The 55724-nt window shown below is 68.7% G+C and carries 57 protein-coding genes and 1 tRNA gene (2 of these 58 only partly in view); 32 read left to right on the top strand and 26 right to left on the bottom strand.

What is annotated here, in order from left to right; all coding sequences use genetic code 11:
* Positions 1–434 carry the 5' portion of a DinB family protein gene (locus H4W30_RS13515; protein ID WP_192743161.1) on the bottom strand. The gene continues 73 nt to the left of window position 1, outside the view, so 434 of the gene's 507 nt are visible here — the first part of the coding sequence; the start codon lies at positions 432–434; its stop codon lies beyond the left edge, outside the window.
* A gap of 54 nt (positions 435–488) precedes the next feature.
* Between H4W30_RS13515 and H4W30_RS13510 the strand changes: the two genes are divergently transcribed.
* The 8 genes from H4W30_RS13510 (at position 489) to H4W30_RS13480 (ending at position 5356) form a co-directional block, all read left to right on the top strand.
* Positions 489–1262, top strand: coding sequence for an aminotransferase class IV family protein (locus tag H4W30_RS13510; RefSeq protein ID WP_192743160.1), 774 nt, complete (start codon positions 489–491; stop codon positions 1260–1262).
* Between the two features lie 14 nt (positions 1263–1276).
* On the top strand, positions 1277–1864 hold the full coding sequence (locus H4W30_RS13505; RefSeq protein WP_192743159.1) for a short chain dehydrogenase: 588 nt from the start codon (positions 1277–1279) through the stop codon (positions 1862–1864).
* Entirely contained in the window at positions 1861–2862 is a 1002-nt protein-coding gene (locus H4W30_RS13500; protein WP_192743158.1) for a methyltransferase, read from the top strand. Before H4W30_RS13505 ends, H4W30_RS13500 begins: the two co-directional genes overlap by 4 nt.
* A 33-nt stretch (positions 2863–2895) precedes the next feature.
* Positions 2896–3696 (top strand): metalloregulator ArsR/SmtB family transcription factor, encoded by an 801-nt coding sequence (locus H4W30_RS13495; RefSeq protein ID WP_192743157.1) that lies wholly within the window; start codon positions 2896–2898, stop codon positions 3694–3696.
* A 5-nt stretch (positions 3697–3701) separates the two neighbouring features.
* On the top strand, positions 3702–4301 hold the full coding sequence (locus H4W30_RS13490; RefSeq protein ID WP_192743156.1) for a dihydrofolate reductase family protein: 600 nt from the start codon (positions 3702–3704) through the stop codon (positions 4299–4301).
* A 114-nt stretch (positions 4302–4415) separates the two neighbouring features.
* The gene (locus tag H4W30_RS13485; RefSeq protein WP_225949506.1) at positions 4416–5018 is read left to right on the top strand and encodes a nucleotidyltransferase domain-containing protein; all 603 of its coding nucleotides are present in this window, start codon (positions 4416–4418) and stop codon (positions 5016–5018) included.
* Positions 5011–5163, top strand: a complete 153-nt coding sequence (locus tag H4W30_RS43700; RefSeq protein ID WP_225949317.1) for a hypothetical protein — start codon at positions 5011–5013, stop codon at positions 5161–5163. Before H4W30_RS13485 ends, H4W30_RS43700 begins: the two co-directional genes overlap by 8 nt.
* Positions 5141–5356, top strand: a complete 216-nt coding sequence (locus tag H4W30_RS13480; protein ID WP_225949316.1) for a hypothetical protein — start codon at positions 5141–5143, stop codon at positions 5354–5356. Before H4W30_RS43700 ends, H4W30_RS13480 begins: the two co-directional genes overlap by 23 nt.
* A gap of 25 nt (positions 5357–5381) precedes the next feature.
* On the opposite strand, the gene H4W30_RS13475 is transcribed toward H4W30_RS13480, so the two are convergent.
* Positions 5382–5455, bottom strand: a tRNA-Leu gene (locus H4W30_RS13475).
* Positions 5456–5580: 125 nt separating this feature from the next.
* On the opposite strand from H4W30_RS13475, the gene H4W30_RS13470 reads away from it, so the two are divergent.
* Positions 5581–5802 (top strand): DUF3618 domain-containing protein, encoded by a 222-nt coding sequence (locus H4W30_RS13470; protein ID WP_005165704.1) that lies wholly within the window; start codon positions 5581–5583, stop codon positions 5800–5802.
* A 3-nt stretch (positions 5803–5805) separates the two neighbouring features.
* Here H4W30_RS13470 and H4W30_RS13465 read toward each other — a convergent pair whose 3' ends face one another.
* Positions 5806–6213 carry a hypothetical protein gene (locus H4W30_RS13465; protein WP_192743154.1) on the bottom strand — a complete coding sequence of 136 codons (408 nt, stop codon included), beginning with the start codon at positions 6211–6213 and terminating at the stop codon, positions 5806–5808.
* A gap of 233 nt (positions 6214–6446) precedes the next feature.
* Complete coding sequence (locus tag H4W30_RS13460; protein ID WP_192744090.1) at positions 6447–7004, bottom strand: TetR/AcrR family transcriptional regulator; 558 nt, start codon at positions 7002–7004, stop codon at positions 6447–6449.
* A gap of 121 nt (positions 7005–7125) precedes the next feature.
* On the opposite strand from H4W30_RS13460, the gene H4W30_RS13455 reads away from it, so the two are divergent.
* Entirely contained in the window at positions 7126–8586 is a 1461-nt protein-coding gene (locus tag H4W30_RS13455) for a flavin-containing monooxygenase (RefSeq protein ID WP_192743153.1), read from the top strand.
* Positions 8587–8715: 129 nt separating this feature from the next.
* On the opposite strand, the gene H4W30_RS13450 is transcribed toward H4W30_RS13455, so the two are convergent.
* The 5 genes from H4W30_RS13450 to H4W30_RS13430 form a co-directional block, all read right to left on the bottom strand.
* Positions 8716–9186, bottom strand: coding sequence for a helix-turn-helix domain-containing protein (locus H4W30_RS13450; protein ID WP_126732732.1), 471 nt, complete (start codon positions 9184–9186; stop codon positions 8716–8718).
* Positions 9187–9492: 306 nt separating this feature from the next.
* Positions 9493–11109 carry an LCP family protein gene (locus tag H4W30_RS13445; RefSeq protein WP_455423570.1) on the bottom strand — a complete coding sequence of 539 codons (1617 nt, stop codon included), beginning with the start codon at positions 11107–11109 and terminating at the stop codon, positions 9493–9495.
* A gap of 162 nt (positions 11110–11271) precedes the next feature.
* Positions 11272–13434, bottom strand: coding sequence for a phospholipase A2 (locus H4W30_RS13440; protein ID WP_192743152.1), 2163 nt, complete (start codon positions 13432–13434; stop codon positions 11272–11274).
* An 89-nt stretch (positions 13435–13523) separates the two neighbouring features.
* Positions 13524–14975, bottom strand: coding sequence for a GGDEF domain-containing protein (locus H4W30_RS13435; protein ID WP_192743151.1), 1452 nt, complete (start codon positions 14973–14975; stop codon positions 13524–13526).
* A 428-nt stretch (positions 14976–15403) separates the two neighbouring features.
* The gene (locus tag H4W30_RS13430; RefSeq protein WP_192743150.1) at positions 15404–16618 is read right to left on the bottom strand and encodes an MFS transporter; all 1215 of its coding nucleotides are present in this window, start codon (positions 16616–16618) and stop codon (positions 15404–15406) included.
* Positions 16619–16990: 372 nt separating this feature from the next.
* Here H4W30_RS13430 and H4W30_RS13425 point away from each other — a divergent pair, with 372 nt between their 5' ends.
* The gene (locus tag H4W30_RS13425; protein WP_192743149.1) at positions 16991–17884 is read left to right on the top strand and encodes an SDR family NAD(P)-dependent oxidoreductase; all 894 of its coding nucleotides are present in this window, start codon (positions 16991–16993) and stop codon (positions 17882–17884) included.
* 103 nt (positions 17885–17987) lie between these two features.
* Here the strand turns inward: H4W30_RS13425 and H4W30_RS13420 are convergent, their stop codons facing one another.
* Positions 17988–18644 (bottom strand): maleylpyruvate isomerase N-terminal domain-containing protein, encoded by a 657-nt coding sequence (locus H4W30_RS13420; RefSeq protein ID WP_192743148.1) that lies wholly within the window; start codon positions 18642–18644, stop codon positions 17988–17990.
* 164 nt (positions 18645–18808) lie between these two features.
* Positions 18809–20671, bottom strand: coding sequence for an AMP-dependent synthetase/ligase (locus H4W30_RS13415; protein WP_192743147.1), 1863 nt, complete (start codon positions 20669–20671; stop codon positions 18809–18811).
* Positions 20672–20820: 149 nt separating this feature from the next.
* Here H4W30_RS13415 and H4W30_RS13410 point away from each other — a divergent pair, with 149 nt between their 5' ends.
* From H4W30_RS13410 to H4W30_RS13380, 7 genes are all read left to right on the top strand, one after another.
* The gene (locus tag H4W30_RS13410) at positions 20821–21468 is read left to right on the top strand and encodes a transcriptional regulator (protein WP_192743146.1); all 648 of its coding nucleotides are present in this window, start codon (positions 20821–20823) and stop codon (positions 21466–21468) included.
* Positions 21452–22630, top strand: a complete 1179-nt coding sequence (locus H4W30_RS13405; protein WP_192743145.1) for a kynureninase — start codon at positions 21452–21454, stop codon at positions 22628–22630. The genes H4W30_RS13410 and H4W30_RS13405 overlap by 17 nt, the downstream gene beginning before the upstream one ends.
* Before the next feature lie 252 nt (positions 22631–22882).
* Positions 22883–23233 carry a hypothetical protein gene (locus H4W30_RS13400; protein ID WP_192743144.1) on the top strand — a complete coding sequence of 117 codons (351 nt, stop codon included), beginning with the start codon at positions 22883–22885 and terminating at the stop codon, positions 23231–23233.
* 373 nt (positions 23234–23606) lie between these two features.
* Positions 23607–26120: a sensor histidine kinase gene (locus H4W30_RS13395; RefSeq protein ID WP_192743143.1), complete on the top strand. Its 2514-nt coding sequence runs from the start codon at positions 23607–23609 to the stop codon at positions 26118–26120.
* Positions 26121–26531, top strand: a complete 411-nt coding sequence (locus H4W30_RS13390) for a roadblock/LC7 domain-containing protein (RefSeq protein WP_016336740.1) — start codon at positions 26121–26123, stop codon at positions 26529–26531.
* Entirely contained in the window at positions 26528–26899 is a 372-nt protein-coding gene (locus H4W30_RS13385) for a DUF742 domain-containing protein (RefSeq protein WP_034315285.1), read from the top strand. Before H4W30_RS13390 ends, H4W30_RS13385 begins: the two co-directional genes overlap by 4 nt.
* Complete coding sequence (locus H4W30_RS13380; protein WP_026466899.1) at positions 26880–27485, top strand: GTP-binding protein; 606 nt, start codon at positions 26880–26882, stop codon at positions 27483–27485. Before H4W30_RS13385 ends, H4W30_RS13380 begins: the two co-directional genes overlap by 20 nt.
* A 62-nt stretch (positions 27486–27547) precedes the next feature.
* Here the strand turns inward: H4W30_RS13380 and H4W30_RS13375 are convergent, their stop codons facing one another.
* Positions 27548–27973 (bottom strand): DoxX family protein, encoded by a 426-nt coding sequence (locus tag H4W30_RS13375; protein ID WP_192743142.1) that lies wholly within the window; start codon positions 27971–27973, stop codon positions 27548–27550.
* A gap of 184 nt (positions 27974–28157) precedes the next feature.
* Positions 28158–28607, bottom strand: a complete 450-nt coding sequence (locus H4W30_RS13370; protein WP_192743141.1) for a DoxX family protein — start codon at positions 28605–28607, stop codon at positions 28158–28160.
* A 141-nt stretch (positions 28608–28748) separates the two neighbouring features.
* Between H4W30_RS13370 and H4W30_RS13365 the strand changes: the two genes are divergently transcribed.
* Positions 28749–29216 (top strand): NUDIX domain-containing protein, encoded by a 468-nt coding sequence (locus H4W30_RS13365; protein ID WP_192743140.1) that lies wholly within the window; start codon positions 28749–28751, stop codon positions 29214–29216.
* A gap of 229 nt (positions 29217–29445) precedes the next feature.
* On the opposite strand, the gene H4W30_RS13360 is transcribed toward H4W30_RS13365, so the two are convergent.
* The gene (locus tag H4W30_RS13360; protein ID WP_192743139.1) at positions 29446–30090 is read right to left on the bottom strand and encodes an HAD family hydrolase; all 645 of its coding nucleotides are present in this window, start codon (positions 30088–30090) and stop codon (positions 29446–29448) included.
* Positions 30091–30286: 196 nt separating this feature from the next.
* Here H4W30_RS13360 and H4W30_RS13355 point away from each other — a divergent pair, with 196 nt between their 5' ends.
* The 3 genes from H4W30_RS13355 (at position 30287) to H4W30_RS13345 (ending at position 34116) form a co-directional block, all read left to right on the top strand.
* Complete coding sequence (locus H4W30_RS13355; RefSeq protein ID WP_192744088.1) at positions 30287–31825, top strand: discoidin domain-containing protein; 1539 nt, start codon at positions 30287–30289, stop codon at positions 31823–31825.
* Positions 31826–31891: 66 nt separating this feature from the next.
* Positions 31892–33136 carry an MFS transporter gene (locus tag H4W30_RS13350; RefSeq protein ID WP_192743138.1) on the top strand — a complete coding sequence of 415 codons (1245 nt, stop codon included), beginning with the start codon at positions 31892–31894 and terminating at the stop codon, positions 33134–33136.
* On the top strand, positions 33133–34116 hold the full coding sequence (locus tag H4W30_RS13345) for a TolB-like translocation protein (RefSeq protein ID WP_192743137.1): 984 nt from the start codon (positions 33133–33135) through the stop codon (positions 34114–34116). Before H4W30_RS13350 ends, H4W30_RS13345 begins: the two co-directional genes overlap by 4 nt.
* A gap of 2 nt (positions 34117–34118) precedes the next feature.
* On the opposite strand, the gene H4W30_RS13340 is transcribed toward H4W30_RS13345, so the two are convergent.
* The 4 genes from H4W30_RS13340 to H4W30_RS13325 form a co-directional block, all read right to left on the bottom strand.
* Positions 34119–34649 carry an O-acetyl-ADP-ribose deacetylase gene (locus H4W30_RS13340; RefSeq protein ID WP_192743136.1) on the bottom strand — a complete coding sequence of 177 codons (531 nt, stop codon included), beginning with the start codon at positions 34647–34649 and terminating at the stop codon, positions 34119–34121.
* A 13-nt stretch (positions 34650–34662) separates the two neighbouring features.
* A complete protein-coding gene (locus H4W30_RS13335) occupies positions 34663–35460 on the bottom strand; it encodes an alpha/beta fold hydrolase (protein ID WP_192743135.1) in 798 nt (265 codons plus the stop codon).
* A gap of 23 nt (positions 35461–35483) precedes the next feature.
* Positions 35484–36128 (bottom strand): DUF998 domain-containing protein, encoded by a 645-nt coding sequence (locus tag H4W30_RS13330; RefSeq protein ID WP_192743134.1) that lies wholly within the window; start codon positions 36126–36128, stop codon positions 35484–35486.
* Positions 36129–36252: 124 nt separating this feature from the next.
* On the bottom strand, positions 36253–37386 hold the full coding sequence (locus H4W30_RS13325; protein WP_192743133.1) for a metallophosphoesterase: 1134 nt from the start codon (positions 37384–37386) through the stop codon (positions 36253–36255).
* A gap of 137 nt (positions 37387–37523) precedes the next feature.
* Here H4W30_RS13325 and H4W30_RS13320 point away from each other — a divergent pair, with 137 nt between their 5' ends.
* Positions 37524–38381 carry a hypothetical protein gene (locus H4W30_RS13320; RefSeq protein ID WP_192743132.1) on the top strand — a complete coding sequence of 286 codons (858 nt, stop codon included), beginning with the start codon at positions 37524–37526 and terminating at the stop codon, positions 38379–38381.
* A 96-nt stretch (positions 38382–38477) separates the two neighbouring features.
* Here H4W30_RS13320 and H4W30_RS13315 read toward each other — a convergent pair whose 3' ends face one another.
* Entirely contained in the window at positions 38478–40739 is a 2262-nt protein-coding gene (locus H4W30_RS13315; protein WP_192743131.1) for an ATP-binding cassette domain-containing protein, read from the bottom strand.
* A 78-nt stretch (positions 40740–40817) separates the two neighbouring features.
* Between H4W30_RS13315 and H4W30_RS13310 the strand changes: the two genes are divergently transcribed.
* From H4W30_RS13310 to H4W30_RS13290, 5 genes are all read left to right on the top strand, one after another.
* On the top strand, positions 40818–41600 hold the full coding sequence (locus H4W30_RS13310; protein ID WP_192743130.1) for a TetR/AcrR family transcriptional regulator C-terminal domain-containing protein: 783 nt from the start codon (positions 40818–40820) through the stop codon (positions 41598–41600).
* Positions 41601–41610: 10 nt separating this feature from the next.
* Positions 41611–42042: a nitroreductase family deazaflavin-dependent oxidoreductase gene (locus tag H4W30_RS13305; protein ID WP_192743129.1), complete on the top strand. Its 432-nt coding sequence runs from the start codon at positions 41611–41613 to the stop codon at positions 42040–42042.
* A 291-nt stretch (positions 42043–42333) separates the two neighbouring features.
* Positions 42334–42813 carry a pyridoxamine 5'-phosphate oxidase family protein gene (locus H4W30_RS13300; protein WP_192744087.1) on the top strand — a complete coding sequence of 160 codons (480 nt, stop codon included), beginning with the start codon at positions 42334–42336 and terminating at the stop codon, positions 42811–42813.
* A 30-nt stretch (positions 42814–42843) separates the two neighbouring features.
* Positions 42844–44391: a sensor histidine kinase gene (locus H4W30_RS13295; protein ID WP_192743128.1), complete on the top strand. Its 1548-nt coding sequence runs from the start codon at positions 42844–42846 to the stop codon at positions 44389–44391.
* The gene (locus H4W30_RS13290) at positions 44388–45035 is read left to right on the top strand and encodes a response regulator (RefSeq protein ID WP_192743127.1); all 648 of its coding nucleotides are present in this window, start codon (positions 44388–44390) and stop codon (positions 45033–45035) included. The genes H4W30_RS13295 and H4W30_RS13290 overlap by 4 nt, the downstream gene beginning before the upstream one ends.
* Here the strand turns inward: H4W30_RS13290 and H4W30_RS13285 are convergent.
* Complete coding sequence (locus H4W30_RS13285) at positions 45032–45667, bottom strand: sigma-70 family RNA polymerase sigma factor (RefSeq protein WP_192743126.1); 636 nt, start codon at positions 45665–45667, stop codon at positions 45032–45034. The genes H4W30_RS13290 and H4W30_RS13285 overlap by 4 nt on opposite strands.
* 225 nt (positions 45668–45892) lie before the next feature.
* Between H4W30_RS13285 and H4W30_RS13280 the strand changes: the two genes are divergently transcribed.
* Positions 45893–47662 carry a chitinase gene (locus H4W30_RS13280; RefSeq protein WP_192743125.1) on the top strand — a complete coding sequence of 590 codons (1770 nt, stop codon included), beginning with the start codon at positions 45893–45895 and terminating at the stop codon, positions 47660–47662.
* Positions 47663–47992: 330 nt separating this feature from the next.
* On the opposite strand, the gene H4W30_RS13275 is transcribed toward H4W30_RS13280, so the two are convergent.
* The 4 genes from H4W30_RS13275 to H4W30_RS13260 form a co-directional block, all read right to left on the bottom strand.
* Entirely contained in the window at positions 47993–48637 is a 645-nt protein-coding gene (locus H4W30_RS13275; protein ID WP_192743124.1) for a class I SAM-dependent DNA methyltransferase, read from the bottom strand.
* Between the two features lie 190 nt (positions 48638–48827).
* Complete coding sequence (locus tag H4W30_RS13270; protein ID WP_378233156.1) at positions 48828–50162, bottom strand: cellulose binding domain-containing protein; 1335 nt, start codon at positions 50160–50162, stop codon at positions 48828–48830.
* Positions 50163–50200: 38 nt separating this feature from the next.
* On the bottom strand, positions 50201–51829 hold the full coding sequence (locus tag H4W30_RS13265) for a glycosyl hydrolase family 18 protein (RefSeq protein WP_192743122.1): 1629 nt from the start codon (positions 51827–51829) through the stop codon (positions 50201–50203).
* 261 nt (positions 51830–52090) lie between these two features.
* Complete coding sequence (locus H4W30_RS13260; RefSeq protein ID WP_192743121.1) at positions 52091–52522, bottom strand: RpiB/LacA/LacB family sugar-phosphate isomerase; 432 nt, start codon at positions 52520–52522, stop codon at positions 52091–52093.
* A gap of 60 nt (positions 52523–52582) precedes the next feature.
* On the opposite strand from H4W30_RS13260, the gene H4W30_RS13255 reads away from it, so the two are divergent.
* Complete coding sequence (locus H4W30_RS13255; RefSeq protein WP_192743120.1) at positions 52583–53212, top strand: TetR/AcrR family transcriptional regulator; 630 nt, start codon at positions 52583–52585, stop codon at positions 53210–53212.
* A 50-nt stretch (positions 53213–53262) separates the two neighbouring features.
* Here the strand turns inward: H4W30_RS13255 and H4W30_RS13250 are convergent, their stop codons facing one another.
* Positions 53263–53808: a DM13 domain-containing protein gene (locus tag H4W30_RS13250; protein ID WP_192743119.1), complete on the bottom strand. Its 546-nt coding sequence runs from the start codon at positions 53806–53808 to the stop codon at positions 53263–53265.
* Positions 53809–53989: 181 nt separating this feature from the next.
* On the opposite strand from H4W30_RS13250, the gene H4W30_RS13245 reads away from it, so the two are divergent.
* On the top strand, positions 53990–54844 hold the full coding sequence (locus H4W30_RS13245) for a bile acid:sodium symporter family protein (protein WP_225949314.1): 855 nt from the start codon (positions 53990–53992) through the stop codon (positions 54842–54844).
* A 14-nt stretch (positions 54845–54858) separates the two neighbouring features.
* Positions 54859–55662 (top strand): alpha/beta fold hydrolase, encoded by an 804-nt coding sequence (locus tag H4W30_RS13240; protein ID WP_192743117.1) that lies wholly within the window; start codon positions 54859–54861, stop codon positions 55660–55662.
* 46 nt (positions 55663–55708) lie between these two features.
* Here the strand turns inward: H4W30_RS13240 and H4W30_RS13235 are convergent, their stop codons facing one another.
* Positions 55709–55724, bottom strand: the end of a protein-coding gene (locus tag H4W30_RS13235; RefSeq protein WP_192743116.1) for an aspartate aminotransferase family protein. 1322 nt of this gene lie beyond the right edge of the window; the window shows 16 of its 1338 coding nt (coding positions 1323–1338); the start codon falls outside the window, past its right edge; the stop codon is at positions 55709–55711.

The following is a 55724-nucleotide window of genomic DNA, read 5'->3' as shown; positions in this document are numbered from 1 at the left end:
GCGACTGTGTGGGCGAAGGTCAACCCGGCGTCCTCGCCCCACGGATAGGCGGAGGGTGCGTCCAGGTCGGTGTCGGTCAACCGGTCCAGCACCGCCAGCCATTCCTCGCGAAGACCGCGCAGCCACTCGATGGTGGAATCCTCGCCGGGCCAGGTGATTTCCTCGCGCTCGCGCGGAGTTCGACCGTTCGCGTGATCCAGCGCGACACTCCACCACCAGCCGATATGCCAGGTGAGCCAGGCGATCGTGGGGACCGGGATCGGGTCGGGTTCGGTGTCGGCCCAGTCCGGGGTGCCGTCCGGCCGGATCGTCCAGCACCGGGCGGAGGGCTCCCAGCGGAAGTCCGCCGGTTCGAGATCGGCGAGGTGGTAATCGAACAACGACCAGGTCAGATCGAACTGCCAGCGCGACAGCTCGGTACGCGATGCGGACACCCGCGGGATCCTTCCGCCGGGACACGGCGCCCGCAACCGGATTACGGTGCGGGCATGAGTCCTCATGTCGCGCAGCTGAACGGCCGGACTGCGACCGCCGAAGAGCTGGCGCCGCTCGCCTTCGCCGGTTTCGCGCACTTCACGGCCATGCAGGTGCGGGACGGCCGGGTGCGCGGTCTCGACCTGCACCTGGACCGGCTCCGCACCGCCTCGCTGGAGCTGTTCGGCGACGCCCTGCCCGACGACCGGATCCGTTCGTATATGCGCGAGGCACTGAAATCCGGCCCGGCGGACGTCTCCCTCACCGTGACGATCCACCTACCGGGTGACCTCGAAGTCCTGGTGCGCACCCGGCCGCCGGCGTCCGGTCCGGCGGGGCCGCTGGCATTGACGGCCGTGGAACACGAGCGCGCCCTCCCCGCCTTCAAACACACCGGCGAGATGGCGAAGACGTACTACCGGCGGCAGGCCGTCGGCGAAGGGTTCGACGACGCGGCGTTCGTCGACCGCCGGGGCAGGCTGAGCGAGGCGACGATCTGGAACCTCGCGTTCTGGGACGGCGATACGGTGGTGTGGCCGGACGCCGACCTGCTGGCGGGGACCACGATGGGCGTCGTCCAGCGGCGGCTGGGGGCGCTCGGTGTGCCGCAACGGGTCCAGGAGGTCACGCTCGCCGCATTGCCGGGGCTCGCGGGCGCGGTGGTCATGAACTCGTGGACACCGGGGATCGCGGTCCGCCGGATCGGCACGACGCCCCTGCCGGAAGCGCCGTCGTTCGTCACGGCGCTGCACCGGGCTTACGAAACCGAACCACTCACTCGACCTTGAAGGGAAAGACGCCGATGAAGATCCTCGTGATCGGTGCCACCGGGACGATCGGAGCCGCCGTCTCGTCGGCACTCACCGCGCGCGGGCACACCGTGCTCCCCGCGTCCCGCTCCGGTGAGATCAAGGTGGACGTCGAGCAGCCCGCCACGTTCGACGCGCTCTTCGCCACCGAGCCGGGGATCGAGCACGTCGTGTGTTGTGCGGGGAGCGGCTCGCTGGTGCCGGTCGACGGCGGTACCGACGAAGAGTTCACCCGGGGGCTGCAAGGAAAACTGCTCGGTCAGGTCTTCCTGCTGCGGCGCGCGATCCCGCATCTGCCGGACGGCGGCTCGGTCACCTTGACCGCCGGCCGGATCCCGGAGACGTTGCGCGGCAGCGCTTTCGGCGTCCTGACCAACGCCGGTCTCGAAGCGTTCGTCGCCGCGGCCGCGCGCGAACTGCCGCGCGGCATCCGGGTCAACGCCGTCAGCCCCGGCTGGGTGAGCGAAACCCTCGCCGCGCTCGGCGAGCCGGAAGGCGGCACCCCGGCGGCCGACGTCGCGCGGAGCTATGTCGAGGCCGTGGAGAACGCGGGCCTCACCGGACGCACGCTGACCCCATGAGTGACAAGGACAGACAGGAATTCCTCCGGCTGGCCGGGCTCGCGACGCCGATGGCGCTGCGGGTCGCGGTGACCTTGGGGCTGCCGGACAGGTTGTCCGGGCCCGGCTCGGCCGTCGACGATCTGGCGGCGGAGCTGGGCCAATCCCCGCTCGCCCTCGGCCTGTTGCTCGGACATCTCGCGACCCTCGGCGTCGTCGAGGCGACGCCGGACGGCTACCGCACCACCGAGTACGGCGCGAAACTCCGCGCCGACGCCGGAAACGGGCTCGCCGGGCTCCTGGACATGAACGCCGCCGGCGGGCGGGGCGAACTGGCGTTCATCGAACTCGCGCACAGCATCGCCACCGGCGAGGCGGGCTACATCCGCCGCTACGGCAAGGACTTCTGGACCGATCTCGCCGAGCACCCCCACCTCCGGGAGACCTTCGACCGTCAGATGACCCAGCGGTTCCTGACGCAGGTGCCGCGATTCGTCGCCGGATTCGACTGGTCCCGCTTCGGCACGCTCGTCGACGTCGGCGGGGGTCATGGCAGCCTGCTCGCCGCGATCCTGAAGGCCAACCCCTCGATGCGCGGCCGGCTCGTCGACCTCGCGCCGACCGCCGCGGCCGCGGAACGGGAACTGCGCGCGCAGGGCCTCGAAGGCCGTGTCGAGGTCACCGCGGGCAGCTTCTTCGATCCGCTCCCGGCAGGCGCGGACGCGTACCTGCTCTCCGACATCCTTCACGACTGGGACGACGAGCACGCCCACCGCATCTTGGCGCGCTGCGCGGAGGCGGCCGGGCCCGGCGGCCGGGTCCTCGTCATCGAGGCGGTCGGCGGGCTCGGGGCCCAGACCGAGTGGGACCTGGTCATGCTCGTGCTCTACGGCGGCCGCGAGCGACGCCTCGACGAACTTCGCGACCTCGCCGCCGCGCACGGTCTGGTCTTCGACTCCGTCAACACGCTGACCGAGGAGCGAAGTCTCCTGGAGTTCCATCCCAAAGATATTCCTTGACAAGAATATTCTGCCAAGTGAATACTTCTCGGCATGGAGCAGATCGCAGCGGCACTGGGAGACGGAGCCAGGCGGCGCATCGTCGAGCTTCTCGCCGAGCGGCCGAGATCCGTCGGTGAACTCGCCGAGCTGACCGGCCTGCGGCAGCCGCAGACCACGAAGCACCTGCAGACCCTCGCCCGCGCCGGCCTCGTGACGGTCTTCCCGCTGGGGCAGCGCCGGGTCTACGCCGTCGAAGCGGGCCCGCTGAAGGACTTCGAAGGACGGCTGCGGGCGCTGATCGCCACCATCGAGGCGAACGAAGGCGAGCGAGACGTCCTCGCGCGCTATCAGGCCGCGATCTCCGCGGACACCGCATCCGCGAACCAGGATCGGTGGGCGGACGGCCGGGCGTTCACGTTCGACCGTCTGCTCGCCGCGCCACCGGACGCCGTCTGGCGGCATTGGACCGAACCGGCGCTGCTCGCGTCCTGGTGGGCGCCGCCTTCGATGACCGTCACCGACTGCGTCATCGAGCCGCGGGCCGGGGGACGGGCCGTACTCGACTACCGCGACGCGGAAGGGCGATACCGCTCCATGGGCGAGGTCCGCGCCGCGACCGAACCCGAACACCTCGAATTCGACCTCTCGGTGCTGGACGCCAAGGGGGACACCTTCTTCACCGGTCACTACGACCTGAAGTTCACCGAGGCGGCGGGTGGAACTCGGCTCCGGCTCGACCTTCGCATCACCGAAACGACCGTCGAAGCGGTCCCCTTCATCGCCGGCATCGAAACCGGCTGGGGTCAGGTGCTCGACAACCTCGCAGCTCAGCTCACCCAGGAAAAGGACTGAACGACATGACGAACCCGACCGGCCGCCGCGTCACCGCGAACATCAGCCTCACCCTCGACGGTCACTACAGCGGCCCCGGCGGCCCAGGTGACCTGGGCGCGATCGTCTCGTACGCCACCACCGACGTCGCCCGCGCACACCTCGCGCGTATCCACGAGACGGCGACCACCGCGGTTCTCGGCAGGCTGAACGCCGAGGGCTTCCTGGGCTTCTGGCCGACCATCGCCGCCGACGAGAACGCCGACCCGCGCGACCGCGCCTACGCGAAGTGGCTGGTGGACGCCGAAAAAGTCGTCTTCTCCACGACCCTGACCGAAGCGCCCTGGGACCGCGCCCGCGTCGTGAACGCTCCCGTCGCTGACGTCATCACCGACCTGAAGGCGGACGGGGAAGGCGACATCCTGGTCAACAGCAGCGCCAGCGTCATCAAGGCACTGCTCGCCGACGACCTGATCGACCGGTTGTACCTGATGATCTGCCCCGAGATCACCGGCGGCGGGCAGCGGCTGTTCGCCGACGGCCTGCCCGCGTCGAAGTGGGCGCTGGCTTATCAGGAGGTCGGGGAGCTGGGGGAGATGGCGCTGGTCTACGACCGGGCGCGGTGAACCGGTTTCCGGCAGCTCCCTTTATTATAAGACAGGTATATGTACTATAGTTGGCAATCCGGTACTATAGTTGTCGTTCTCGGGAGTCAGGCAGTGGACTTGAGTCGGCCGTTGATGACGGTCACCCCAACGCTCGACGGCGACGTGCTCGCCGCCCTCGCCGGCCATGACGGCATTTTCACGACAGGGCAGTTGCATCGCCTACTGGCCAGGCATTCGGAGGAGGGGATTCGCAAGGTGCTGCGGCGCCTGGTGAAGCAGGGCGTCGTGGAGTCCGACCGGGTCGGCAACGCCTTCACCTACCGGCTCAACCGCGATCACCTCGCTGCGGAGCACATCGTCGCGCTCGCCCAGGTGCGGAAGACCCTCCTGGAGCGCATCGAGGACCGTCTGGAGTCTTGGCAGGTCCCGCCGGTGTACGCCGCGGTATTCGGCTCGGTGGCACGCGGGGAGGCGACGGAGGACAGCGATGTGGACCTGCTGTTGATCCGGCCCGAAGACGCCGACGCCGACCGTTGGGAAACACAGGTCGATGAATTGGCGGTCGAGGTGACCCGCTGGACCGGCAATGACACCCGTCCTCTGGAGTTCACCGAAGCCGAACTCGCCGGCAGGGCGTACGACGAGGCTGTTCTGCGTGACGTGGCACGAGATGGGCTGACCGTGGCCGGGAGCCGGGCGTGGCTGGCCGGTCATCTGCGAAAGAGAAATGGCTGACGTGCGGATCAGGAAATGCGACGCGAGCGTTCAGCGAGGGCGGCTGCACAAGGCGACCCAGTTCAACGATGCGGCGGACATGATCCGTGAACTCGCCGACGAGCACGAGGACATCGCCGACGTTGGGCGAACACGCGCAGGGTGAGAACCACGACGAAGCGATCGGTTTGCTGGCTCGGGCCGACAAGGACATCGCGAAGCACCTGAGAGCCTTGCTCAAACTGAAGACCAAGGCGGGCTACAGCCACACCCCGGCCACGGTCGACGAGTTCAAGCGTGCGGGCCGGGCGGCCGAGGCACTGGTCGAAGCAGCTCGCCGGGTGGCCACCGCACGCTGAGGCCAAGTGTCTCGAACAGGTTGGGTGGGCCCGGAGAGACTCGAACTCTCACTGGCACGGACCTAAACCGTGTGCCTCTGCCAATTGGGCTACGGGCCCCCAGTACTGCCCCGAAATCGTAGCGTGCGACACGATCCGCGTTTCTCGGCGTGGCCGGTGCCACGGTACGGGGTGGCGTCCTCTAACGTGGGCTTCCAGCAAGTCCGTCGCGGCGAGGAGGACACGTGGCTCGCGATCCCGAGACCATCGAGCGTGAGATCGAGCAGGCCAGGAACGCGCTGGTCGCCACGCTCGACCAGCTGGGCACGAAGGCGAACCCCGCGAAGCTGGTGGATTCCGCGAAGACCGGTCTGCGCGCGAAGCTGGACGAGCCCAAGGTGAAGTACCCGCTCATCGGCGGGGCCGTGCTGATCGGCGTGCTGCTGATCCGCAAACTCCTGAAGTAGGTCTCAGGAGGTCTGGGCCGCCTTGGCGGGTGTCTTGGCGGGCTCGGCCTTCTCCTTGGACTTCGCCTCGTCAACGGCCTTCGGGAGCTCCTTGCCCTGCGGCACCGGCGGCTTGGCGGCCTTCTCCTTGGCTTTGCCGTTCGCCGGCGGAGGAACCTCGAGCGGCTCGATCTCCGGAAGCGTGAGCCTCGCCGTCATGTAGGCGGCGGTGAACTCGAGCGCACTGCCGTTGAGCAGGTGCACCACCGTCGAATGTTCCGGCGGGGACAGCTTCTCGACCAGCTGGTCGGCCCGGTCCCGTGCCGCGATGATGCCCGGCGCGCGACCGGTCAGTTCCTTGCCGGAGCCGCTGACCGTTATCTTCCAGTCGCCGTCCTCCTGGACGTACGACGCGGTGATCGGTTCGGTCATCCGCCTCACCCCTCTCCTCGCGAGCATGCGTCACTCAATGGACTCGGTCACGCCGCCGTCATGACGCCACTTTCGGGTGGTGGCGCCCCCTCCTGGCGGAGGCCGCGACTGTCCATCAGACTTTCTACAGTGTCATCGATACAGTAGGACAACTCTGTGTCACAAGACACTGGCGGCAATGTGCTCTGAGTGACGACCGAATGGCCTAATGCACGAGCATCTTCACAGTCGTTTCAGCGGGCCCGCGCGGACAGGCCTGACCAGAGCACATCCATGGCGTATCCGGTGGCCGTCTCGGGGCTGACGTCCTCGTGCCGTTCGCACCAGATCGCGAGCCGCTCGCACGCCCCGACGACGAACTCCGCGGACGCCTCGGCGCGGAGGTCGTCCCCCGCGTCGAAGTAGTCACCCATCAGTGCGGCGATCAGGTCGGTCTGCTGTCGCCGGGTCTGCTCGATCTCGTCGGCGGCGCCGGTCCCGATCAGGGCCATCTCGTGGCGGAGCAGCGACCAGGCCTGCCGTCGCTCCCGGATGAAGACGAAGAAGGCGAGCAGTCCGCGCCGCAGCGCGTCCTCGGCGGACGTCGCGCCGACGGTCGCCCGTTCGGTGACCTCGCGCAGTGCCGCCCGCGACTGCTGGATGCAGGCCAGCAGCAGTCCCTCTTTCGAGTTGAAGTACTCGTAGAGCATCGGCTTGGAGACCCCGACGCGTTCCGCGATGTCGTCCATCGACGCCGCGCTGTAGCCGCGTTCGGCGAAGACCTCTTCAGCGATTTCGATCATCTGCCGCATCCGCTCTGCTCGTGGCATGCGTTTGCGCTTCGCCGTCGTCACCACAACACTCTACCGAAGGTAACCTACTTCGAGTAAGGTGGACTTCCGGTAACAGGTAAAGCGAACGAGAGGTCGGGTCATGGGCAACCGCACCGAGACCGGTGTCGTTATCGTCGGAACCGGCTTCTCCGGGCTGGGCATGGCCATCCAGCTGCGCAAAGAGGGCCGCGAGGACTTCGTCATCCTGGAGAAGGCAGACGACGTGGGCGGCACCTGGCGGGACAACACCTACCCCGGCTGCGCCTGCGACATCCCCTCGCACATGTACTCGTTCTCGTTCGAACAGAACCCCGGCTGGTCCCGCGCCTACTCGCCGCAGCCGGAGATCTGGCAGTACATGCGCGACGTCGCCGCGAAGTACGACCTGCACCGCTTCATCCGCTTCGGTCAGGAGATGACCGGTGCCCGCTGGGACGCGGACGAGAACCGCTGGCACGTCGCCTCGAAGTCGGGCGACGAGTTCGTCGCGCCCGCGCTGGTCGCCGGGGTCGGCGCGCTGCACCTGCCCCAGATCCCGAAGCTGCCCGGGATCGAGCGCTTCAAGGGCCGCGCCTTCCACTCCGCGCAGTGGGAACACGACTACGACCTCACCGGCAAGCGCGTCGCCGTGGTCGGCACCGGCGCCAGCGCGATCCAGTTCGTGCCACAGATCGCGAAGGACGTCGCCGAGCTGACGCTCTTCCAGCGGACGCCGCCGTGGATCATGCCGAAGCCGGACCGCGAGATGCCCGAGGCGCTCCGGAAGACGTTCAGCTCGGTGCCGCTGCTGCAGCGTGCCTTCCGCGACGTCCTCTACTGGGGTCTCGAAGCCCGCGCGATCGGCTTCAACGGGCAGCCGTGGGTGATGAAGATCGGCCAGCGCATCGCGAAGCGCAACATCCACAAGAGCGTCAAGGACCCGGAGCTGCGCCGGAAACTGACGCCGGACTACACCATGGGCTGCAAGCGGGTCCTGGTCTCCAACGACTACTACCCGGCGCTCGCGCGGGACAACGTCGACGTCGTCACCGACGGCGTGAAAGAGGTCCGCGAGCACAGCGTCGTCGACGGCGCCGGCGTCGAGCACGAGGTCGACGCGATCATCTACGGCACCGGATTCCACGTCACCGACGCCTTCGACGATCTGGAGATCATCGGCCGCGACGGGCGCAACCTCGGCAAGGAGTGGGCGACCGAGGGCATGCGGACGTATCAGGGCATCACCGTGTCCGGGTTCCCGAACCTGTTCTTCCTGCTCGGCCCGAACACCGGGCTGGGGCACAACTCCGTGGTGTTCATGATCGAAGCGCAGATCTCCTACGTCGCGCAGGCGCTGCGGCTCGCCCGCGGCAAGGCGCTCGACCCGCGGCCGGAGGCGCAGGAGCGCTTCAACACCGAAATCCAGCGCAAACTCGCGAAGGGCATCTGGACCCAGGGCGGCTGCAAGAGCTGGTATCTCGACGCGAAGGGCGTCAACCGCACGATCTGGCCGGGCTTCACCTGGCGGTACTGGCTCGACACCCGCAAGGTGCGCCGCGAGGACTACGAACTCCTCGGCTGAGCCGGGAACGCGCGTGAAGGCCCCCTTCCCTCGGCTCAGCCGAGGGAAGGGGGCCTTCACGCGAAGAGGGGGAGGTCCGTGAAAGCCAAGATGGGGGGCATGGCTCTCACGGACCGGGGAACGCCGCGCTCATGAGGGGTTGAGCCGGCGAAGCCTTCCGATGAGATCGACGGTGGGGATGCCGCAGAGTTCGGCCATCCGTTCCAGCGCCGCGAGGTCGAGATGGACTTCGGCGGAGCCGTTGTCACCCGAGCGTTTGAGCCGGTCGTCGGCCCACCGCCGCAGGGGGAGCAGTTCCTCCTGCTCGTCCTTGATCACCTGGCGCAGGTCGATCCGGACGCGGCCCGGTTCGTCCACGAACACCCGGCGATGCACCTTGGCCAGCAGATCCTGTGGCAGCTCGTCCATCGCGACGCACAGTTCGACCAGCCGCACCACGGAACAGTGCCGGGTGCCCAGCTCGTAGGTCGCCAGCGTCTGGAGCGAGATCTCGCTCTGCAGATGCTGGTTCAGTTCCTTGCGTGTCCAGCCACGTTTACGGCGGAGCTTGCGGAGCTCGTCTCCGAGTATCCGCTGATAGCTCTCAGCGTCGATCAGCACTCCCCATCCCCTGCCTTGCCAACCTTCTCCACCGCCCGCCCCGTGTGACAAAACCGGGGACGAGCGCGCTCACGTGTATGAAAGTCGGCAGGGTCGCCGCTCTTACGCGGTTTCGGGGGTGCTTTTCCTATCGATTTTGGCCCGCTGGGCCGAATGGGTGAAGGAAAGGGCGTGTGGAGGGGCGTTTGGGTGGTCGTCAGGGCTCATCCGGCCGTTGCGACGCCTGGAGGTGAAAGCCACTTTCGGGACATCTGACGTCCTCAAAGTGGCTTTCGCGACACCTGAGCCCCGGGGAGCGCCTGAGCGTCAGTTGACGCAGGGCACGCCTTCGGCCGTGATCGGCTTCTCGTCGGACTGCTCGGGCGGGGGCGCGGCGGCCGACGAACCGGCGGCGTTCTGCGAGGAACCGGAGCCTTCGGCACCGCTCGGCGCCTTGAAGTCCGAGCCGAGGAAGACCATCACGTGTCCGGCTTGGACGCTCTTGTCCTCCTGGATGGTCGGGTTGCCGCCGAGCGCGTCGGCGACCGCCTGACCCTTCGCCTTCTCACCCTTGGCGACCCAGACCACCGTCTTCTTGCGCGCGCTCGCGGTGGCCGTGTCGCCCGCGGTGAAGCCCTTGTCGACGAGCTGCTTCAGTACCGACGAGGCCAGCCCGTCCCGGGGCGTCGAGTTGCGGACGTCGACCGTGGTCGCCTTGTTGGGCGACTCGGCGGGCGGCGCCTGCTGCTGCTCACCCGGCTGCGGGCCCGCGAGCCCCTGCACGAAGTTCTTGACCTGCTTCGGGTCGACCTGGATGGCGACGCCGTCGTTCGGGGTCTTGTACTCGATGTTGACGATCGGGATCGTCCGGAATTCGAGCTGACCGCCGGTCAGGCTCTTCATCTGCTGCGCGAAGCCGAAGACGTCCCAGTTCTGGTTGAGCACGACCGACTTCTTGATCGCCGTGATCAGGTCGTTGAGCTTGCCAGGGTTCGCGAGCGTGCCCGCCGACAGCACCTTCCGCGCCATCCCGGCCATGAAGACCTGCTGCCGGACGACGCGGTCGAGGTCGCCGCGCGGCAGCCCGTGCCGCTGCCGGACGAAGCCGAGCGCCTCGACACCGGAGATGGTGTGCGGGCCCTTGGTGAACTTCGCGCCGGAGAACTGGTCGTTGACGTCGTTGTTGAGGCAGACGTCGACGCCGCCGATGGCCTGCGTGATCTCGCTGAAGCCCAGCAGGTTGATGGCGGCGTAGTTGTCGATGGTCGAGCCGGTCAGCTGCTCGACCGTCTTGATCAGGGTCTTGGCCCCGGCCTCGTTGGCCTTCTGGTCGAGTTCCTTCGGGTCGGAGACGCCGTTCTCCTGCTGCTTCTTGCGCTCGTCGAGCATCGCGCGGGCGTAGGCCGAGTTGATCTTGTGCTTCCCGTAGCCGCCGGGGATGTCGACGTAGGAGTCACGCGGAAGCGAGATCGCGACGGCCTTGGAGCCGTCGTTCGGGATGTGCACGAAGATCAGCGAGTCGGTGTTCAGCTCGCCGTCCGCCTGTCCGGCGCGCAGCTGGGCGAGGAGCTCCTTGGACAGCGGGTTGCCCTGCGCGTCCGTGCGGCTGTCGAGACCGACGAGCAGGATGTCGCGGGCGCCGTCGGCGGGCTTGTCGCCTTCGTCCGCGCCGATGCCGACGTTCGCGAAGGTAAGGCCGTCCATCGCGGCCCACGCGTACCCGGTCAGGCCCATCACCAGCAGCGAGACCAGGCCGAGCGCGATCTTGGGACCGCGGAACGACCGCCGGGGGGAACGCGACGGGGCCGGGCGCCGGGGCGGCGGGCCCGCGGCCGGGCGGGCGTTCCGGGGCGGGGCCGGGCGGGAAGGAACGCGTCCGGGCGCGTCCTGCCTAGGCCGGGCGGGACGTCGATCCCCATGCCCATTCCGAGGCGGGTACTCCACGCGGTCTGCTCCTTCTTCTCGTTACCGGTTCGACGGTCTCTTCAAGGGACGCATGGTGCCTGTTGCGGGTTGTCGCAGGATTACACATCCCCCCGAAGATGTGGCACGCACCACCGGTTTCCTCTTGATGGTACGGAAAACGCCTGGTCAGTGCCGTGCGGATCAGGGCAGGACACGCCGGGCGGCGCGGGCCGGGACCAGGGTGGCGGCCGCCGCGAGCATCGCGACGACGATCGTCGCGACCGGCAGCGCGACGGAGGCGGCGCTCACCTGCTTCCCGTCGAGGGCGGTCATCAAGGGCGGCGCGCACGCGACCGCGCACACCAGCCAGGTGCCGGTCATCCGGCTGGTGCCGTTCCGCACGGTGTGCAGCAGGTACACCCCGAGCAGCAGGTTGACCAGGCTCTGGACCGGGCCGAACCGGATCCCGAGGAGGTCGGCGTCGGCGGACGCGCCGCCGAAGCGGGTCAGGGCGAACCCGAAGACGCCGAGCATCGCGTACGCCATGCCGACCGTCGCCGCCGCGCGGCAGAAGACCATGGCCCGCAGGCCCGGTTCGTCGGCCGTCCGCTGCTGGGGGCCCGAATGCCGTTCGAACCACCAGAACACGAGTACCGCGGGCACGGCCAGCAGGGCCATCGCGAGCAGGACCCTCGGGCGGGCCAGCCAGCTGAGCCCGTCCACGAACGGCCCCGGCAGGTAGACGACGGCCACGAGCAGCAACATCGCGGACAGGAAGCCGAGGTAAAGGCTCATCGGGGCGCGCAGGACGAGGCGGGCGGTGGCGGCGACCGAGGGACGGTCCCCGAGCCGGGCCAGCGGCCGCGCGAGCAGGCCGAGCAGCGCGAGCTGCACCAGTCCGAGCAGGAGCACGCCCCACGGCGGGCCCGACAGCGCCGCCGGGGCGCCGGGCCCGCCGAGCAGCATCGGTCCTTCGCCGCGGACGGCGACCGCGAGACCCAGCCCGGCGGCGCCGGTGAACGCCGTCGCCACGAGGGCGCCGCGCGACAGGCGGACGCCGCCGGCGTGGGCGAACGCCAGTTGCTGGACGAACAGGGCGAGGAACAACGTCTCGGCGTAACGCGGGATGGCCGAGCCCGACCACTGCGCGGCGGCCTCGCTCGCCAAGGTCAAGGCCAGCAGCCCGGCGACGGAGGCGGTCCGCGTCCGTCGATACAGCGTCAGCAGCGCCGGCGCGAGCACGACGGTCAGCAGGAAGACGCCGAGCAGCCAGAGCGGATGCAGCGCGATCCGCATGACGGTGGCGTTCGTGCCGGTCGGGATCCCCAGCACCTCCAGGGCGAGGGGGACGACCAGCGCGACGACGGCGAAGATCAGCGCCGGGCGCAGCAACGGGCTCGCCCGATCGGCGAGGTACTGCGGATAGCGGCCGCCGGTCGCGCGGATCGAGCGCCAGCCCGCCTCGTTGATCCGGCCGACCGCGAAGAAGATGAGCGGGCAGAGCTGGGCGAGCCAGGTGAACGGCCACAACGACCGCTCCGGCGCCCCCGCCCAGTGCGCGAGCGCGACGGCGGATTCACCGAGCAGCATGAGGACGACACCGGCGACCCCGAGCAACGCCCACCGGCCGACGGGGGCGACCGGCCGCGGCTCGGGGGGAAGCGTGACGGCGGTGCGGCGGTTGCGCACCCAGCCGCGCAGCCGGAACACCAGGAGCGCGCCGATCACCAGGACGCCGGCGATCATCGGGCCGAGCGGGTCGCCGACCGGCGGCCCCCAGCGCTGATGCCAGGAGTTGAGCACGAGACCGGCGGTGTAGAGGGAGGCGACGACGTCGCAGGTGCCGCGCGAGTCCATCGGGTTGAGGACGCAGGCGTTGTGCATGTCGGCCGCGAGCCGGTCGTCGAGCGCGGCCCTGGCCTCCTGGCCGAGCGGGTGCCCCTTGCGTTCGGCGTAGCGGAGGATGTCGTAGCCGAGGTCGTGCGCCTTGCAGGGGACCGCGTAGTCCCATTTGGTGTTGTCGTCGCCCCAGGGCGCCGAGCATCCCCCGTCGGAGTGGACGGCGCGCACGGTGCCGTCCCGTGCCGTCATCACGCCGGGGGTGATCCCGCTGACGGCGGTGAAGTCGGCGGGGAGTTCGGCGATCGCGTTCTCGACCGGGCCCGGCCGTACCAGCGCGTCGACCGCGTTCTGCGCGGCGAGGATGTCACCCGTCGGTGGCCCCTGGTCCGGCGGCGAGGCCGGCCGTGACGCGATCAGCCCGAAGCCGAACACCAGCACGGTGACCAGCAGCAACCAGCCCGAAGTCGACCACGGCCGCCGGATCCGGGCAGGACGAGCGGCGGCTTCGGCTGTCGCTGGCATGGCGTCCAGGGTGCCATCCGCCGATCAAGGCCGACATCCGGATAACCCCCGGGGTTTCCGTGGGGGTCCCCTGATGGCGTGACGCGCGTTCAGTCCTCTGGATGCGGGTCGCCGGCCGGCGGAGGAGTGGGCCGGTCCACGTCCTGGGCGAAGCGCACCTGGTTCCGGCCGTTCTCCTTGGCCACGTAGACGGCGGCGTCGGAGGCGTGCAGGAGTTCCTCCAGGGATTCACCGTGACGAGGGAACAGTGCCGCCCCGATCGAGGTGGTGCGGCCGGAGATTGTCACCCGGCTGCCCCTTTTGTCGGTAGTCACTATATGCAGTTCCGCGATGGCGCTGCGCACTCGCTCGGCGGCGAGTTTGGCCGCCGTTTCGTCGATATCCGGCAGGAGTACGAGGAATTCCTCGCCGCCGAACCGGCCGATGACGTCGGCGGGCCGGGTGACCTCGTCCAATTTCCGGGCAACGTCCCGGAGCACGTCGTCGCCCGCCGGATGTCCATATGTGTCGTTAATCCACTTGAAGTGGTCGAGATCAATCATCAGAAGAGCAAGGCTGTCGTCCGATCGGGCGGTCCTTCCGAGTGCCCGATCGGCCGACTCCGACCATCCGCGCATGTTCAGAACACCGGTTTTCGGGTCCGTCCGCGCGTCGTTTTGCAGCTGGTCGATCTCGGCGAGGCGATTGAACACCACCGTCACCACGGCCATCACGATCACCATCGGTGGCATGATCAACAACAGCACCGCGGTGACCGCGCCGAGGCCGATCGTGATGGCCTCCAGCAGGTTGTCCGCCGCATTGCCGAGCACGGTGGAGATCGACGGCCGCTTCGGCGAGCCGAGCGCGAGGATGCCGCCGATGTAGACGATCTGCACCGCCTCGAAGACCATACCCGTCACGATCAGGACGCCGAACTCGCCGAGGGTGTCCCAGCCGGAGATCCGTCCCCATTCATGCGGCCCGAAAGCGGCGAAGGTGAGCGACGCCAGTGTCACCGAAACGCCGTGGGTGACCGACGAGAACACGAAGTTGTGCGCGGGACGGCGGGCGATGAACCAATGCTGGATGCGCACGATCGCGATGATGGAAAGCGTGAGCGAAAGCGGCAGGATCACGGCGGCCGGAAATGTCCAGACCGCGGTGAGGTTGATGAGGACGGTACGGCTCCGGTCGCGCCGTCTTTCCTCTTGTCGCTGGGTGAGCTGAATATGCGCCGTCGCGCCGACCGCGAGAATGGCGAAACGAACCCAGTCTATTCTCCCCGGATTCGTCGAATTCATCGTCGCGAGGACCATGATCGCGATTCCGATGGCCTCCATCGCGAAAAGGAACGCGATGAATCGCTTCGGCCGCTGCCACAGCGCCCACGCCCTGGGATCGTAGGGATGACGCTCCTTCGGGGCCCGGTCACCTTCCGGACTCGTTCGCCCGCGTTCGGTCACCGGTGCACCGCTCTGGGCGGCGGGTGTCGCCGTCGCGTCGTCAAGGTCGCCGGTGCCGTCACCGTGCTGGCGGCGGTCGCCGGTCTCGGCTGGCAATTGCTACCTCTTTTCCGCGCGGACGGCACGGCTGAGTAATCTCACCGGTACCGACTGATACACCGTTCGTATTCCACGGCCGGTATCATCCCATCGCATCGGTTGTCCGACACCGGCAAGGGTGCCCGCGAACACGGACCGGAGGTGCCAATCGTGTCCCGTGATTTCTGATCTTGGCGACTGAATGTTTTTCGAGACGTGACGCGGAAGGGGTGACGGATAGTGTCCAGTCGTGACTTCTGAGCCCGGGCAAGGTAATAGTTCGCAGCAACGAGGTGGCCGGGAGGTGGATGACCGTGTCGAGCCGTGACTTCTGATCCGAAGCCGTTTCTTTTCACTGAGGTGCCGAAGCAGTGTCGTGTCGAGATTTCCGAGTACGAACCCGCCGGGCGGCCGTGCCGCCCCAGGGGTCGTCCAGTGTGGATTCGTCATGACAGCAGCGGTTCCGGGCTGGATCCGTTGACGTGTCCCCAGCTGAGTGCGACCAGTACGGCCAGCAGCAGGCCGACCACGCCCGCCAGGGCGATGGCCGAGGTCGCCGCACCGAGCCGATCGGCGGCGAGCCCGCCGAGTCCCGCCCCTACTCCTTGAGCCACCCGCAACCCCGTGCGGTACACCCCACCCGCACCGCCCCTGAGTTCGTTCGGGACCCACGTGATGAACGTGGCGCTCACCGTGATCAGGTACGCCCCCGCGGCACCCGCCGCCGCCAGCAGGAGCAACGCCGGGATCAGCCCGGGTTGGAGCGCGAAGGCGATCAGGGCGACCATCGGTAGTGCCGCCAGCACGCCGAGCAGCTTCCGTCGTTGTTCCGCCGAGACGAACCGGGACAGCAGGAACGCCCCGATGACGAAACCCAGCGGATCGGCGGCCAGCAGCCAGCCGACGGCCTGTTTCCCCACACCCATCTCCGCGGCGAGCGGCGCGGCGAGCCCCTCGGGGACGACGGCCAGGCCGACCAGCCACGAGAACCAGACCAGCACCCGCAGGTGACGGTTGCCGAAAACCTGCTTCACCGCGCCGAACCAGCTGCCGGTGCCGTCGGACGCCGCCGCCCGCCGGGAGACCGAGAAGCGGACCAAGGCCGCGCTCAGCAGGAACGTCGCGGCGTCCAGCGCCAGAGCCCAGCTCACCCCGACCTGTGACACCAGCAGGCCGCCGCCCGCCAGGCCGAGCAGCATGGCGGTGTTGGTCGAGATCCCCCTGATGTCCTGGCTCTTGAGATAGAGGTCGTCGTCGGTGAACACCTCGCGGGTGAGCGCGTTCTGCGCCGCGTTGCCGGGAGCGTTCACGAGCCGTGCCAGCACCACCAGCCCGCACAGCAGGGCGAGCGGGGTGCCGGGGATCGCCATGATCGCGATCAGCACGCCCTGGATCAGGGACGAGACGACGAGGACGGTGCGCCTCGGGTAGCGGTCGGCCAGCTGGGAGAGGCCGAGACCGCCGGCCAGCGCGGGCAGGAAGGTCAGGGAGTAGACCACCGCGGAAAGCAGCGCGGAACCCGTCCGGTCGTAGACGAGGATCGCCAGTGCGACGATGGTGAGCTGGTCCCCGATGAGGGACTGCACCTCGGCGAGCCAGAGTGCGCGGAACTCGCGGTTCGCCAGGGCGGCGGTCATCCGCGGCGCCGCGTTCGTCTTCACTGCGTGACCACCTCCCCCCGATCGGGTGAACTTCCGTCCCTCGCATTCTTGCCTGCCGTGGTACGCGGTCGACGAGGGAGTCACAGTTGCCGTCCCGCCGGACAACGTTCAGTATGCCTCCGGCTACAGGGAGACGAATAGAAGACGGCCGAATCCTCCGCCTGTTGAGCTGATCGGGCTACGCCGTCCGACCGGTGGGTGACGACGGCCTGACTCGCCCGCGGGTATCTGCGCGCCGATCGCCCCGCCCTCGCTCGGCGCAGCCGGGCCGCCGTTCGCCGCCGACGGCGGTCCGGTTGGGCCGAATGGGCCAACACTGAGTAGAGACCGGTCTTGGAGGTGGAGGCCGGCTGGGTCAAAGGGGTGAAGGCGATGAACGGTTTGCTCGACGACAAGGCCGTCGTCGTGACCGGGGCGGGGCGGGGTCTCGGCGAGGCGTTCGCGGTGCACGTCGCGAGGGCGGGCGGGGCCGTCGTGGTCAACGACATCGACGCCGGACTGGCCGAACGGACGACGGCGAACATCCGCCGGTTCGGGGGCAGGGCGGTCGCCAGCGGGCACAGCGTCGCCGATCCGAAGCAGGCACAGGAGATCGTCGACCTGTGCCTCGCCGAGTTCGGCGCGATCGACGGGCTGGTCAACAACGCGGGCCTGAACTACGAGGCGCTGCCGTGGGAGGACGACGTCGAGCAGGCCCGCGAGCTGGTCGAGGTGAACGTCCTCGGCGTCATGTACACCGGGCTCGCCGCGATCAAGGCCATGGTGGCGCGGGGCAGGCCGGGGTCGATCGTCAACATCTCGTCGGGGGCGTCGCTCGGGCAGCGCAAGCTCGGCGTGTACGCCGCCAGCAAAGGCGCCGTCGCCTCGCTGACCTACTCGTGGGCGCTCGACCTGGAGGAGAGCGGGATCCGGGTGAACGCGGTCTGCCCGCTCGCGCACACCCGGATGGTGTGGAAGTCCGAACGGTCGCTGCGGGCCTGTCCGCCGGACCGGACGCCGTCGCGGATCGCGCCCGTCGTGCTGTTCCTGCTCGGGCCCGGATCCGACGGCATCACCGGGCAGATGATCCGCTGCAACGGGCCGCAGCTGCACGTCATGGGGCAGCCGTATCTGAAGCAGCCCATTCTCGAGCGGCCGGTGTGGGACACCGAGACGGTGCAGCGCGCCTTCGACGAGGTGTTCAGCGCGCACTTGGAGAACTACGGGCTGGAAAAGCGTGTCCCGCCGCGGCTGCGCAAGTGGACGGAGTCGACCCGGACCGCGTAACTCGCGTGATCAGCTGGACGACACGCGTGATCAGGCGGACGACACGCGTGATCAGGCGGACGACACGGCTGTGTCGTCCGTTCGATCACGCGTGTCGTCCGGATCAGCCCAGTACGAACGGCAGTTTCGCGGCCAGGTCGCCGAGTTCGGCCTTCTCGGCGTCCGTCGGCTGACGGCGTCCGGTGCCGACCAGCAACGCGTCCGTGTCGGAGAACGACGCCGGGAACGTTTCGCCGGTGCGCCGCTCCAGGATCTGCCGGGTCTTGGCGAGGCTGTCGGCGGCGGGGCCGTCGAGGTGCGGGAGATGCGCGACCAGGTCGAGGTGGTGCAGCGTCCACTCCAGGACGTACGCGGCGAGGAAGTCGCCCGCGGTCAGGACGACGTCGCGGGTGGCGACCCGCGCGGCCGGGTCGGCGAGGCCGGCGGCCCGGCCCGCGGCGGAGCCGACGTCGTCGAGGTGGAACTTGAGCAGCCGCGGCTCCTGGTAGGCGGCCGCGAGCCGGACGATCAGCGCGTCGAGGTCGTCCTCACCGGTGGGCGGCTTCTCGGCGATCTCCCAGTAGGTGACCGCGTCGCGCGTGGGTTCCGTCTCGGCGGGAGTGGCGAGGGTGATCAGGACGTCCTGGGCGTCGATCACCAGGTGACACACCAGGTCCCGCACCAGCCAGCCGGCGCAGCCGGACGGCTCGGCGAAGTCTTCGTCGGGGGTTTCGGCGACGGCGGCGAGCAGCGCCGCCCAAGATCGGGAAAAGAGATCCACGGCGGCAAGTTAGCAGCGGCCCCTCACCGCCCGCGACTCCTTTCGTCCCGTGCTCGAAGGCGTAACTCACGTGCTTGAAGGCGTAACTCACGTGATTGGAGGCGTAACTCGCGAGTTACGCCTCCAGACACGCGAGTTACGCCCCCAATCACGAGTGTTGCGGCTCAGGAACCGGCGGCCGGGGCGGGTTCCGGAGCCGCCGCGTACAGATCCGCGATCGTCGGCGCGTACCGGTCGTTGATGATCCGCCGCTTCAGCTTCAGCGTCGGGGTGACCTCGCCGCTTTCCGGCGTCCACGCCTTGGGGATGACGTGGTACCGCTTGATCTGCTCGATCCTGGCCAGCCGCGCGTTGGCCGCCTCGACGGCCTTCTCGATCTCCGCGCGGACCTCCGCGTTGTCGGCGAGCGATTCGCCTTCCGCGAGCTGGATGCCGTTCGCGGTCGCCCAGCCCGGCGCGATCTCGTCGTCGACGACGATCAGCGCCGTGACGTACGGCCGTTTCTCGCCGATCGCGACGGCCTGCCCGATCAGCGGGTGTTCCTTGAGGAGCCCTTCGATCTTCGTCGGGGCGATGTTCTTGCCGCTCGAAGTGATGATCAGTTCCTTCTTGCGGTCGGTGATCGTGACGAAGCCGCGTTCGTCGATCGTCCCGATGTCGCCTGTGGCGAGCCAGCCGTCGGCGTCGACGTCCGGTTTGATCGTGCCGTCCGCCTGCAGGTAGCCGAGGAACACGATCGCGCCGCGGACGAGGAGTTCGCCGTCTTCGGCGACCTTCACCTCGATGCCCTCCAGCGGGCGGCCGACCGAACCGGCCTTGAACGCCGACGGTGTGTTCGACGTGACCGCGCCGGTGGTCTCGGACAGCCCCCAGACCTCCTGGATCTCGACACCGAGCCCGGCGATGAAGTACAGGATCTCCACCGGCAGCGCGGCGGCACCACTGGAGGCGACCTCGATCTGGTCGAGGCCCAGCATCGCCCGCACCGGCGCGAGCACGGCGGCGTCGGTCTGGGCGATCTTCTCCGCGAGCTCCGGCGGCACCTCTTTGCCGTCGCTGCGCAGTTTGTAGCCCTGCTGCAGCAGTTCGTTCGCGGCGATCAGGCCGTTCCGCTTCTCCTCAGGCAGCGAGCCGAGCAGGTTTTTGAGGCCGGCCACCATCTTTTCCCACACCCGCGGGACGCCGAAGAAGCTCTTCGGGTGCACCTGGCCGAGCGCGCCGACGACGCCGGTCGGGTCGGCGACGGTGTGCACGTGTCCGGCCCACACGATCGGCATGTAGATCGACAGTTCGCGTTCGGCGATATGCGCGAGCGGCAGGTACGCGATGTTCGTGGCGTGCATCGGGGAGTCGTGCAGCTTCTGGACGGCGACGGCCTGGTAGATCGCGTTGCGGTGCGACAGCACGACACCCTTGGGGTCGCCGGTGGTGCCGGACGTGTAGATCATCGACAGCGGATCGTCCGGGGTGATCGCGGACCACGCCGTCTCGAACGCCTCCGGGTCGGCCGCGTGCGCCTCGGCGCCCGCCGCGCGCAGGTCGGCGAACGACAGGAACCGCTTGTCGTCCTTGGGGACAACGGACGCGTCGAGCAGGACGACGTGCCGCAGCGCGGGCAGATCGTCGAGGACCTGCGACCAGCGGGCGAGTTCGTCGGCACCGGCGAGGACGACGACGCCGGCGGCGCTGTGCCGGGCGACGAACCCGATCTGCTCCGGGCTGAGCGTCGCGTACGCGGTGCAGGGGATCGCGCCGAGATGGGCCGCGGCGAGATCGGCGATCAGGTGGTCCGGGCTGCTCGGCGCCATGATCAGCATCCGGTCGCGGACGCCGAGCCCCAGCCCGGCGAGTCCTCGGGAAACCTCCGCGATGGCGGTGCGGAATTCGGCCCAGTTCAGGGTCGGTTTGCCCTCGATGTCGAGTGACGTGACCGCCGGCAGGTCACCGAACTCCTGGGCGTTGCGGTGAAGCAGGGCGGGGATGGTCTGGCCTTCGATCTGCTCGGCGACGGTCGGCTGGGTGGTCAACGCTGGCCTCCTCGATGCTGCCTGATCAGGCACACTGTAAGGGCTGTCGGCAGTGCTGGATAGAGAATCGCGGCCACGGTCGTGAGCCGCGAAATGTCCACCTTTTCCGTTTCCACCGCGTCAGTCCCGCACCAGGAGGAGCCCCGACGATGACCGGTTCGGCACGCGAGTTGATCGGCGCGGTCCAGGCGGAACTCGCGCCCCGTGACGACGAGAACAGGCTCGTCCCGCTGGTCGAGGCGGGCGAGGCGCCGCGCGAGGTCTTCGCCGCGATCGCCGCGGAGGAGTACCGGATCGTCCGCAGTGACTGGCGCAGTTTCCTCCACCTCGCGGCGCGTTCCCAGGAGCAGTGGGCGCGGGAGTTCTTCGCGACCTTGGCCGCGGGGGAAGGGCTGGCGCTCGGCAAACTGGCGGCGCTCGCCGAGGAGCGGCCCGGCTTCGAGCCGCGCGCGGGATGTCAGGCGTACCCGGCGTTCGTCGCCTGGCTCGCGCTCAACGGCGAGCCGGCGGACGTCATCGTGGCGATCGTCGCCAACTTCGCCGCCTTCGGCCGGTACTGCGCCGCGATCGCCGCCGCGATGCGCGAGCGCTACGGCTTCGAAGACGAGGCATGCGCCTTCTTCGACTTCTTCGGCACGCCGTCGCCGGAGCTCGAAGAACTGGCCGTCCGAGCCGTGCAGGCCGCGCTCGACGCCGGTGATCTGTCCGAAAAGGACGCTCGGACCCACGCGCGGCTGTTCCAGCAGTACGAGCTGGACTTCTGGAACACTCTCGCCGACGATGGTCGCCGTGACTGACCTCGTAGCGGAGGCCGCGGCGCTGGACGCGGCCGATCCCTTGGCGCACAAGCGAAACGAATTCGACCTCGACGCCGGTGTCGCCTATTTCGACGGCAACTCGCTGGGCGCCCCGCCGAAGCACGTGGCCGAGCGTGTCGCCGCGGTCGTGCGTGAGCAGTGGGGCGGGCGGCTCATCCGGTCCTGGTCGGAGGGCTGGTGGGAGGCTCCGGTGCGGGTCGGCGAGCGGATCGCGCCGCTGGTGGGCGCCGCGCCGGGGCAGCTCGTCGTGGCGGATTCGACCAGCGTGAACCTGTTCAAGGCGCTGGTCGCCGCGACCCGCCTGCGGCCAGGCCGCGACGAGATCCTCGTCGACGCGGACACCTTCCCGACCGACGGCTACATCGCCGACGAGGTCGCCCGGCTGACCGGGCGCACGGTGCGCCGCGTCGTCGCCGAGGACATGCCCGCCGAGGTGAGCGAGCGGACGGCCGTCGCGCTGATCAACCACGTCGACTACATCACCGGACGTGCCCACGACATGGCCGGGCTGACCGCGGCACTGCACCGCGCCGGTGCGCTGGCGCTCTGGGACCTCTGCCACAGCGTCGGCGCGCTGCCCGTCGAACTCGACGCGGCGGGCGTGGACCTCGCCGTCGGCTGCACCTACAAATTCCTCAACGGTGGCCCCGGCGCGCCCGCTTTCCTTTACGTGGCAACGAGGTGGCTGGACAGGTTCGACCAGCCGCTGGCGGGCTGGGCCGGCGACCGCGACCCGTTCGCGATGCGTGGCGCGTACGAGGCGGACGCCGGTATCGCGCGGGGCCGCGCGGGCACGCCCGACATCCTGTCGCTGCTGGCGCTGGATGCCGCCCTCGACGTCTGGGACGGCGTGGACCGCGGAGCGCTCAGGAAGAAGGGCCTCGCGCTCGGCGACTTCTTCTTCCGGTGCGCGGACGAGCTCCTCGACGGCGCGACGATCCGAACCCCGCGCGGTGCGGACCGCGGCCACCAGATCTCCGTCGTCGACGACGACGCGGCCAAGACGATGGCGGCCCTGATCGACCGCGGCGTGATCGGCGACTACCGCCCGCCCAATGTCCTGCGATTCGGGCTCGCGCCGCTCTACACCACCTACGGCGAGGTGCTTCGCGCCGTGACGACACTGCGGGAACTTCGATGATTTTCGAAGGTCGCCCACTTCGGCACACTGAGCGTGGAGAAAAGGGTGAAACTCATTCGGGAATGCGTGGCAAATAGGTGATCACCTCGCCCCGGCGGGGGAGGACGCGCGATCTTTCGCGAATCCGCTGTTAATCTCGACGTTCGCTCGCCGCGTGTGTGACGTAGATCCTTCCCCTGTGGCGTAAGGAAAAGCCGCGTCGCCCGTCTTACCGGCGAGGCGCGGGCAAGGCGCCGGGAGAGGGAGGGGATCATGTCGTTCACCTATGTCGCCATCGCCGTTTCCGGTGCCGCCTCCGGATTTCTGCTCAACGAATTCGGTGCCCGGTATCCGGTCGAGACCGCTCTCGTCGTGATCCTGATCTGCGGGGTGGCGACCTTGTGCTGGGCGGGCACCCGCCTCCTCCGTGACGCCGCCGGGAGGGTCGACGCGCTCCTCGACGACGAGCTCGGCGGGTCCGGTGAAGATCATTTCGCCGAATCGACGGCAATTGGCGGCGGGAATTCTCGATTTCGTGGCGCGAAGGGCGTTACCACGGCGTTGCTCCGCGGTGATGTCGTTCGCAAACCGAACGGTATGTGGAGCCCTGGTCCGAAAGCGTGAGCGACGTCACGGCGAGTAGTTTTCGCCGGCTTTTCGGGTGGCTCGCGGACCCCGTCAGGTGTGACTTGATCGAATCCGAAGAGTGACGATCAAGCCGCTGCCTGCGGTAAACCGCCAGGTGATCTACTGGTGAGTCACTTGGCCGGCCACCCCGTCCCACGTGGTGGACTTTCCTGGTCCGGCCGCCTCTTGTCAGCAGGTCACGGCCATACGCGACTACCCTTCGCGTCTGGACTTGACTCACCCGTTTGGGTCTCCTAGCGTCTTCGCGGGCGGAGCGGACCACGCTGTGTTGATCCGGCTATCGGATCCCGCGGGTATGAGATCCCCGGCGACCCGACACCAAAAACTGCCGGAAGGAAAACGGACCACGGTGAAGCAGATTTCCCTTCGACGAGGCCGCGGCTCTTCGATTCGTTCGCGCGTTCTGACGATCGCGCTCATTCCGAGCATCGCGCTGATGCTGGTCGGTCTGGCGATCGGCGGGTACCTCATCTTCGACGCGGTCGACGGACGTGACTACGCGCAGCGGATCCGTGACTCGGAAGCCCCCTCCCTCCCCTTCTTCGTCCAGGTGCAGGAAGAGCGGCGCCTGACCTTGCGCGAGCTCGCCGGCGACCGGGCGCAGCACGCCACGCTCGTCGAGCAGCGCGCGAAGACCGACGCCGCCGCACAGGGCGTCGCCGCGCATCTGCAGAAGTTCGTCGGCGACTCGCCGGACAGCGTGCAGCGCAACATCGCCACGCTGAACGGGCTTCTCCAGAAAGCGCCGCAGATCCGGCAGTCGGCCGACTCCGGCCAGCTTCCGCTGCTGGACGCCTTCACCTACTACAACCAGATCCTCGACCAGTTCGTCGAGGGCCTCACCGGGCTGGCCCAGGACGCGCCGAACGCCGAGAACGCCTACCAGCGGATCACCGCGGTCCCGTTGTTCACCGCCATCGACCAGATGCAGCGCGCGAACGCCCTCGCCGCCGCGGCCGTCGCGGGCGGCGGCTTCACCGACGAGACCTACCGCGCCTACGTGACCGAGGTCGGTTCCTACCGTTCGCAGCTGGAGTCGTCGGTCTCGCGGATGATCCCGGACGTCAAGGCGAAGTTCGACCAGCTCGTCGCGAGCGATCCGTGGAAGGCCGTCACCACGGTCGAGAACACCTTCCTGCAGAACAGCAAGGCCACGCTCCCCATCCCCGAGCAGACGTGGCTCCAGGCCGCGCGCGGCGTCAGCGACGCGATGATGCGCGGCTTCGTCGAGCAGAGTGGTACGGCCACGACGCAGGCGGTCGACGACGCCGACCGGACGCTGATCACGTCGGCCATCGCCGCGGCCATCGCGCTGCTGGTGGCGATCGCCGTGTTCGTCATCGCCCTGCGGCTGTCCAATCGGCTCATCGGACGGCTGGCGCGGCTGCGTGAGGACACCCTCGACGTCGCCGAGATCCGGCTGCCCGAACTGGTGGACCGCGTGCGGGCGGGCGAACCCGTCGACCTCGACGACAAGGGTCACTTCCTCGACCACGGCGACGACGAGATCGGCCAGGTCGCCGAGGCCTTCAACAAGGCGCAGCAGACCGCCATCGCGGCCGCCGTCGAAGAGGCCAGGACCCGTGAAGGCACCAAGACGGTGTTCCTCAACATCGCGCACCGCAGCCAGGTCATCGTGCACCGCCAGCTCAAGGTGCTCGATCAGGCCGAGCGCAAGCAGGAGGACCCGGAGCAGCTGGAGACGCTCTTCCAGCTGGACCACCTCTCCACCCGTGCCCGCCGCAACGCGGAGAACCTGATCATCCTCGGTGGCGGGCAGCCCGGCCGTCAGTGGCGCAAGCCGGTGACGCTGGCCGAGCTGACCCGCGGCGCCTCGGCCGAGACCGAGGACTTCGCCAGGGTGAAGACGGCGAAGATGCCCGCGATGGCGGTGCAGGGCCCGGTCGTCGGCGACCTCGTGCACCTGCTCGCCGAGCTGATCGACAACGCGACCTCCTTCTCGCCGCCGCAGTCGCGCGTCGAGCTGCGGGGCAACGTGGTCGGCAAGGGCGTCGTGATCGAGGTCGAGGACCAGGGGCTCGGTATCGAGCCCGAGCAGGCCGCCGAGCTGAACGCGATGTTGGCCGATCCGCCGGACTTCGGCATCATGGCCCTGTCAGCCGAGCCACGGCTGGGCCTGTTCGTGGTCGCGCGCCTCGCCGCACGGCACGGGATCTCCGTGCACCTGCGCGAATCCGCGTACGGCGGCACCAGGGCCATCGTGCTCGTCCGCACCGACCTGCTCGCGCCGGTCCCGTCTGATCAGCCGGAGGACGAGGTGGACCCCGAGAGCACCGAGGTGCCGGAAGCCGCGCCGCTGCTTCCGGGCCGTCGTGCCCGCCACCGCACCGAGCTCCCCGCGGAACGGCCCGAGCTGCCCGTGCCGATGCCGGTCGCGCCGCAGCCCCCGCAGCCGCAGCCTCAGCAGCAGGCCCCGGAGCAGCCCGGTGGCGCGTTGCCGCCGCTGCCCCCGCGCCCGCCGCGGGTACCCCGGCCGGAGACACCGCGTCCCGAGCCGATCCGCCCCGAGCCCGTGCGTGCCGAGGGACGTCCGCAGCCGGTACAGCCGCCGGCGTGGCCGCCCGCCGACACCCGGCCGCAGGACGGCCGCCCGCCGCAGACCCGGCGGCCCGGCCCCGAGGCGCCCGGCAGGCCACCGCTGCCGCAGCGCCGCCGCCAGGCGAACCTGGTCCCCCAGCTGATGGAGGACCGGCCCGCCGCCCAGCGCGAGGAGGTCCGCGAGGACACCCCCGAGCTGGCGAGGAACCGGCTCGCCGCGTTCCAGCAGGGCACGCGCCGCGCGCGGGACACCGAACCGACCGACGATTACACCGACCTCGACATGTACGGAGATCGTGACTAGATGGCCAACGCGGGAGTCAGTGAACTCGACTGGTTGCTGGACGACCTGGTCAAGCGTGTCGCCGGTGCCGACAGGGCGGTAGTCCTGTCCTCCGACGGCCTGCTCATCGGACGGTCCGGGAACCTGTCGGAGCAGGACGGCGAGCACCTGTCCGCGGTCGCGTCGGCGTTCCAGAGCCTCGCCCGGGGCACGGGACGGCACTTCGGCGGCGGCAACGTCCGCCAGACCATGGTCGAGATGGACCACGCCTTCCTGTTCGTCACCGCGGCGGGCCGCGGTGCGTGCCTCGCGCTCCTGGCGAAGGAGGACGCGGACATGGGCCTCGTGGCCTACGAGATGAACCTGATGGTCAAGCGGGTCGGCGCGGTGCTCACTTCGGCGCCCCGCGCCGCGACTCCCACGTCGCCATGAGCGGGCGGCACGAGTCGTGGTTCGAGGAGGAGGCCGGGCCGCTGGTCCGGTCGTACGCCGTCACGGGCGGGCGCACCCGCTCGGACACGATCGGCCTCGACCTGATCACCCTGGTGGTCGCCATGCGCTCCTCGCAGGAGGTGGCGGGCTTCGAGCCGGAGTACGGCCGCATCCTCAACCTGTGCCAGAGACCGACCTCCGTCGCGGAGGTCGCCGCGCGCATAGACCTGCCGCTGCCGGTGGTGAAGGTGCTGCTGAGCGACCTCATCGAACAGAACCTCGTGCTGTTCCGCACCGCGACCCCGGTGACCGACACCCCCAACAAACACGTACTCCAGGCGGTTCTTGATGGCATCCGGAAACTCTGAGCCCCGGCGATCCTTGACCGCGAACGCGGTCAAGGTCCTCATCGCCGGCGGGTTCGGGGTCGGTAAGACCACGATGGTCGGTTCGGTCAGCGAGGTTCCCCCGCTGCGCACCGAGGAGGTCATCACCGCGGCGTCCGAGGGCGTCGACGACCTCACCGGTGTCGAGAAGAAGACGACCACCACGGTGGCGCTGGACTTCGGCCGGATCACCATCAACCCCGAGCTGATCCTGTACCTGTTCGGCACGCCGGGCCAGGACCGGTTCTGGTTCATGTGGGACGAACTGGCCGAAGGCGCGCTGGGCGCCGTCGTGCTGGCCGACACCCGGCGGCTCGACAGCTGTTTCGCGGCCGTGGACTTCTTCGAGCGGCGCGGGCTGCCGTTCGTCGTCGCCGTCAACTGCTTCGACAACGCCTACCGGTACGGCACCGAGGAGGTCCGGCAGGCGCTCGACGTCGGCATGGACGTCCCGCTGCTGCTGTGCGACGCGCGGGAACGCGAGTCGACGAAGCAGGTGCTGACCGTGCTGATGGAGCACGTGCTGGCGCTTTCGGACCTGGCCGCCGGCTTGCCGCAGGGCCGCTGACGTTTCTCGCGTGAAGGCCCCCTTCCCTCGGCTGAGCCGAGGGAAGGGGGCCTTCACGCGCTTCAGGACTTGCGGCGCCGGAGCAGGGTGTCGAGCGCGTAGGTGCCCGGGCCCACCACCGCGAACAGCAGGAAAATCCAGGAGTACAAGGCGGCCGTCTCGCCCTTGTTCTGCAGCGGCAGCAGCGCGTCGGGCTGGTGCACGACGAAGTACGCGTACGCCATCGTGCCCGAGAGCAGCACCGCGACCGGACGGGTGAACAGGCCTGCCAGGATCAGCAGCGAGCCGACCGTTTCGATCACCCCGGCGTACCAGCCGGGCCAGGTGCCGAAGGGCACGGCGGGCTTGTCGAAGAGGCCCATCTTCTGCAAACCGTGGCAGAGGAAGAGGAACGCGACCACGACGCGGACGGCGGAGAGGGCGAGTCCCTGCCACTTGGGGGCGGTCGGGCCGACCTCGGTGGTCGTGGCGGCGGCTGTCTGGGTCATGACGCATCCTTCCGGCTCAAGGTGGTCTAAACCATTGATGTGATAGAGGATGCCGGATACCCCATCGGCGGGGAACTTTCTTTCGGGGGGTAATTCCATGGTATGTCCGAATTTAACGACGACGAAACGCGATTAAGGCCCCTTTCCTGAACCATTCCAGGAAGGGGGCCTTATCGCGTTTCGGTCAGCGGCGGCGGCGCAGGGTGTCGAGGGCGAAGGTGCCGGGGCCGATCGCGGCGATCAGCAGGAAGATCCAGCAGTAGAGGGTCGACAGCTCGCCCATGTTCTGCAGCGGCAGCAGGCCTTCCGGGGCGTGCACGGTGAAGTAGGCGTACGCCATCACGCCGGACAGGAGCACCGCGACCGGGCGGGTGAACAGGCCGACCAGCACGAAGGCGGCGCCGACGAGTTCGATCACGCTGCCGTACCAGCCGGGCCAGGAGCCGAGCTCGACCGAGCCGCCCGCGCCGTCGACGCCACCGAAGAATCCGAATCCCTGCAAACCGTGGCAGAGGAAGAGGAACGAGACGACGATCCGGACGGCGGACTGGATCGCGCCCTGTGCCTTCGCGGCACGCGGGGTGGCGGCGGTCGTGGTGGCGGTGGTCTGGGCGGGGGCGGTGGTCTGCGTCATGGTTCCGGTCCTTCCGGGAGTGTCTGTCGGGCGGCTTCTGACAACGCGTCGGACGGGCACGACGCGAATCGACATCCGGGCGGAAACTTTTTTCGCGGGCCGGTCACGTCACCCGGTCGGAGTAAGGCCAGACTGGACGACATGGCGGGTAAGACGAGTGCCGGGATCCTGCTCTTCCGCAGGTCGGGCGAGGTGACCGAGGTGCTGCTCGGGCATATGGGCGGGCCGTTCTGGGCGAAGAAGGACGCGGGCGGCTGGTCGGTGCCCAAGGGCGAGTACGAGCCGGACGAGGCGCCCGAGGCCGCGGCGCGGCGCGAGTTCCAGGAGGAACTGGGGTTGCCGGCGCCGGAGGGGGAGTACCTCCCGCTCGGCGTCGTGAAGCAGTCCGGCGGCAAGGTCGTGACGGTCTGGGCGGTCGAGGGCGACCTCGACCCCGCTCAGGTGGTGCCGGGCACCTTCGAGATGGAGTGGCCGCCGCGCTCGGGCCGGACGCAGGAGTTCCCGGAGGTCGACCGGGTCGCCTGGTTCGGGCTGGCCGAAGCGGAGGAGAAGCTGCTCAGAGGCCAGCGCCCGTTCCTCGTCCGGCTGGGTGAACTGCTCAACGGCTGAGCAACTGCGGGCAGGGGTGGGCGCCGCACTCGCGTGATCGAAGGCGTAACTCGCGTGTTTGAAGGCGTAACTCGCGTGATCAGCGGCGGAACACAGAGTGCGGCATCCAGTCACGCGAGTTGCGTGCCTGATCACGCGAGTTACGCCTTTGGTCACGCCGCGCCTGCGTTCCCCGTCCGCGTGACTGGGTGGACGACACGGCGACTCGTCCGGCTGATCGCGCGCGGCCTCAGCGGTTGAGCAACTCGCCGAGTGGTTTGTCGGCCAGCGAGCCCAGTACGAGGTCGGCGTGGTCGAAGTTGAGCACCGCGGTGATCGCGTTCGGCACCGCGACGCATTCGAGCCCGGCGGCCTTCGCCGCGGTGACGCCGTGCGGTGAGTCCTCGAACGCGATCGCCTCGGACGCGGGCAGGTCCAGCGCGGCGAGCGCGGCCAGGTAGAGGTCTGGACTCGGCTTCGCCTCATGGAGGTCTCCGGTGAGGACGGCCTCGAACGCGTCCGCGAGCCCCAGCCGGTTCAGGTGCGTGGTGACCCAGTCGCCGGTCGAACTGGACGCGATGGCCAGCCGCAGGCCGCGCTCCTTGGCGTCTTCGAGGTACTCCTCGACGCCGGGCCGCGGGCCCACCGACTCCAGCAGCTCGGTGACCCTGGCACGGACGCCGGTGCGGATGGCGACCCGGTCCAGGTTCTCGTCGTTCTCCTCCAGCAGCTCGAACATCGCGACGGCGGTGTTCTGCGTGCCGATCACGGTGTGCCAGACGTCGAGGGGGAGTTCGCCGCCGCGGGCGCGAAAGGTCTCCTGCCAGGCCACGAGGACGGCCGCCTCGGTGTCGACCAGCGTCCCGTCGAAGTCGAAGATCAATGCGCCGGTCATGGGACGAGTCTACGTCTTGACTCACTGAGTGGTACGGATTACCGTACGCATTCGTTAGGAAACTTACCAAACGAACACGTGTACTCGAAGTGAACGCCGCGCACCCGTCCCTCTCAACCCGCCGCCACGGATTCCCGGGGAGATCGATGTGAAGGCCCGAACCCGACTACTGCCCTTAGGCGCGGCCGCCATCCTGTTGCCGACGCTGCTCAGCGGAAACGCCCAGGCCGCTGATGTCCTTTTGTCCCAAGGTAAACCCGTCCTGGTCTCCTCGGTGGAGTCCTCATCCTACGGCGGCCCGCTCGCCGTCGACGGCAAGAGCACCACCCGCTGGGCGAGCACGGAAGGCGTCGACCCGCAGTTCATCCGCATCGACCTCGGCGGCCCGTCGGCCATCAACCGGGTCAAGCTGAACTGGGAGGCGGCGTACGCCTCCGCGTACCGGCTGGAAGTCTCCAACGACGGCTCGGCGTGGACGCCGATCAAGTCCGTGACCAACGGCAACGGGGGGACCGACGACCTCACCGGGCTGGCCGCGCGCGGCCGGTACCTGCGCCTCGTCGGCACCAAACGCGCCACCAGCTACGGCTACTCCCTTTGGGAGATGCAGGTCTACGGGACGTCGGACTCCTCCGGCGACACGCAGGCGCCCACCGCGCCGTCGAACCTCAAGGCGGGTTCGGTCACTTCGTCCACTGTGGACCTGACTTGGACCGGCTCGACGGACAACGTCGGCGTCAGCGGCTACGAAGTGCTGCGGAACGGGCAGGTCGTCGGCACTACGGAAAGCGCTTCCTACACCGACAGCGGGCTGAGCGCGTCGACCGCGTACACCTACACCGTCCGCGCGAAGGACGCCGCCGGCAACACCTCGGCCGCCAGCAACCAGATCCAGGCGACCACGCAGGCGGGCGGTTCTTCGTTCGTCCTCGCCGCCTCCGGTGACATCGCCGAACAGTGCACCGCTTCGTCGTCTTCGTGCATCCACCCGAAGACGGCCGCGCTGGTCGGCCAGATGAACCCGGCCGCGGTCATCACCATGGGCGACAACCAGTACGACGACGCCCATATCGAGGACTTCACGAAGTACTTCGACAAGACCTGGGGCAAGTACAAGAACATCATGCACCCGGTCCCCGGCAACCACGAGACCTACGACCACACCCCGCTGGGCGCCTACAAGCAGTACTTCGGCAAGATCGCGACGCCGAACGGGAAGACCTACTACAGCTGGGAAATGGGCAACTGGCACTTCGTCGCCATCGACAGCACGGAGTTCTCGCCCGGCCTCGCCGCGAACGCGATCAGCGACGAGCAGCTGAACTGGATCAAGCAGGACCTGAAGAACAACACCAAGCCCTGCGTCGCCGCGTACTACCACCACCCGCGCTACACCTCGGGTGACCACGGCGACAACAGCAAGATGGCCACGCTCTGGGAGACCCTGGTCCAGAACAAGGTCGACCTGGTGCTCAACGGGCACGACCACCACTACGAGCGGTTCCACCCGCAGAACGCCGACGGTGACAAGGACCCCGCGGGTCCGGTGCAGATCATCGGCGGCGGTGGCGGGGCGAGCCTGTACCCGGTCAAGACCGAGCACCCGGCCACGGCGAAGGCGATCTCGACCTACGGCGTGCTCAAGCTGAACATGTCGGACAACGCCTTCTCGACCCAGCTGATCGGGCTCGACGGCAAGACGATCGACTCCTCGCCCACCTACACCTGTCACTGATCCTCGCGATCCGGGTGCCGGGTCGCGCTGCGACCCGGCACCTCCTCACGGCGCTGGAGGTCTCCCATGTACATCGCCACCAGTAGGGGAGCGGACGCCGCGGCGGACGTCCCGAAGAGCGGCGTGAAACGGGCCGTCACCGGGAACGTCGTCGCGCTCGGCCTGGTCAGCCTGGTCACCGACATCTCGTCGGAGATGGTGACCGCGGTCCTGCCGCTCTACCTGGTCCTCGGTCTCGGCCTCAGCCCGCTGCAGTTCGGCGTGCTCGACGGCCTCTACTCCGGTGTCACCGCCGTCGTCCGGCTGGTCGGCGGGCATCTCGCGGACCGGTGGCAGCGGCTCAAGGCGGTCGCCTGCTTCGGTTACGGTCTCTCGGCGCTGGGCAAGATCGGCCTGATGATGGCGGGGTCGTCCACCGTCGCGATCGGCGCCGTGCTCGCGGCCGACCGCACCGGCAAAGGCGTCCGGACCGCGCCGCGGGACGCGCTGATCACCTTGAGCAGCGAGCCGGAACACCTCGGCCGCGCGTTCGGTGTGCACCGCGCGATGGACACCTTCGGCGCGTTCCTCGGCCCGCTGGTCGCGATGGCCGTGCTGTGGCTCAGCCTCGGCAGCTACGACTCGGTGTTCTTCACGAGCTTCTGCGTCGCCGCGATCGGCGTGATCATCCTGGTGGTGCTCGTCAAGGACCACCAGCCCAAGCCGCGAGCCGACCGCCCGAAGGTCTCCTTGCGGGAGACCGCGGGCCTGATCCGGCAGGCGTCGTTCCGGCGGATCTGCGTCTGGGCCGCGCTGCTGGGCCTGGTCACCCTCAGCGACTCGTTCCTCTATCTCGTGCTGCAGCGCCGCTGGGAACTCGGCGCGGTCTTCTTTCCCTTGTTGCCGCTGGGAACCGCCGGCGTGTACCTGCTGCTGGCCGTCCCGTTCGGCAGGCTTTCGGACCGGATCGGCCGCTGGAAGGTGTTCCTCGGCGGGCACGTCGCGCTGGTCGTGGCGTTGCTGGCGCTGCTCGGGCCGGTGGACGGCGGCATCCTCGCGGTGCTGGCGCTCGTGCTGCACGGTGTCTTCTACGCGGCCACCGACGGCGTCCTGATGGCCGCCGCCGGGCCGTTGCTGCCCGAACACCAGCGGGCGAGCGGGCTGGCGCTCGTGCAGACCGGGCAGGCGACCACGCGGATGCTCGCGTCCGTCCTTTTCGGACTCGCCTGGACCACCTGGGACCTGCATGCCGCGGTGCTGGTCGCCGCGGGCGCGCTGGCCGTGGTGGTCGTCGCCGCGGCCGTCCTCCGTCCTTTGCGGACCTACGCATGAGGGCGCGGATCATCGGCGTGGTGGTAGCGGTCGTCGTCCTGATCGCGGCGGCCGTCGGCTACGGTGTCGTCTCGCGGGACCGCGGGCCGGACGTCAACTCGGTCGCCGTCGTCACCGGGCAGCCGGTTTCGGTGCAGGCCAAGGGACAACTGCTGTTCCGCAACACCGCCGAAGGCCCGGACTTCGGCCATCTCGCGACCGTCCCGGTCGACCGCCCCGGCGAGCCGCGGAAGGTGTCCGGCCTCAGCTGCGACCGGTTCGCCGCCTCGGCGGGGACCGCGCTGTGCCTGGCCGCCCAGCCCGGAGTGCTGCCGCCGATGACCGACGTCATCGTGCTGGACAAGGACCTCAACGAGATCCGCCGGATCGAACTGCCCGGAACGCCCAGCCGAGGCCGGGTCTCCCCGGACGGGAAACGCGCCTACTGGACGTTGTTCGTCAACGGGGATTCCTACGCGGAGACAGGGTTTTCGACCCGGGCCGGGATCTTCGACCTGACGACCGGGAAGCTGATGAAGAGCATCGAGGAGATGGGGCTCCTGCTCGACGGCAAGCCGTACTACTCGTCCGACGTGAACTACTGGGGGATCACCTTCACCCCCGACGGCAAACGGTTCTACGCGACCGTGGGGACGAAGGGGAAGACGTACCTGGTCGAGGCGGACTACGAGAAGCTCGTCGCGAAGATGATCCGGGAGAACGTCGAATGCCCGTCGCTCTCACCGGACGGGAAGCGGATCGCCTTCAAGAAGAAGGTTTCCGCCGATCTCGCGGCGCCGTGGCGGCTCGCCGTCCTCGATCTGGCCTCCGGGAAGGAGACCATGCTGGCCGAGACCCGCAGCGTGGACGACCAGGCGGCCTGGCTCGACGACCGGACCGTGGCCTACGGCGTGGACTCGGCGATCTGGTCGGTGCCGGCGGACGGGAGCGGGACGCCCAGGCTGGTGGTCGAGCAGGGCAGTTCGCCGGCGGGCGTGTAGCGCTACACGACGCCCATCGCGTCCGCTTGCTCCCGGAAGACGTCGTAGGCGGCCTTCCCGAAGAGCACGAACCGCACCAGCTCCACGGAGCACGACCCGGCCGAGAGCGTGTCCACCACGGTTTCGAGGGCGATCTCCGCCGCGGATTCGACCGGCCACCGGTAGATCCCGGTCGAGATCGCGGGGAACGCCACGGTGTGCGCGCCGAGGTCGGCGGCCACGTGCAGCGAGTTGCGGTGGCAGGAGGCGAGCAGCGCCGAGCGGTCTTCGGAATCGGACCACACCGGCCCGACGGTGTGCACCACCCAGCGCGCCGGGAGGCGGCCCGCCGTGGTGGCGACCGCCTCACCGGTCTTCAGCCCCTTGCCGTAATGCCCCGCGCGCAGGGCCCGGCATTCGGCGAGGATCTCCGGCCCGCCGCGCCGGTGGATCGCGCCGTCCACCCCGCCGCCACCGAGCAGCGACGAGTTCGCGGCGTTGACCACCACGTCGACCCGCTGTTCGGTGATGTCGCCTTCGACCAGTTCGATCATCGTGATCGCTCCGTCAGTCGGTGAAGTACTCGATCAGGACCGGGGCCACGGCCTTCGGCTTGAGCATATGCGTCTGGCCTTCGATCGTGCGGTGCTCGGCACCGGGGACCGCCTTCGCCAGCGCGGCGACACCGTTGCGGATCCACGCGGGGCTCTTGCCGCCGTCCATGACCAGCGTGGGCACGGAAACGCTCGCCCAGCGGCCCTCGGGCAGCGGGGTGCCGTCGTGCAGGCCGTCGAACAGGGCGGCGTCGTAGCGCAGCGTCGGCGCGACCTTCTTCAGCTTCGGCCAGGCAGGCATGAACTGCATCATGAACACGACCGGGGCCGGGACGCGGACACCTTCCCGCATGAAGGTCTTGATCGCGGTGCCGGGCTTGCCGGTGGCGATGGCCTTCTCCAGCCGTTCGGCGTAGTCGGCCGGGACCGGCGGGCGGGTGTCGTCGACGACCAGCGGGAATTCGTAGACGGCCAGTTTCGTGATGGGGAGCCCGGCCTTCGCGGCTTCGAGGGCGAGCGCGGCGCCGGACGAGATCCCGTAGACGTGGGCGGTCCCGCCCGCTTCCTTGATCAGCGCGGCGATGTCCTCGACTTCGCGGGCGACAGAGAACGGCGCGGTGTCGCCGCTTTCGCCGCGGCCGCGGCGGTCGTAGGTGTAGACGGTGAAGTGCGGGGCCAGTTCGGCGGCCAGCGGCTTGGCCGGGCCGAACTCGCGGTGGCACATCGCGCCGTCGACCAGGATGACGGCGGGGCCGGAGCCGGTGCGGGTGTAGGCGATGGTGGTGCCGTCTTGCGAGGTCACGGTGCTCATGGCGGGAATTCTCCTCGAATGGTCTAGCGAGCGGAACGGAGGATGACGGCGGTGACCCAGCCCCAGGCCAGCATCACGGTGGCCCAGAAGGCGAGCATCACGACGGCGTTCGCGTTGCCGGAGCTGATCCCGGCGAAGGAGGCGAAGAACGCGATGCCGGTGGCGCGGGAGTAGACGGCCCAGCCGCGGTGGCCCTCACGGGAGAAGCGGCTCGCGAAGACGAAGGTCGCGACGATCAGCGACAGGAAACCGATCGAGCCGGCGGCCATGTGCAGGACGCCCGCGGTGCTGATGGTGGCCGGGCCGCTGCCGGCGGGGAAGCCGTTGCCGGGGTCGGCCTTGAAGACCGCGGCGAACAGCAGGCTGACGCCGAAGACGCCCAGCAGCCGTGGCCCCCACGTGCTGCCTCTTCCCGGTTCGAGCGTCCGGCTCAGCCCGATCGCTCCGGCGAGCATCAGGACGCCGGTGACCAGGAAGTTCGCCACCTGGATCCAGCCCGCGTCGCCGTTGCTCAGCATGCTCGCCGGGTGCTTCGTCACGTCGAAGCCGTCGCGGACGGCGGCCTGGGTGAGCGAGGTCAGGAAGTACAGCGGACCCGAGACGGCGCCGCAGGCGAGCAGGGTGCGGGCCGGCAGTGCGACGGGGGTCCGGGTGGCGGTGATGGTCATCGTTTCGGCCTTTCGGGGCGGCGGGTGCGTTGGCACAACTCTCACTCCGAAAGGCTCAGTTGTCAAGACAAAAAAAATTGTCGGTTGCGCCGCCGGGACACCGTGAGGTGTCGCGACGGGGTGGCTACTGGGCGTTTCGCAAGGTCAGGAGGGTGATCTCGCTCGGCGCGAAGACTCGCAGCGGCGGCCCCCAGAAGCCGGTGCCGCGGCTCGTGTAGAGCTGCGTGCGCTCGCCGTGGCGCGAAAGCCCGGCCAGGACGGGCTGGTCGAGGCGGACCAGGAGATGGAACGGCCAGATCTGGCCGCCGTGGGTGTGCCCGGAGATCTGGAGATCGATCCCGGCCTCGGCGGCCTGCTTGATCTGCTTCGGCTGGTGCGCGAGCAGGACGACCGGCGTGTCCGAGGCGACGCCGTCGAGCGCGGCGGGGAGGTCGGGGCCGTGGCCGGGCAGGCCGGACGCGGCGCCGGTCGGGTCGTCGATGCCGGCGAAGACGAGCGTGTCCCCGCCTTGGCGGACCTTCGCGTGCCGGTTGTGCAGCGTGTCCCAGCCGAGGTCGCGCATGTGGTCGAGCCAGGCTTGCGCCTCGCCGAAGTACTCGTGGTTGCCGGTGATGTAGAACTTGCCGAGCTTCGCCCGCGCCTTCCCGAGCGGCGCGACCTGGTGCGCGCGTTTGGCGACGGAGCCGTCGGCGAGGTCGCCCGCGTGGGCGACGACGTCCGCGTCGAGCTCGTTCACCACTTCGACGACCTTCTCCGACCACGTCGTCCGGTTCAGCGGGCCGAAATGGGTGTCGGTGATGATCGCGAAGCGGAGACCGTCGAGCCCCGCGCCGAGGCGGGGGAGCACGACGTCGAGTTCCTTGAGCCTCGGCACGCGCCGGGCCTCGAACATCCCGTACGCCGCCAGCGCCGCGAAGGCGACCAAGACCACTCCGGACACGATTCCCGCCGCACTGTCCACTCCGGACACCGCGAGGACGAGCCGCAGCACGTTTCCGAGTACGGACAACGAGAACAGCAGCCAGATCAGCCCGAGGGAGAGGTCGCCGATCTTCGCCGCGAGATCACGCTGCCACGGGCCGTGGCCGAGGACCATGCACGCGGGCACGGCGAGGGCGGCGGCGGCGAACACGACCGTGCCGAGGACTTCGAGCGCGGTGGGGAGCTCGGGGGAGCCGACGATCGTCCACCACGGCACACCGAACAGGAGGGCGAGGGCGGCGATCAGCGCGGCGACGCGGACAAGGATGCGGGGCATGATGACGGCCAGACTAACAGACCATTGGTCTCTACCGCCGTCCTCGCTGAGGGCCTCTCAGGTACGTCCGCGGGCGTACGCGTGGTGTCGCTTCACGGCCGACGCTTTTCGTCCTGCCGCGGAAGACACTCTTCGGCATGAAGCCACGGACGATCGAACGTGTCGCCTACGCGACCGGCGCGCTCCTGTTCCTCAGCGGTCTCGTGCACGCGGTCGTGCTGGTCGTTTCCGACGGTTCGTGGACCGGGCCGGTGTCGATGCGGAAGGCGGTCACGTTCGGCTTGTCGTTCGGGCTGACGCTGGTCACCGTCGCGTGGGCGACGTCGTACGTCGCGGTGCGGCCGCGCGTGCGGAACGTGCTGCTCGGCGTCTTCACGGCGGCGAGTGTCGTGGAGACGGCATTGGTGAGCATGCAGGCCTGGCGTGGGGTGCCGTCGCATTTCAACTTCGAGACCGGCTTCGACAACGCCGTGTCGACCACGCTCGCGGCGGGTGGCGGCGTCATCATCCTGACGGCGGTGACGTTCACGGCCGCGGCTCTGCGCGGCGACGGGGAGACGACGGCGAGCATGCGGCTCGCGGTCCGGTTCGGGCTTGTCGCGCTGCTGGTGGCGCTGGGTGCGGGCGCGGCGATGATCGCGAGCGGCGTCGCCGAGGCGCGGGGCGGGAACCCGCAGGCCGCGTACACCACCGCCGGCGCGCTGAAGCCCCTGCACGCGGTGGCGATGCACGCGATCCTGATCGTGCCGGGGCTGGCCTGGCTGCTGCGGTTCGCGGACTGGACGGAACGGCGGCGCGTGCGGCTGGTGTGGGTGGCGATCGGTGCCTATTCGGTGCTGACCGCGGTGGTGGGGCTGGAATCGGTCGCGGGGGTTTCGCCGCTGGCGGCCTCGCCGGTGGAGATGGTGACTTCGGGGGTCGCTTTGGGGGTGCTGGGGCTTATCGGTGCAGTGGGTGTTTGTGAAGCGGTTCGGCGCCGGTCCCGGGTGTCGTGAGCATCTCCGCCGGCGTTGCGAAAGCCACTTTCGCAACCTTCAACGTTGCGAAAGTGGCTTTCGCAACACGCCACTCAGATCACCGACGACAGCGCGCTAGCGGCCCACGTAAGTGCGAAGGTGCCGCGCCGTGAGCGTGTCACCGGAGGCGACCAGATCGGCCGGAGTCCCCGTGAACACCACCTGGCCGCCTTCCGAACCGGCGCCCGGCCCGAGATCCACGATCCAGTCCGCGTGCGCCATCACCGCCTGGTGGTGCTCGATCACCACCACCGTGTTCCCGTCGTCGACGAGCCGGTCCAGCAGCCCGAGCAGCTGGTCGACGTCGGCGAGGTGCAGGCCGGTGGTCGGTTCGTCGAGGACGTAGGTCGCCGACTTCTCCGCCATCCGGATGGCGAGTTTGATCCGCTGCCGTTCCCCGCCGGACAGCGTCGTGAGCGGCTGTCCGAGCCCGAGGTAGCCCAGGCCGACGTCCGCGAGCCGGTCCAGGATCGTCCGCGCCTGCCCCGAGGGGAAGAACTCGCGCGCCTCGGCGACCGGCATCGCGAGGACCTCGCTGATGTCCTTGCCCCGCAGCTTGTACGTCAGCACTTCGGCGGTGAACCGCTTGCCTTCGCATTCCTCGCAGACGGTCGCCACGCCGGCCATCATCGCCAGGTCGGTGTAGATCAGCCCGATGCCCTTGCACTTCGGGCAGGCGCCTTCGGAGTTCGCGCTGAACAGGGCCGCCTTGACGCCGTTGGCCTTGGCGAAGGCGGTGCGGATCGGGTCGAGCAGGCCGGTGTAGGTCGCCGGGTTGCTGCGTCGCGAGCCGCGGATGGCCGACTGGTCGAGCACCACCACGTCGTCCCTTGTGGACAGTGAGCCGTGGATGAGCGAGCTCTTGCCCGAGCCCGCGACCCCGGTGACCACGGTCAGCACGCCCAGCGGGATGTCGACGTCGACACCGCGCAGGTTGTGCCGGGTCGCGTTGCGGATCTCGATCTGTCCGGTCGGCACGCGGACGTCCGTGCGCAGCCGCGCCCGGTGGTCGAGGTGCCGCCCGGTCAGTGTCCCGGAGGCGCGCAGTCCGGCGACGTCGCCGGTGTAGCAGATCCGCCCGCCGTTCGGCCCGGCGCCGGGACCGAGGTCGACGACGTGATCGGCGATCTCGATCGTCTCCGGTTTGTGCTCGACGACGAGCACGGTGTTCCCCTTGTCCTTCAAGAGAAGCAGGAGACCGTTCATGCGCTGGATGTCGTGCGGGTGCAGCCCGACGGTCGGTTCGTCGAAGACGTAGGTGACGTCGGTGAGGCTGGAACCCAGGTGCCGCACCATCTTCACGCGCTGCGCCTCGCCGCCGGACAGCGTGCCGGACTCACGGTCGAGGCTCAGGTAGCCGAGGCCGATCTCCACGAGCGAGTCGAGGGTTCCGCGCAGGGTCTGCATCAGCGGCCCGACCGACGGATCGTCGATCTTGCGGAGGAAATCGGCCAGGTCGCTGATCTGCATCGACGAGCAGTCGGCGATGTTCAGTCCCTCGATCTTCGAGGACAGCGCCGCCTGGTTGAGCCGCGCGCCTTCGCACGACGGGCACTGCCGGAAGGTGATCGCCCGGTCCACGAACGCCCGGGCGTGCGCCTGCATCGACTCCTTGTCCTTCGACAGGAACAGCCGCTGCACCTTGACCAGGAGGCCTTCGTAGGTGGTGTTCATCCCGCCGAGCTTCATCTTGGTGGCGGGTTTGTGCATGAAGTCTTCCCACTGCTGCGGGGTGTAGTCCTTCAGCTTGACCGCGGGATCGACGAAACCGGACTCCGCCAGCCCCTTCCAGTACCAGCTGCCCGGCGTGAAGTTCGGGACGGTGATCGCCCCTTCGTCGAGCGAAAGCTCCTTGTCGACCAGCTGGTCGATGTCGATGCTGGAGACCTTGCCCAGGCCCTCGCATTCGGGGCACATCCCCTCGGGAAGGTTGAAGCTGAACGCGCCCGACGTCCCCACGTGCGGCGTTCCCAGCCTGCTGAAGACGATCCGCAGCATCGTGTGCGCGTCGGTCGCGGTGCCGACCGTGGATCGCGAGTTGGCGCCCATCCGCTCCTGGTCGACGACGATCGCGGCGCTCAGGTTCCGCAGCGCGTCCACGTCCGGCCGTCCGACCGGGGCCATGAAGGACTGGATGAACGCGGTGTAGGTCTCGTTGATCAGCCGCTGCGACTCCGCGGCGATGGTGCCGAACACCAAGGACGACTTCCCCGAGCCCGAAACACCGGTGAAGACGGTGAGACGGCGTTTGGGGATGTCGACCGAGACGTCGGCGAGGTTGTTCTCTCTGGCTCCGCGCACCTGGATCATGTCGTGGCTGTCGGCGGCCGAAGGCATGGCTCTCCCCTGGTTGGAACTCTTTAGCCTGTAAAGTGAGGGTAGCAGAGGTTAGTTTATGCTGTAAGGAGTTGGCAAGTGGTCGTCTACGCGGCGCAGGGGGACCCCTGGCGGTCGATGGCACTGCTGTGGCGGACCGAGTCGCCGGACGCCGAGCGGCCCGGCCCCAAACCGGGGCTTTCGGTGGAGCTGATCGTCGAAACCGCCATCGCCATCGCGGACGCCGAAGGAATGACCGGCCTCTCGATGCGCGCCGTCGGGGACAGGCTCGGCCGGACGGCCATGGCGCTCTACACCTATGTCCCGAGCAAGAGTGAACTCGTCGACCTCATGTACGACACGGCGCTCGCCGAGCTTTCGGCCACTTACGACGGAGACGGCTGGCGCGCCGACGCCGCGCGCTGGGCCGAGGATCTGTGGGACTTCTACCTGCGGCACCCGTGGGTCCTGCAGGTCTCGCAGGCGCGGCCGGTGCTCGGGCCGAACGAATACGTCGTCCTGGAGTCGCTGGTGAAGATCCTGCGCCGGACCGGATTGCGCCCGACGGTGCTGCGGCGGCTGGTCAGCGCGCTCTATTCGTGTGTGCGCGAGCCGGCGAGGACGGCCTCGGAGGCGCGGCTGGCCGAAAAGGCGACGGGGCAGTCCGACGACGAGTGGTGGTACGCGCGCTCGGCGCACCTGAAGGAGGTCTCGCCGGATTTCGCCGAGCGGTTCCCGACGCTGACCTGGATGGAGAGCGAGCACGCGTTCCGGATGGAGGACGAGACGGTGTCCTATCTGGAGCAGGAGGCGAGGGAGGCCTTCGAGTTCTCGCTGAGGGTCGTCCTGGACGGAATCGAAGTCGCGACGAAAGCGGAGTAGCCTTCTCCGCATGCCCTCCGATTTCGCCTTGAAGACCATGAACGCCGTCCATCGCGTCATCCAAAAGGTCAGCGGCGGCCGCGCCGGCTGGCAGGTCGCCGGGATGACCGTCCTGGAACTGACCACCATCGGCCGCAAATCCGGCCAGCCGCGCACCGTCCTGCTGACTTCGCCGCTGCGCGAGGGTGACGCGTACGTCATCGTCGCCTCGCGCGGTGGCGACGACCAGCACCCGGCGTGGTTCCTCAACCTCCGCGACAACCCCGACGTCCAGGTCACCCTGAAGGGCGAGAGCGCGAAGCCGATGGTCGCGACCGTGGCCGACGCCGAGCAGCGCGCCCGCCTGTGGCCCAAGATCACCGCGGACTTCAAGAACTACGCGCAGTACCAGACCAAGACCGAGCGAGAGATCCCCGTGGTGCTGCTGTCGCCCAAGGCGTAGGGGCGCTCAGGTTTCGGTGGTCGTGTCGCGAAAGCCACTTTCGGGACGTCAGATGTCCCGAAAGTGGCTTTCGCGACACGGGTGCCCGGCCGGCCACCGCGACCCGGCTCGGCTGTGCGGCCAACCTGACGGAACGCGTTGCGAAAGCCACTTTCACAACCTTCAACGTTGCGAAAGTGGCTTTCGCAACCTCGCCGCATCCCCCGGACGGGCCGGGTCCATCGGCCCTACCGGCGAGTCGGTAAGCCGGGGACCGTGGATCTCGACGAAGCACACGACGAGAACGCGGGGATGCCGATGTCCGACTCCTTGGGTCTCGAGACGCTCGGCCGCGAGCAGTGCCTGGCGCTGCTCGCGGGCGCCGGGCTCGGCCGGGTGGTGTTCACTTCGCGCGCCATGCCGGCGATCCAGCCCGCGCGGTTCGCGCTCCACCACGGCGCGATCGTGGTGCGGACTCCGGCGCAGAGCGCGTTGTTCGCCGGGATACTCGACAGCGTGGTGGCGTTCGCCGTCGACGAGTTCGCCAAGGACCTGGGGACGGGCTGGTTCGTCACCGTCGTCGGCCGCGCCTCCGAGGTGCGTGATCCGATCGTGATCGCCGAGCTCGAGACGCTGCCGCTGGGCTGCTGGACTGGTCAGGCCGACTCCCGCTACCTCCGGATCCCGATCGAGTCGGTGACCGGACGGAGGATCCTCGGCGCGTGCGGTAACGAAGCACTGTCCGTGATCGACGCACCAGATGAGCGATCCGGGCGCGTCTGTCATTCCTGACCCCACTGCCCGGGGAGTTACTCCGGGACGGTGACGCCAGTGCGGCGGGTGAGTGCGGCGAGCGACGCCAAAGCGCCCAGGATTCTGGACGCGGTGGCCGGGATCGCCCACGATCTCAGCCTCTCCGACGTCCTGCGGCGCCTGGTCGAATCGGCCTGCGAGCTGACCGGTGCGCCGTTCGGCGCGCTGAGCGTGCTCGATTCGGACGAGTTCATCCGCTTCGGCGACGCCTGGGCGCGGCCGCCGTCCGAGGACGAGGCCCGGGTGGTGCCGATCCGCATGCGCGGCCGCATCTTCGGGCTGCTGTACCTCGCCCGCAAACCGGACGGTGAGGATTTCACCGAAACCGAGGACGACCTGCTCGTCGCGCTCACCGCGGCGGCCGGTGTGGTGATCGAGAACGCCGCCCTGTTCGACCAGGTGCAGCGGCGCGAGCGCTGGCTCGAAGCCTCCTACCACGTCACCGGCGCGCTCCTGGCCGACCAGGATCTGACCGCGACCCTCCGCCTCATCGCCGAACGCGCCCGCGTCGTCGCCGGCGGTTCGGCGGGTGCGGTCGCCCGGCCGCGCGGCGACGGGATGCTTGTCTTCGAGATCGTCGAGCCGCCGGGGCCGGACGCCGACCGGATCGCCGGGGTCACCGTGCCGACCGAGGGCACCGCGACCGGGCTGGCGTACACGAGCGGCAAACCCGTCGTGGTCCGGGAGTACGGCGACAAGGTGATCGAGCACCAGGGTGGCCGCGGCGTCTCGATGCCCGCGATGATCAAGGACCTGGATTCCACGGTCGCCGTCCCGTTGATCGTCGGCGAGGAGAAGCTCGGCGTCCTGCTGGTGGCGAAGTTCCGGGACAAGACCCCGTTCTCCGCCTACGACGTCCAGCTCGCCGAGACCTTCGCCGCGCACGCCGCGCTGGCGGTCGAGTTCGCCCGCGCGCAACAGGACAGGCAGCGCCTCGCCGTCTTCGAAGACCGCGACCGGATCGCCCGCGACCTGCACGACCTGGTGATCCAGCGGCTGTTCGCGATCGGGCTCGGCCTGGAGGGGCTCGGTAGGCTCGCGGGCGAACCCGCCGTCGCCGACCGTGTGACCGGTTTCGCGCACGAGATCGACCGCACCATCCGCGAGATCCGCAACAGCATCTTTTCCCTGCAGGAACCGGCGGAGGCGCAGGGCAGCCTCCGGTCGGAGCTGCTGCGGGTCGCGCTCGACGCGGGCTGCGCGTCCGAACCCCGGGTCGGGTTCGACGGGCCGCTCGACTCGACCGTGCCGGACGCGGTCCGCTCCGACCTCATCGCGACCCTGCGCGAAGCACTGTCCAATGTGGTCAGACACGCCGAGGCGACGGCGGTCTCGGTCGACGTCTCTGTCGACCGGGACGGCCGGTGGCTGAAACTTTCGGTGGTGGACGACGGCGTCGGCATGCCCGCCGAACCCGGCCACCGCAGCGGCGTGGCGAACCTGGCCGAACGCGCGGCCCGCTGGAACGGCTCGTTCGCCGTCGAAGCGGCGCCGGAAGGCGGGACGAAGCTCGACTGGTCGGTGGAGCTGCCGGCCCGACAGGGGAGTGTGCGATGACGATTTCGGTGTTCCTGCTGGACGATCACGAACTCGTCCGCACCGGATTGAAGACGGTCTTCGAGGCCGAAGACGATCTCACCGTGGTCGGCGAAGCGTCCACGGCCGCCGAGGCGTACGTGCGGATCCCCGCGGTCAAACCGCAGGTCGCGGTGCTCGACGTCCGGCTCCCGGACGGCGAGGGGGTCAGTGTCTGCCGGGAGATCCGGGCGTCGATCGACCCGCCGCCCGCCTGCCTGATGCTGACGTCCTATTCGGACGACGACGCGTTGTTCGGCGCGATCATGGCCGGCGCGGCCGGGTACATGCTCAAGCAGGTCTCCGGTGGCGCGCTCGTCAAGGCGGTCCGCACGGTCGCCGCCGGCGGATCGCTCCTCGACAGCACGCTGACGGCCTCGGTGATGAACCGGTTGCGCGGGGAGAGCGACCTCCCGGACCCGCGGTACGAACAGCTGAGCCCGCAGGAGCGGCGGGTGCTCGACCACATCGCCGACGGGCTGACCAACCGCCAGATCGCGGAAAAGCTGTACCTGGCGGAGAAGACGGTCAAGAACTACGTGTCGTCCCTGCTGCACAAGCTCGGTTTCGAACGCCGCACCGCCGCCGCCGTCTACGCCACGCAACGCCGCAAGCCCACCGTCTAGAAAATCGTGAACCCGCCGGCGAAATCGGGGTTCTCGCGCAGCACCCGGCGCAGTTCGTTGAGGGCCCGGTGCTGCGTGACGCGGACCGCGCCCGCGCTCGCCATGCCCAGCGCGCCGGCGGTCTCCTCGGCGCTGTATCCGTGGATCACCCGCAGCACCAGCACGTCGCGCTGTTTCGCCGAAAGGACCTCGAACAGCCGCGACAACCGGCGTCGGCGATCGGCCCTCTCGACCTCCTCGAACGTCGGGTTCCACGGTCCGTCCTGGTCGGGCTCCGGATCGGGCACCGGCGCGGACGGGTCGCGGGCGAGGTTGCGGCGGACATCGGCGACCTTGTGCGAAGCGATCCCGAAGACGTACGGCAGGAAGCTGTTGTCCTGGTAGCTGTAGCGCGGCAGGGCGACGAGGACGGCCATCATGACTTCCTGGGCGCAGTCTTCGGCGTTGGAGACGCCGCGGACCGTCCCGCCCAGCCTGCCCGCGCAGTAGCGGAACACGATCGGCCGCAGGAGCGCCAGCAGCCTGCCGACGGCGGGCCGGTCGCCGCTGATCGCCGCACGGATCAGCTCGCCGTCCGGTTCCCCCGGGCGGGGCTGATATGTCGGGCGCACGGCTTCTGACACGGCGGTCACGCCGGTCCTGCCGTTCTCGGTCCCATCGTCCCCACCTCCCGGAAGCCCCCAGCCCTGTTTGGCCCTTCCGACGTTACGGAGCGCGCCCGCGCGTCACACCGGTCCAGCAGCCCGGAGTAGTCGGGTCTTTGGACCCTGGTGCCGCCGGGGTATGGACTTTCGCCAGATTGGTCTAGACAATTGCCCCAGCGCGGCGGCAGGCCGCCCTTTCACGGAGGAATCGCGATGAGGCGTTCCAGATCCTTGGCATTTCTGGCCGTTTTGGTGCTCACCTTCACCGGCCTGATCACCGGCGGCGGCACCGCGAGCGCGGCCAACCTGCTCCTCAATCCCGGGTTCGAGGCGGGTTCGACGTCCGGCTGGTCCTGCGCGGCGGGCGCCACCGTGACCACGCCGGTCCGTTCGGGCGGTTACGCCGTTTCGGTCACGCCCGGCTCGACGATCGGGAAATGCGCACAGACGGTATCGGTCCAGCCGAGCACGACCTACGCGGTCTCGGCCTGGGTGAACGGGAACCCGGTGTACCTCGGGGTCACGGGCGGGCCGTCGACCTGGACCGCGGCGACCTCCTACACGCAGCTTTCGCTTTCGTTCACGACGTCGGCCACGCAGACGACGGCGGAGGTGTACGTCCACGGCTGGTACGGGTCGGGCACCTATTACGCGGACGACATCAGCCTCGACGGACCCGGCGGTGGCACCCCCGGCGCGCCGCCTGCACCGGGGAATCCGGCCGTGGGCACGGTGACGAACTCGTCGATCGCGCTCTCGTGGGGCGCCTCGGCGGGCACGGTGACCGGCTACCGCGTGTACGAGGCGGGCAAGGTGGTCGCGACGGTGACCGGGACTTCGGCGACGATCTCGGGACTGACAGCCTGCTCGTCGCACAGTTATTCGGTGGCCGCCTACAACAGCGCGGGCGAGTCGCCCAAGAGCACGGAGGCGGGCGCCACGACCTCGGGCTGCGTCGACTCCGGCCTGCCGAAGCACGCGCTGATCGGCTACCTGCACGCGAGTTTCGCCAACGGTTCCGGCTACACGCGGATGGCCGACGTCCCGGCGGCGTGGGACATCGTCAACCTGGCCTTCGGTGAACCGACCTCGGTGACCTCCGGCGACATCCGCTTCACGCGGTGCCCGGTCGCGGAATGCCCGACGGTGGAAAGCGACGCGGAATTCATCGCCGCGATCCGCGCGAAGCAGGCACAGGGCAAGAAGGTGCTGATCTCCATCGGCGGGCAGAACGGCCAGGTGCAGCTGACCACGACCGCGGCGCGTGACGCGTTCGTCAGCTCGGTGTCCGCGATCATCGACCGGTACGGGCTGAACGGGCTCGACATCGACTTCGAGGGACACTCGCTCTACCTCAACTCCGGCGACAACGACTTCCGTAATCCGACCACGCCGGTGATCGTCAACCTCATCTCGGCGCTGAAGACGTTGAAGGCTCGCTATGGTGCGGGATTCGTGCTGACGATGGCGCCGGAGACGTTCTTCGTGCAGACCGGATACCAGTACTACGGCGGCCTCGGCGGCGCCGACAACCGGACGGGCTCGTACCTCCCGGTGATCCACGCGATGCGGGACGCGCTGACCGTGCTGCACGTCCAGGATTACAACTCCGGGCCGGTGATGGGGCTGGACAACCAGTACCACTTCATGGGCGGCGCGGACTTCCACATCGCGATGACCGACATGATCAAGGCGGGTTTCACGGTGTCCTCGACCGGATTCCGGTTCCCGGGGCTGCGTGAGGACCAGATCGCGTTCGGCCTGCCCGCCGCGGTGAGCGCGGGCAACGGGCACACCGCTCCGGCGGCCGTGCATTCGGCGCTGAACTGCCTGGTGAAGAACTCCGGTTGCGGGTCGTATTCCTTGCGCGGCGGCGCTTCGCCGGCGTTGCGCGGGCTGATGACGTGGTCGATCAACTGGGACCGGTACTACGGGTGGGAGTTCCAGAACGCGCACGAGCCGTTCCTGAACGCTCTGCCCTGATCGCATTCAGAGGACTGAATGCGGCGGTTGTAAGTACGTGAAGGCCCCCTTCATTGCGCTAGGCGCAGTGAAGGGGGCCTTCACGTACTTCAGGGCTCGCGGCCTCGGCACCGGCTCGGCCCGTGCGCGCCCCGGCAGCCGTGTCGTGAAAGCCACTTTCGGGACATCAGACGTCGCGAAAGTGGCTTTCGCGACACGCCAGACCCGGTTTCGGCGCGAGCACGACCGTGTCCAACGAGTGCTCGACAGCATCGACGAGGCCACCAGCACCGCTGGGAGCACACCCGCATGTCCTCCGGTTCCGACTGGCGAGCCCGACATATGCAGAAGTCAGGACTTACTGCGTGCGAAAAGAATCGCTTGCTGAGCTTTCGCATCCGGGTCGAGCAGCATCTGAGCCTCGACCACGAATCCGGCATCGCGCAGCCAGGATGCCACCTGGTCAGGCTGACGGCGGTGGACATGGACCTTCATCGGGTGACCGCCATAGCCCTCCGTCATCAACCGCGACTCGTCGCCGACGTGAAACAGGAGCTGCAGCGGTCCGCCGGGACGCAATGCTCGGTGGAAGTGCCCGAACACAGTCGGCACATCATCGTCAGGGATGTGGATCAACGACTGCCAGGCGAGCAGGCCGGCCACCGAAGCGACGGGGAAGCCCAGGTCCGTCATCGAGCCCACCTCGAACCGCAGGCCGGGGTGGTCGCGCCGGGCCACGTCGATCATCCCAGGGGAGAGGTCGACACCGAAGGCGTCGACACCGAGCTCATGCAGGTGGGCGGTGACTTCACCGGGGCCGCAGCCCACGTCCGCGACCGGCCCGCCGCCGGCGATCCGCACGCTGTCGGCGAACAACGCCAGAGCCGCGTGCAGGTACTGGTGTCCGGCGAGGGCGCCGCGCACTTGGTCGGCATAGCTGACCGCGACCGTGTCATAAGAGGTTCGGGTGTCGGCCAACCAGTCATCCGTGGTCATGACCGGCACGATATTCCATGATCACGACCCTCCCCACCGCCAGGAAGTCGAGGATCACGCTCACAACGGGACACGGCCACTGCCGCGACAACCGACGAGGACCGCATCCAGAGGACGAAACGCGGGCGAAAAGGAGCGGGCCCGCACCGTGCAGCATCGGTGCGGGCCCGCGGTTCGGGGAAGCGGGACGTCAGAAAGCCGCGGTGATCCGCGTGAAGTCCCAGTCGTTCTGTGCGATACCACTGCAGTTCTCGGCGACCCCGCCGTTCGGGCAGCCGCGGTCACGGTTGGTCGACCAGAACGCGAGCCTGGCGATCTTGTTGGTCTTGGACCAGTCGGTGATCCGCGTCCAGGTGTCGAGACTCGTCAGTTCGCGCTGGTCCGAAAGACCGTTCATCCCGCTGATGCCGAGGTGGCTGTACGCCGTGGCGTCGTTCCACCCGAAGGTCGACTTCAGCTTGTCCCGCAGGCCGTTCGCCGCCCGGATGGTGTTGCCGTACATATCCGCGCCACCACCGAAATCGAACGGCATGATCGTGTAGACGTCGATTCCGGCGTTCAGTGCCTTCGACTGGTCGATGAGCCGGTTGCCCCAGGAGTTCGGGCCGCTGGTCGTCGTGCCGAAGGTGAGGATGGTCTGGATACCGGGGTTGTTCGCCTTCACGATCTTCAGCGCGTTCAGCACGCGGTCCTGCACGACCGCGTTCTCGAACTCGTCGGTGTTCTCGATGTCGATGTCGATCGCCTTGAGACCGTAGGCGTCGATCACCTTCTGGTAGGCCCCGGCGAGCGCTTCCGGCGTCGAGCAGTTCGGGCCGAGCTTGTTGCCGCTCCACCCGCCGAAGGACGGCACGATCTGCCCGCCCGCGGCCTTGATCTGCGCGATCGCGTTCGCGTCGACGCCGCCCTGCAGCGGACGGCTGCCGTCCCAGGCGGGGTTGCAGCCCCCGGACGACAGGATGAACGCCATCGTGAACCATTTGATCCCGGTCGCGTTCATGACCGTCTGCGGGTTCGGCGGGCTGCCCCAGCCCAGGTACAGATACGGCGCGCCACGGCCGCCTGGCAGCGGCGGGTTGCTGGTGGTCGTCGTCGGAGAGGTCGTGGTGGTGGACGTGGTCGGCGTCGTGGTCGGACCGCCGCCGCCCGGCTCGCACGAACCACCGTTGATCTTGCAGTTCGCCGGGGCGACGTAACCCCCGGAGTATTTGACGTTGAAGCCGAAGCTGGTGGAGCCGCCGTTGGACAGGTTGCCGTTCCAGGTGTTCTTCACCGTCACGTGCTGTCCGGAGACCGAGTAGCTGCCGTCCCACAGCGAAGCGATCGAGTGCCCCGCGGGGAGGTCGAACTCGACCGTCCAGGTGGGAAGGCTCGATCCCGAGTTGTTGCTGATCGTGTACTTGCCTTCCCAGCCGGAGCCCCAGTCGGAGCCCTTGCTGAAGGCGGCGCCGACGCCGCCGGCCGCGGAGGCCGGCGCGATCACGAGGACCGCGCCGGCCGTTGCGGCAGCGGCGGACAGGCCGATGGCCTGGATCCAAGTCCGCTTGCCCACTGTCAGACTCCTCAGTTCAGGCCGTTGCGCATGGCCGTGACGAGTTCGCCGTTGGAGGTGTCACCACTGAGTTCCCAGAAGAACGCGCCGCCGAGACCCTGGTTCTTGGTCCAGCCCATCTTCCCGTTGATGGTCGCGGGAGTGTCGTAGCTCCACCAGTTGTTGCCGCACTTCGCGTACGCGGTGCCCGCGATCGTGCCGGTCGACGGGCAGCTGTTCTTGAGGATCTTGTAGTCCTCGATACCCGCCTCGTAGGTGCCCGGTGCCGCGCCGGTCGCGGTGCCGCCCGGGGCGTCCTGGGTGACGCCGGTCCAGCCTCGGCCGTAGAAACCGATACCCAGCAACAGCTTGCTCGCCGGCACACCCTTGGCCTTGAGTTTCTGGATGGCCTCGTCGGAGTTGAAGCCCTGCTGCGGGATGCCGGGGTACGACGTCAGCGGCGAGTGCGGGGCCGTCGGGCCCTGCGCCGCCCAGGCGCCGAAGAAGTCGTACGTCATGACGTTGTACCAGTCGAAGTACGCCGACGCGGGGCCGTAGTCGGCGGCGTCGATCTTGCCGCCGCTGCTGGCGTCCGCGGTGATCGCGGCGGTGACCAGGAACGAGGAGCCGAACTTGGTGCGCAGCGCCTGTGCCACGTTCTTGATCGCGGCGGGACCGCTGGTGTCACAGGTCAGACCGCAGGCGTTCGGGTACTCCCAGTCGATGTCGATACCGTCGAAGACGTCGGCCCAGCGCGGGTCCTTGATCAGCTTGTAGCAGGATTCCGCGAACGCGGCCGGGTTCTTCGAAGCCTGGCCGAAGCCGCCGGACCAGGTCCAGCCGCCGAACGACCACAGCACCTTCAGGCCCGGGTACATCTTCTTCAGCTTGCGCAGCTGGTTGAAGTTACCGCGCAGCGAACCGGCGTCCCACGAGTCCGCGACACCGTCCACACTGGACGCGGCGTCGTAGAACTTGTCGTAGTCGGCGTAGGTGTCGTCGTTCGCGGTGCAGGACCCGTTGGTGACGTTGCCGAACGCGTAGTTGATGTGCGTCAGCTTCGCCGCGGAACCGGAGGTGTGGATGTTCTTCACGTGGTAGTTGCGGCCGTAGACGCCCCACTGCACGAAGTAGCCGAGGTTCTTCTTCGCGCCCGGGTTCGGGTTCGAAGTCGTGGTGGTCGGCGGGTTGCTCGTGCTGGTCGACGTCGGGGGATTGGACGTCGTGGTGGTCGGCGTCGTGGTCGGGTTACCGCCGCCCGGATCGCAGGAGCCGCCGTTGATCTTGCAGTTGGCGGGCGCGGTGTAGGCGCCGGAGTACTTGACGTTGAAGCCGAAGCTGGTGGAACCGCCGTTGGAAAGGTTGCCGTTCCAGGTGTTCTTGACGGTCACGTGCTGTCCGGAGACGGTGTAGCTGCCGTCCCACAGCGAAGCGATCGAGTGCCCGGCCGCGAGATCGAACTCGACCGTCCAGGTGGACAGGCTCGATCCCGAGTTGTTCGTGATCGTGTACTTGCCTTCCCAGCCGGAGCCCCAGTCCGACCCCTTGGTCAGGGTGGCTCCGACCCCGCCCGCCGCGTTCGCCGGCACGGTCACCAGACCGACCGCCAGCGCCGCCACGGCCGTGAACAGGCCGACCAGATGCCATCTTTTTCTCGACATTTCACTCCTTACAACCCGGTGCAGGGAAATGATCTTGGAGATGATTTCGTCAAAGGGAAATCGGCGACATCGCGTTGCCACGGCCGGAGCCGGGCAGGCGGGGATGCGTCTTCATCGACCACCTCCATGCGGAACGCTTTGTTGCGGGAGACGGTACGTGGTCTGGACCAATATGGGAAGCATCACTACGTAGAGTGGTGATTTTCCTGCGAACGGCCTAATACGTTCGACAGCGTTAACCGTTCACTGGTTCGGTGCCGGTCAATGGCGGAATTCGTCCAGTTCGCCGAGCCGGGCGATATTCGCCGATTCGTCGGGGTCGGGCAGGACACCGGAAAGGAAGACGTCGGTGATTTCCACGGCCACGTCGGGGGCCAGCCGTTTCAGGCTCAGCGCCAGCACATTGGCGTCGTTCCATTTGCGCGCGCCCGCGGCGATCCAGGTGTCCCAGGCCAGCGCCGCGCGGACACCGGGGACCTTGTTCGCGGCGATGGCCGTCCCCGTCCCGGTCCAGCACATCACCACGCCGAAGTCGGCCTCGCCCTGCGCGACCGCCCTGCCCACCGCCGCGCCGAGTTCCGGCCAGACGTCCGACGCCGCGGGGCGGAGCACCTCGTGGCCCGCCTCGGCGAGATACGCCTGGACGGCGTCCGTGGTGGCGTTCCGGTCGTCGGCGGCGAAGGCGATCCTCATATCCGGATCGTAACGCCGCGTCGACAGGTGACGAACCGGAAGTCATGGGAGGATCGCGCCGTGGACTCGTCTGCGGAGGAGCGCCAGGTCGAGCGTGACCAGGAGATCGCACGGACCCGGATCCTCGACACCGCCGCCCGCCTGATCGGCGAGGCAGGTTTCGCCCGGCTCAAGATCGGCATGATCTGCGCCAGGACCGGCTATCCCAGCGGCGTCGTCTACCAGTTGTTCGGCTCGAAGGAGACGCTGGTGCAGCGGCTCGTCGAGTTCGCCGCGGAGAAGTTCGCCGACGTCTTCAGCGCCGCCGTCGCCACCCGGACCGGCGGGCTGACCCCGAGCCCGATGGACATGCTGCGCGCCCTGCTGGACATCTTCTTCGAGCTGCTCACCGACATGCCGCCGCTGAACCGGGCGTTCGTGGTGCTCTGGACGGACGCGACTGTCGGCGATCCGGCGGTGCGGTCGGCGATGACCGAGGCCGACCGCCGGTACCGGTTCGCCATCGCGCAGACCGTCGCCGCCGGGATCGCGGACGGCTCCATCACCGGCGTCCGCGACCCCGACGCGTACGCGGCGGCGCTGGTGGGGCAGCTGCGCGGGATCGCCGTGGCCTCGATCATCGATCCCGGCGGGATCGACCTGCGCGCCGTCCGCGCGGAGATGGAGTACGCCGTGGACCGCCTCGCCTAGCCCGGACCCCGCCCCGCCGCCACACTCAACGGACAGGCTTCGCCTGGCTGTCAGACCTTGGCCAACTCAGCCGCGCCGAAGGAGACACTGAACCGTTCGCACCAGATGGTCACGCTCGAATAGCGCGCCAGGTCGGTGCCGGCGGGCAGCGTGTAGTTCTGGCTTCCCTTGTTGCCCTTGAGTTTCCCGGCGCTCACGTACGCGCCGTCGTCGAACACGAACCAGCCGGCCTTCCCGGGGATGACCGGCGCGTCGGTGAGCCAGACCCGCAGGTCCGGTCCGTTGCTCGTGTCGAGGTTCTCCAGGCGCAGCACCAGTGAGCCGTCGGCCGCGCGCAGGATCCGGACGTCGCCACTGGTCGTGTGCTCGTGGCTGATCAAGGCGCCGGTGGCCACGACCGAGGGCTCTTTCGGGGGTGGCGTGGCACTTTCCGAAGGCTGAGCCGTCGGTCGAGCCGAGGGCTCAGCGACGACGGGCGCGGCCTCCTGGACCGTTTCGTTCACCCAGAGCTTCCACGGCTGGAACCAGTAGAGGCCCGCGGCCACCGCGACCACCAGTCCGACCGCCACGACGGCGAGCACCCGCTTGCGTTTCATGGGGACATTCAACCGCGCCAACCGTCCGGATCGCCCGTTTCGGGCGGTTACCGAACTCTTACGACGCCGACCGGGCGGTATCACGGCTGGGTTTCGGTACCTTGACCGCGATCACGCCGCTTGACACGATTGCCGATCTGAAAAGGGCATATCGGACGGAGGCCCCTCGATGGGTTCGGCGATGTTTTCCATCCTCCTGCCGGTAGCGCTGGCGCTCGTCATGTTCGGGCTGGGCCTGACCCTGACCGTCGGCGACTTCACCCGGGTGCTCAAGTACCCCAAGGCCGCCGTCATCGCGCTGGTGTGCCAGATGATCGTGCTGCCGGTGATCTGCGTCGGCCTCATCGTCCTCTTCGGTCTCGAAGGTGTGCTCGCGGTCGGCATGATGCTGCTGGTCGCCTCACCCGGCGGGACGTCGGCGAACCTCTTCAGTCACCTCGCCGGTGGCGACGTCGCCCTCAACGTCACGCTCACGGCGATCAACTCGGTACTCGCCGTGTTCACCCTGCCACTGGTGGTCGGCCTGTCGATGGCCCAGTTCCTCGACGGTGGCGCCTCGGTCGGCCTCCAGCCCGCGAAGTTCGTGCAGGTGTTCGCGATCGTGCTGATCCCGGTCGTGATCGGGATGGCGGTACGGCACAGGTTCACCGGCTGGGCCGAGCGGATGCGCAAACCGGTCAAGATCGGCTCGGCCGTGGTGCTCGTGCTGGTGATCGCGGCGGCGATCGCGCAGGAATTCCGGACCTTGGCGGACAACATCTGGACGCTCGGGCCGGTGGCGCTGGCGCTTTCCGTGCTCAGCCTCGCGATCGGGTACTACGTGCCGCGGCTGTTCCGGGTGGACCGCGGGCAGTCGATCGCGTCCGCCATGGAGATCGGCGTCCACAACGCCACGCTCGCGATCGCGGTGGCGTATTCCGTGCTCGGCGACAAGGCGATGGCCGTGCCCGCCGGGGTCTACGGCGTGCTCATGTTCTTCCCCGCCGGGATCGCGGCGTTCCTGTTGTCCCGCAGCAGGGAGAACGCGCGGGTCTGAGTTAGTTTGGGGAAGTGCCTCGCCTCCCCATCGGTGAACTCCTCGACGTGAACGGTGTCGCCGTCCACGTCCGGCAGGACGGTTCCGGACCGCCGGTGCTGTTGCTGCACGGGTACTGCGGGTCGGTCCACTGGTTCGACCGGCTCACGCTCGGCCTGGCCGCGACCCGTCACGTGATCCGGGTGGATCTGCTGGGACACGGGTGCACCGGTGGTTCCGCGGGTTTGGACGCGGCGTCGCAGGCGCGCATGGTGGCCGCCGTCCTCGATTCACTGGACGTCGAGGACGTCATGGTCGCCGGTCACTCCTTCGGCGCGGACGTCGCCTTGGCGTTGGCCGCGATCTCCCCGCGAGTCGGTTCCTTGGTCCTGATCGGACAGGCGCCGGATTACAGCTACGCGTCCTTTCCGCCGGGGAGTTCGGTGTTGCTGCCGATGGTCAGCGCGCTCGTGCGGCTCGTGGCTCACCGGCCGTGGGTGCGGTTCGCCTCCCGGTTCCGCCGGGGTGGCTGGTTCGAAGATCCCTTGCAGGACCTGGCCGATCACGCCGTCACCGCGCCCGCGATGGCTCGGGTGGTCCTCGTGGAACGGGCGCGGCTGCTCGCGTTTCGTCCTCTCGATGCGCAAGTGGCGGCCCTGGCGTTGCCGTGCCTGGTGATTCTCGGGCGACGGGACCGGTTTTACGACTGTGACAAGACTTCCGCGCGGTACTCGGCGGCCGGGGCCCGCGTGGAGGTCGTGGAGGACGCCGGGCACTCACCGTTCCTGGAGCGGCCGGGCGAGGTCGCTCGGTTGCTTCGCGCGTTCGCGGCCTCGTGAGTGTCAAGGACGGTTCTAACCGTCCTTGACACTCACGAGACTTGCCTCATGACCAGCGCGCG

It is taken from the genome of Amycolatopsis roodepoortensis (assembly GCF_014873915.1).
GTDB classification, from domain to species: domain Bacteria; phylum Actinomycetota; class Actinomycetes; order Mycobacteriales; family Pseudonocardiaceae; genus Amycolatopsis; species Amycolatopsis roodepoortensis.
This window is presented reverse-complemented; position numbering and strand designations above follow the sequence as displayed.

Coding starts and splice junctions, on each gene's coding strand:
- H4W30_RS13510 (WP_192743160.1), top strand. CDS start 489: ATGAGTCCTCATGTCGCGCAGCTGAACGGCCGGACTGCGACCGCCGAA.
- H4W30_RS13505 (WP_192743159.1), top strand. CDS start 1,277: ATGAAGATCCTCGTGATCGGTGCCACCGGGACGATCGGAGCCGCCGTC.
- H4W30_RS13500 (WP_192743158.1), top strand. CDS start 1,861: ATGAGTGACAAGGACAGACAGGAATTCCTCCGGCTGGCCGGGCTCGCG.
- H4W30_RS13495 (WP_192743157.1), top strand. CDS start 2,896: ATGGAGCAGATCGCAGCGGCACTGGGAGACGGAGCCAGGCGGCGCATC.
- H4W30_RS13490 (WP_192743156.1), top strand. CDS start 3,702: ATGACGAACCCGACCGGCCGCCGCGTCACCGCGAACATCAGCCTCACC.
- H4W30_RS13485 (WP_225949506.1), top strand. CDS start 4,416: ATGACGGTCACCCCAACGCTCGACGGCGACGTGCTCGCCGCCCTCGCC.
- H4W30_RS43700 (WP_225949317.1), top strand. CDS start 5,011: ATGGCTGACGTGCGGATCAGGAAATGCGACGCGAGCGTTCAGCGAGGG.
- H4W30_RS13465 (WP_192743154.1), bottom strand. CDS start 6,213: ATGACCGAACCGATCACCGCGTCGTACGTCCAGGAGGACGGCGACTGG.
- H4W30_RS13460 (WP_192744090.1), bottom strand. CDS start 7,004: ATGCGGCAGATGATCGAAATCGCTGAAGAGGTCTTCGCCGAACGCGGC.
- H4W30_RS13455 (WP_192743153.1), top strand. CDS start 7,126: ATGGGCAACCGCACCGAGACCGGTGTCGTTATCGTCGGAACCGGCTTC.
- H4W30_RS13440 (WP_192743152.1), bottom strand. CDS start 13,434: ATGCCAGCGACAGCCGAAGCCGCCGCTCGTCCTGCCCGGATCCGGCGG.
- H4W30_RS13425 (WP_192743149.1), top strand. CDS start 16,991: ATGAACGGTTTGCTCGACGACAAGGCCGTCGTCGTGACCGGGGCGGGG.
- H4W30_RS13410 (WP_192743146.1), top strand. CDS start 20,821: ATGACCGGTTCGGCACGCGAGTTGATCGGCGCGGTCCAGGCGGAACTC.
- H4W30_RS13405 (WP_192743145.1), top strand. CDS start 21,452: ATGGTCGCCGTGACTGACCTCGTAGCGGAGGCCGCGGCGCTGGACGCG.
- H4W30_RS13400 (WP_192743144.1), top strand. CDS start 22,883: ATGTCGTTCACCTATGTCGCCATCGCCGTTTCCGGTGCCGCCTCCGGA.
- H4W30_RS13390 (WP_016336740.1), top strand. CDS start 26,121: ATGGCCAACGCGGGAGTCAGTGAACTCGACTGGTTGCTGGACGACCTG.
- H4W30_RS13385 (WP_034315285.1), top strand. CDS start 26,528: ATGAGCGGGCGGCACGAGTCGTGGTTCGAGGAGGAGGCCGGGCCGCTG.
- H4W30_RS13380 (WP_026466899.1), top strand. CDS start 26,880: ATGGCATCCGGAAACTCTGAGCCCCGGCGATCCTTGACCGCGAACGCG.
- H4W30_RS13375 (WP_192743142.1), bottom strand. CDS start 27,973: ATGACCCAGACAGCCGCCGCCACGACCACCGAGGTCGGCCCGACCGCC.
- H4W30_RS13370 (WP_192743141.1), bottom strand. CDS start 28,607: ATGACGCAGACCACCGCCCCCGCCCAGACCACCGCCACCACGACCGCC.
- H4W30_RS13365 (WP_192743140.1), top strand. CDS start 28,749: ATGGCGGGTAAGACGAGTGCCGGGATCCTGCTCTTCCGCAGGTCGGGC.
- H4W30_RS13360 (WP_192743139.1), bottom strand. CDS start 30,090: ATGACCGGCGCATTGATCTTCGACTTCGACGGGACGCTGGTCGACACC.
- H4W30_RS13350 (WP_192743138.1), top strand. CDS start 31,892: ATGTACATCGCCACCAGTAGGGGAGCGGACGCCGCGGCGGACGTCCCG.
- H4W30_RS13345 (WP_192743137.1), top strand. CDS start 33,133: ATGAGGGCGCGGATCATCGGCGTGGTGGTAGCGGTCGTCGTCCTGATC.
- H4W30_RS13340 (WP_192743136.1), bottom strand. CDS start 34,649: ATGATCGAACTGGTCGAAGGCGACATCACCGAACAGCGGGTCGACGTG.
- H4W30_RS13335 (WP_192743135.1), bottom strand. CDS start 35,460: ATGAGCACCGTGACCTCGCAAGACGGCACCACCATCGCCTACACCCGC.
- H4W30_RS13330 (WP_192743134.1), bottom strand. CDS start 36,128: ATGACCATCACCGCCACCCGGACCCCCGTCGCACTGCCGGCCCGCACC.
- H4W30_RS13325 (WP_192743133.1), bottom strand. CDS start 37,386: ATGCCCCGCATCCTTGTCCGCGTCGCCGCGCTGATCGCCGCCCTCGCC.
- H4W30_RS13320 (WP_192743132.1), top strand. CDS start 37,524: ATGAAGCCACGGACGATCGAACGTGTCGCCTACGCGACCGGCGCGCTC.
- H4W30_RS13315 (WP_192743131.1), bottom strand. CDS start 40,739: ATGCCTTCGGCCGCCGACAGCCACGACATGATCCAGGTGCGCGGAGCC.
- H4W30_RS13305 (WP_192743129.1), top strand. CDS start 41,611: ATGCCCTCCGATTTCGCCTTGAAGACCATGAACGCCGTCCATCGCGTC.
- H4W30_RS13300 (WP_192744087.1), top strand. CDS start 42,334: ATGCCGATGTCCGACTCCTTGGGTCTCGAGACGCTCGGCCGCGAGCAG.
- H4W30_RS13290 (WP_192743127.1), top strand. CDS start 44,388: ATGACGATTTCGGTGTTCCTGCTGGACGATCACGAACTCGTCCGCACC.
- H4W30_RS13280 (WP_192743125.1), top strand. CDS start 45,893: ATGAGGCGTTCCAGATCCTTGGCATTTCTGGCCGTTTTGGTGCTCACC.
- H4W30_RS13275 (WP_192743124.1), bottom strand. CDS start 48,637: ATGACCACGGATGACTGGTTGGCCGACACCCGAACCTCTTATGACACG.
- H4W30_RS13265 (WP_192743122.1), bottom strand. CDS start 51,829: ATGTCGAGAAAAAGATGGCATCTGGTCGGCCTGTTCACGGCCGTGGCG.
- H4W30_RS13260 (WP_192743121.1), bottom strand. CDS start 52,522: ATGAGGATCGCCTTCGCCGCCGACGACCGGAACGCCACCACGGACGCC.
- H4W30_RS13250 (WP_192743119.1), bottom strand. CDS start 53,808: ATGAAACGCAAGCGGGTGCTCGCCGTCGTGGCGGTCGGACTGGTGGTC.
- H4W30_RS13245 (WP_225949314.1), top strand. CDS start 53,990: ATGTTTTCCATCCTCCTGCCGGTAGCGCTGGCGCTCGTCATGTTCGGG.